This is a genomic window from Rhizobium sp. 01N48 (assembly GCF_056399145.1).
In genome coordinates, this window is sequence record NZ_JBFTQT010000006.1 from 166891 (window position 1) to 223671 (window position 56781).

Consider the following 56781-nt stretch of genomic DNA (forward strand, 5'->3'; position numbering starts at 1 on the left):
CCGATCCGCGCCGCTATGCCTTCCACGCCACCATCAAGGCGCCGTTTCATCTGGCCTCCTCGGTCACCGAAAAGGACCTCATCCAGGCCGTCGAGGATTTCGCCGCCGCGACGCCAGCATTCGAGATCCCCGAGCTCGTGCTCGGCCAGCTCGGCCGGTTCTTCGCGCTCGTGCCCGGCTCCCTGCATCCGCCGCTTCAGCAATTCGCCGCCTCCGTGGTAAAGTCCTTCGAACCGTTCCGCGCGAGCTTGTCCGAAGCCGATATCGCTCGGCGCAATCCGGACAAGCTCAGCGAAAGCCAGAGGGCCAATCTGTTGCGCTGGGGCTATCCTCACGTGATGGATGACTTCGGTTTCCACATGACGCTTTCCGGCCAGGTGCCGGAAGAGCGCGCCGAGGTGATGAAGACCATTCTCGCCGAGCGTTTCGCCGCCTTCACCGGCCGGCCGCTTTTGATTTCGGGCCTTGCCGTTTTCGTCGAAGAGACGCGCGGAGCGCCGTTTACCGCCCATTCCTGGTGGCCGCTTGCCGCCGCCAAACCTTGAAAGATCTGACGCCCATGACCAAAGAAACCGTCTTCTCCAACGCCCGCATCGTCCTTGAGGATGAAATCGTCGAAGGATCGGTCCTCGTTCGCGACGGCAAGATCGAGGATATCGCAAGCGGCAGCTCCCGCCTGGGCGAGGATTTCGAAGGTGACTACCTGATCCCCGGCCTGGTCGAGCTGCACACCGATCATCTCGAGGGCCACTATTCGCCACGCCCCGGCCTGCGCTGGAACAAGACGGCGGCGATCCAGGCGCACGACGCCCAGATCGTGACGTCAGGCATCACCACGGTCTTCGATTGCCTGCGCATGGGCGCGGACGAGGATGGCGGCTTCGAGCATGGCGAGATGCGCGACATGGCCGATGCCATCCAGAAGGCCGAGAAAGAGGGCCGCCTGCGCGCCGAGCACCTCATCCACCTGCGTTGCGAAGTCTCCGCCGACAACGTGCTGCAGCACTTCGCCGATTTCGAAAACGACCCCTATGTCCGCCTCGTCTCGCTGATGGACCATGCGCCGGGCCAGCGCCAGTTCCAGACCATGGACCAGTACATCTTCTACTATCAGAAGAAGCGCGGCCTCACCGACGCCGAGTTCGCCAAGTTCGTCGATCGCCGCGTCTCTGAATCCGAGCGCAATTCGACGCCACACCGCGTCGCGATCTCGAAGGTCTGCGCCGAGCGCGGCATCACGGTCGCCAGCCATGACGACGCGACGCTCGCCCATGTCGACGAGGCGATCGAAAACGGCGTGCGTCTCGCCGAATTCCCGACCAGCTTCGACGCCGCCAAGGCCTCGCATGAAAACGGCATGAGCGTGCTGATGGGCGCGCCGAATATCGTGCGCGGCAAATCGCACTCCGGCAACATCGCCGCCCGCGATCTCGCCGAGCGCGGCGTGCTCGACGTTCTCTCCTCCGATTACGTTCCGCTCAGCCTGCTCTACGCACCCTTCCTGATCGCCGACGAGGTGGAAAGCATCTCGCTTCCCAAGGCGATCGCCATGGTCACCTCGACGCCGGCGCGCACGGTGAGCCTCAACGATCGCGGCCGTATCGCGACAGGCCTGCGCGCCGATCTCGTTCGCGTCTTCCGCGACGAGGGCGTTCCGGTCAGCCGCTCCGTCTGGCGCGAAGGGCGCCGGGTCGCATGACCGCGCACGAAACCCATCCCTCGCACGAGCCACACGTCGTTCCCGGCACCGAGCACGGCATCATGGTGGTCGTGGTCGGTCCCTCCGGCGCCGGCAAGGACACGCTGATGGCGGCCGCCGCCCGCCATTTCCGCGAGCGGCAGGACGTTCATTTCGTCCGCCGCGTCATCACCCGCGATCATGATGCCGGCGGCGAGGATCATCTCGCCGTCTCGCCCCAGGGCTTCGCCTCGATGGAGCAGGCCGGCAGCTTCTCCGTCTGGTGGGAAGCTCACGGCCTGAAATACGGCATCCCCTCGGAAGTCTCGGTGTCGCTGTCGGCTGGAAGCCTCGTCATCGCCAATGGCTCACGCTCGGCGCTGCACCATTTCCACGCCGTCTTCCCCCGCCTGAAGGTCATCAACGTCACCGCCCGCGCAGAGGTGCTGGCGAGCCGTCTCGAGGCCCGCGGCCGCGAGACCCACGAGGACATCATGGCCCGCCTGGCCCGCGGCCCGCTCACCGTGCGCGGCGATTACGACGTCGTCGATCTCGACAATAGTGGCTCGCTGGAACAGGGCGAACGCCTGATGGTCGAGGTGCTCGAGGGCTTCCTCCAAGAGATCGGCTGACGACGATGCGGCCGATCCGGCCAAATCGACCAATCCGGGTTATCGATTACGATCCGCGTTGGCCCTCGTTCTTCCATGCCGCGCGCGACGAACTCCTGTCGCTCGCGCCCGGCCTCATCCTTGCTGTCGAACACATCGGCAGCACCGCCGTCCCCGGCCTCGCCGCCAAGCCGAAGATCGACCTCGACGCCGTCCTCATCGACGTCAACGCCCTCGCCACCCTCACCGATAAACTCGCACTCTCCGGCTTCCGCGCCCACGGCGACCCGCATGGCGACGGCCGCCTGCCATTCACCCGCGAACACGAAGGCTACGGCCTGCGCCTCTACCTCTGCCTTAAGGCCAACCCCGCCCACCACGACCGCCTCCTCTTCCGCAACCACCTCCGCCTCCACCCGGACCGCGCCGCCGAATACCAGGCGCTGAAGCAGCGCCTCGCCGAGGAATCAGCAGGCGACTGGGACCACTACACTGGCGGCAAGAGCGCCTTCGTTGCCGAGACGCTGCGCCGCGCCGAGGCCGAGATATCGGCATCGCGGGGATAATTTTATTACGCGGCCAAAGAACTCGCCGCGATATCAGCCGCTTGCGGATTTCATCGTCCCCATCCATCCCCGCTGCAATGGTCGCTCCCATACTGATGGCGTCATTGGACAGGGAGCCGGGTCGCGAACCGGATCTGACACATCAGGGCGTAAGCCCGGCGTTCGGTGATGGTTGTTGAAAGGTGGATGTTGAGGTCGTCAGGACCTCTCATCCATCCGGAAGCGAAAGGCCGAGAGACGCTCCTGTCGGCCTGGATATCCGGAAGCCTTGATATGATCGGGCAGGCGATATTGCCTGACAATCCCATTCTATACCGACCGTCGCCTGCCCATTCCCAGCCTGCCATGCCGTCGCGGAGAGGTCTCCGGCGCGGGGTTTTGTGGTGTGTGGTTGGCGCGTTGCATTTTATGACCATCGCACCGTTTGCGCCCGCGACCCCCTCATCGCCTCGCTGTCGCTCCGGCACTTCTCCCCGCTGGGGAGAAGGGGCTGGGCGCATCGCTGTGCCCTATCTCGGGGTCCTTTTCACAACAGGAGAGATCTAGGCGAGCGGCCACCACGAGTCTCTTCTCCCCCGCGGGGAGAAGGTGCCGGCAGGCGGATGAGGGGGCCTCACCCACCAAGGACAAACACCGACGCCCGCCCAATCCCAACACACGCTTCGCACCAAGTCCCAATCTCACTGTCGAAAATATGATAGAATTCTGCGCTAGAAGCGCGCCACTGGCATCGCCAACGTGTGCCTCGCCAGCAAAGCTATGATCTATCGAATGAGAGCAAAATGGGCGTCAGAAACGTTCTGATCGAAGGCGTGTCCGGCACGGGCAAGACCTCGGTTGCGACAGGCTTGCAACAGCGCGGCTATCACGTCGTCCATGGTGACCGCGAACTCGCCTATAAGGGCGATCCCGTGACAGGCGAGCCCCTGAACGATGCCGCGCGCAGGCAGAATGCGGCTGATGTCGCCTTTGGTCACCGGCACCATCTCTGGGACATCGATAAGGTCAGGGCCCTGGTCAATGACCAAAGCAACGCGATCTCCTTCTTCTGTGGCGGCTCCAGGAATTTCGATCGTTTCATCGATCTCTTCGACCACGTTTTCGTCCTCGACGTCGATGCGGACACGCTGATGAAGAGACTGGCAACGAGGCCCGACGACGAATTCGGCGCAAGCCCCGCCGAGCAGCAATTAGTCCTGCGGCTGCACGCGATCAAGGAAGATATACCGTCCGCTGCGACAATCATCGATGCCACCGCGCCGCTTGCCTCCGTCATCGACGACATCCTGGCGAGATGCGCCGCATCCGGCTAACGATAGGCGATCCGATACCGCGGCCGGCACCCGCCTCGAACATCGAAACGACATCACAAGGTACCCCCCATGACCGACGCAAGACCCCAGCACAACGCCGCCTGCCACTGCGGCACGGTTAAGTTCAAGGTGCGGCTGACGGATGAGTTCAACACCATCCGCCGCTGCACCTGCTCCTATTGCCGCATGCGCGGCGCCATCGCCGCCTCCGCCAATCTCGACGACATAGAGTTCGTCGAGGGCGAGGACAATCTGACGCTCTACCAGTTCCACACCGGCACGGCGAAACACTACTTCTGCAAGACCTGCGGCATCTACACCCACCACCAGCGCCGCTCCAACACCAGCCAGTTCGGCATCAATGTCGCCGTCCTCGAAGGCGTCAGCCCCTTCGATTTCGCCGAAGTAAAAGTCATGAACGGCATCGCCCACCCCAACGATTCCGGCGGCACATCCGAGGTCGCCGGCGTGCTCAGGTTCGAGAAACTTCGCGGCCATGCCGGGGAGGGCCCAAGCACCGACGCGGTGATGGCGCTCACCCGAGGCGAGGCGTAACGCCGATCAACACTGACATTAGCGTGCCTCTAATCCCCTACACCAACCCAAGCCGAACCAAGCTCTCGGCGCAGGCAACGATCGCCTCTTCCCTTGAGCGCGGTGCCCACCCCAGCAGGCGCTCCGCCTTCTCGCCCGTCGCGTTCATGTCGTAGTTGAGGAGCGGCACCACCGCCTTCAGCTGCGCATTCGTCTCGCCGGCGATGCGCACCTGCTCGTCGGGCCAGACATCGGTCGAGACCTTGGCCGCCGCTGCACCCAGCCTTTGCCGCAGCAGTTCCGCGACCTCGACCATCCATAGGCTGTCGCCGACGGTGGCAAGGAAGCGCTCGCCGGCAGCTGCGGGGTCGGTCATGCAGCGCAGGTGCAGGTCCGCCACATCGCGCACGTCGACGCAGCAGGAATTAACGTTCACGCAGCCCGGCTGCCCTTTCATCATGTTGGCGATCAGCCGGATCGAGTGCGAATAGTCGGCGCCGAGAACCGGGCCGTAGACCGCGACCGGATTGACCGCCGAAAGCTGCATGCCTTGGCCCTCGCGCGCGATGAACTCCCAGGCGGCGCGCTCCGACAGCGTCTTCGATTTCTGGTAGGGCGCGACATTGCCTTCAAGGTTGCTCCAGTCGGTCTCGTCGAACGGCCGCCGGTGGTCCGGCCCATGGCCAACGCCGATGGCGCCGAAGGCCGATGTCAGAACCACGCGGCTGACACCCGCATCGCGTGCCGCCGTGAGCACCCTCAGATTGCCGTTGACGGCGGGCTCGATCCAATCCTCCTCGCGCGTCTGGTCGCCCGATGGCGTCGGCGAGGCGCCGTGCATCACGTAAGTGCAACCGGCCACCGCTTCAGCCCATCCCTTGTCGTGATCGAGATCGGCGATCGCGAAGGACAGCCGGTCGCTGGCATCGACACCGCCAGCCTTGAGATGCGCCCGCACCTCGTCCTCCCGCCCGGGTGAACGGATGGTGGTGCGCACGCGGTAGCCGTCTTGCAGCAGCGCCAGCATGCAATATTGCGCGATGAACCCGGTGCCGCCGGTAACGAGAACGAGCGTGTCTTTGTTGTCAGTCGTCATAATCTGCCTCATGCTTCTGCCGCCGCATCGGATCGCGGCGAACTCGATGACGGAAAGGTAGGCAGCCCGTTCCGTACTGTGAATGCTTGAAAATCCGCATGACTTGCGCGATAGTTCGATAGTGCTGACTGATCCTTTCTCCGATGTCCTGAGCCTGACGAAAGCCGAGGCGATCGTCACCGGCGGCTTTACCGCCGGCGGTCCGTGGTCGATCGCCTTTCCGGGGCGCGACAAGATCAAGTTCTTCGCGGTGGTAAAGGGCGGTTGTTGGGTGATGCTGGAGGGCGAGGCCGAGCCGATCCGTTTCGAGGAAGGCGATGTCGGCCTGCTCGCGAAGAAGCGCAGCTTCGTGCTGTCAAGCGATCCCGCGCTGCAGCCGGTCGACGCCATGAGCATATTCACGGGCACGGGGCGGCGGTTGGTGACGCTGGGAGATGGCAATGATTTCGCCCATATCGGCGGCCATGTCGCGCTCGATCCGCTGAGGGGCGGCCTGCTGTCGGATATCCTGCCCACCTGGATCCACACCCGCTCCGCCTCGCCACAGGCCGCCATCTTCCGCTGGCTGCTCGACCGGCTGATCGAGGAGCGCGACATCGGCCAGCCGGGGGCGGCGCTCGCCTCCGCGCAGCTGACCCAGCTGCTCTTCATCGAAATCCTGCGCTCGCACTTAAGCGCCGCCGACCGCATGCCCGCCGGTTGGCTGAAGGCGCTGGCGGAACCCAGGATCGCGCCGGCGCTGCGCCTGATGCACGGCGATCCCGCGCGCGCCTGGCATCTGGAGGAGCTCGCCAGCGCCTGCGCCATGTCGCGCACTTCGTTTGCCGTGCATTTCAAGTCCGTCTCGGGCGTCGCCCCGCTCGCCTATCTCACGGAATGGCGCATGCGCCTTGCCGAACGGGCGCTCCGCGAAGCCCGCACCCCCATCGCCTCCGTCGCCCGCTCGCTCGGCTACACCTCCGAAAGCGCCTTCAGCAACGCCTTCAAGCGCGTGAACGGCAGATCGCCGTCGGCCTATAGGGTGGCGGTGAATGGGCTGGATGCCGGCGATGAGGGTGAGTTGGCATCTGCGGGCTAAATACCATAGGAGCCGCCACTATTGGGCGCCTCCCACGCTTTCACGCCCGATGGGTCGCCGGCTCCATCACCCCTGTCTCATCCGCTCTTCGCCGCGTATCGCGACCGCGCCGAGAACCACCGCAGCGATCGCCACGGTCAGCCCGTCAGCGATCGGAAACGCGAACCAGATGGCCGTTCGGTCCAGCAAAGCGGCAATGACAATGATGGCCACCGGAACAAGCACGAACGACTTCATCAGCGTCAGAAGTCCTGCCTGCAGAGGTCGGCCGATAGCCTGGAAGTAAAGCGCGAGCACCAGCACCGGTCCCGAAAACAGATAGAGCGCCGCCATCGGCTTGAGAATCCTGGCGACCTCCTCGATAACACCGGCATCGGCGATAAAGGCGGAGGCGATCAGCCGGCCTTGTGTCAGAAGCAGCAGTTCGACGGCGGCTCCGTAGATGAAGGCGGTTACCGCGGCAATCCTCAGGACCTGGTCGGCGCGATCCCAGCGCCCGGCTCCGACATTGTTGCCGACGATGCTCTGCATGGCGAGCGCTGCGGCCATGGGCGGCAGGAAGGCAAAACCGAGGATGCGCGTGATGATGCCATAGGCAGCAACAGCCTGCGAATGGCCTTCGCCCGACGACGGCAACGCAAGAACCACGCAGGTCGCCGTCAGCGCCATCCCGATGAAAGTGAGGCTGACGGGAGCGCCGAGTGCCGCAATCTTCCCCCATTGCCCATGCCAAGCGTTGCGCCGTAAGACGCCAAGCGGCATCATCTCCCGCGACCGCCGCCGGCCCTCGATGAGGAGAGCAAGCCCCGCCCCTTGCGCCAAAACGGTGCTCAAGGCCGACCCCGCAACGCCCATCGCAAACGGCACGATCAGGATGTAGTTGAAGAGGATGTTGATCGATGTCACGCCAAGCGACATCAGCGCCATGCTCCCCGCCCGGCCTTCATTGCGCCAGGCATCCGCATGGATACCGAGCAGGAATTGCAGCGGCGTGCCCAGAAGAGTGATCATCAGAAACACCCACGCCATCCGAGCGATAGGCTCCGCCGATCCGGCCATCCGCATTGCAAACGTCCCGCCGCCAACGAGGAAGAGAAGGATCAGCACCAGGCCGATCAGGATGGCAAGGCCATGCGCCCGGGCAAAGGTGGCGCCCGCCTCTTCGCGCGCACCGGCGCCGAGCTGTCTCGCAAGCAGGCTGGACATGCCGCTGCCGACAAGCGTCGAAAGCGCAATGGTCACAAGCAGGATGGGAAACGCGATACTGATGGCCGCTATGGCCTCTTCCCCGACAAAGCGTCCGAGAAAGGCGGCATCGACGATGCCGAGCAGGCCGTTCATCGTCATGATGGTCACCATCGGCAAGGCGGTCGTGGCAAAGATCCGGCCCACGGGCGCGGTCAGGAATCGATTGTCGGGTGATTGTCTCGCAGACATCACGCACTCCTCATATGAGGCATTTCGATTGAGGAGGGAGCCTGCATTGCCACCAACGAAATGCTTCGAGGGTGAGACGATATCCACGTCGAGCTTTTACCGTGACTTGCGTCCGCAGGCGGCAGGCACTCGAAACCTGCACCGGATCAATCATTTTGACGCGGGGCTGTCAATTCGAAAACCGGCGGACCACGGAGTGGCGGTAAATGGAGGTGGGGTTTGGGAAGCGGAAATGTGAGGACTGGCGTGCCCTTCGCTTGTCGCTCAGGGTGTCGCTTCCGCTCCACCCCCTCATCGCCTCGCTACGCTCCGGCACTTCTCCCCGTTGGGGGAGAAGGGGCAGGTGGCAGCCGCTCTGCACCACCTTGGCCGTTGATTTCAGCCCGTCCACGAATGACAGTGTGTGTCGAAGCGCCGCCACGAGTCTCTTCTCCCCATCGGGGAGAAGGTGGCGGCAGCCGGATGAGGGGGCTCCGGGTTCTGAGCTCAATTTTTCTGTGCTGCATCCCCGGCGCCGAGACCTCAATCCCCCTCGCCACGCCCATTGACGATCTCGCGCTTGCCCACGTGGTTGGCCGGGCCGACCAGCCCTTCCTTCTCCATGCGCTCGACGAGCGATGCCGCGCGGTTGTAGCCGATGCCGAGGCGGCGCTGGATGTAGGAGGTCGAGCACTTCTTGTCGCGCAGCACGACCTTCACGGCCTTGTCGTAGAGGTCGTTGCCGTCCTCTGCCGCCATGTCGCCCTTGTCGAACACGGCGCTGTCTTCTTCCTCGCCGTCTTCCTCTTCGTCGGCGGTGACCGTGTCCAGATATTCCGGGCGGCCCTGCGTCTTCAGATGCGCCACGACCTTCTCGACCTCGGCGTCGGAGACGAACGGGCCGTGGACGCGCGAGATGCGGCCGCCGCCCTGCATGTGCAGCATGTCGCCCTGGCCGAGCAGCTGTTCGGCGCCCTGTTCGCCAAGGATCGTGCGGCTGTCGATCTTAGACGTCACCTGGAAGGAGATGCGGGTCGGGAAGTTGGCCTTGATCGTGCCGGTGATGACGTCGACCGAGGGACGCTGCGTCGCCATGATCAGGTGGATGCCGGCGGCGCGCGCCATCTGCGCCAGACGCTGGATCGCGCCTTCGATTTCCTTGCCGGCCACCATCATCAGGTCGGCCATTTCGTCGACGATGACGACGATATAGGGCATCGGCGTGAGGTCGAGTTCCTGTTGTTCCTCGATCGGCGCGCCGGTGCTGCGGTCGAAGCCGGTTTGCACCATGATGTGGATCGTCTCGCCCTTGTCCTTGGCCTGCGCCACGCGGCTGTTGTAGCCGTCGATATTGCGCACGCCGAGGCGCGACATCTTGCGATAGCGCTCTTCCATCTCGCGCACCGCCCACTTCAGCGCCATCACGGCCTTCTTCGGGTCGGTCACGACGGGGGTGAGCAGATGCGGAATGCCGTCATAGATCGACAGTTCGAGCATCTTCGGATCGATCATGATCAGGCGGCACTGTTCCGGCGTCATCCGGTAGAGCAGCGAGAGAATCATCGTGTTGACGGCGACCGACTTGCCCGAGCCGGTGGTGCCGGCGACAAGCAGATGCGGCATCTTCGCAAGCTCGGCGATGACAGGCTCGCCGCCGATCGTCTTGCCGAGGCCTAGCGCCAGCTTGTAGCTGCTCTTTTCGAAATCGGCGCTCTCGATCATTTCGCGGAAATAGACGGTTTCGCGCAGCGCGTTCGGCAGTTCGATGCCGATGACATTGCGGCCGGGCACCACGGCGACGCGGGCTGACAAGGCCGACATCGAGCGGGCGATGTCGTCGGCAAGGCCGATGACGCGCGAGGATTTGACGCCCGGCGCCGGCTCGAATTCATAGAGCGTCACGACGGGCCCGGGGCGCACATGGATGATCTCGCCCTTGATGCCGAAATCCTCAAGCACGCTTTCCAGAAGCCCGGCATTCTGCTCCAGCGCTTCCTGCGACATGATCTCGCCGACGCGTTCCGGCGGCTCCTGCAGCAGCGAATTGGAGGGGAATTCATAGCCGGAGGCATCGACCTTGGAGGGCACGAACTTGTGCGCCACCATGCGCGCGGCGGGTGCCAGCGGTGCGATCGCCGGCTGCGAGCGAACCGGCATCGGCGCGATCGGCTGCGCTACTGATGGCTGCGGCTCTATGGCGATCGGCTGCACGATCTGCGGGGCAGGGGCGGGCGCCAGCGCCTCGGCGGCAGCTGCTTGCTGCTTCAGCCTGACGGCAAGCGGCTGGCGGATCGGCGCACGACCGGTGGTCGGGGCCGGCGCCACGACAACAGGCGCTGCAACGGAAGCGGCAGGCGCAGCTGTTACGACAGGCGCGGTGATCGGGGCCGCGACGGGAGCAACGGCAACCGGCAGCGGCGCGGCATAGGGCGCGGCGACGACGGGCTGCCTGCCCGGGCGCCATTCCATGATGCGGAACTGGCTGATGATCGAATGCGGTTCGGAGACGGTCTGCGGCGCGACGATCTGCACCTGCGGTGCCGCTTCCACCGGCTCGACGGGCGCCTCGCCATCCTCGAATGACATCACTTCCCAGAAGGCGAAGTCGGAGATCGAGGAGAGGTTGGATGTGGCGTGGAACTGCGCTTCGTCGGCGGTCTCGGAAACGACGATCGCGCTTTCTTCGACGGCGGCGACATTGGCTGCCGGCTGGTAGACGTCGAAGGGCACGTTAGCCACGACAGGCGCGCGTGGGCCGGTCTGCTGCGGCGCGTAAGCATTGCGCAGCGCCTGCTGCTGAACGTGCGGCTGTGGCTGTGTGACGGCCGGCTGCATCGCGGCCTGGCGGGCGACATAGCCCTGGCGCGGCTGTGCGGCGGGTTGCGGCGTCACGACGATCGGCTGGGCCACCGGCGCCATCACCTTTACCGTCACCGGTGCCACCGCTTGGGCGGGTGTCGGTGCGGCTGCCACGACCTGTTCCGGCTCCATCACCCGCTGCTGCACCGGCTCGGCCGGCTGCTTGCGCGGGTTGATCTGGCTCTCCGGCGTGCGGGTAAAGCGGACATTCGGCGCCAGCGAAAAGTGATTTTGCCAGATCGGCGGCACCGGCTTCTCGCCGGCCTGTTCCTGCAGCTGTTCGCCCTGGGTGTCGGCGGAAACCTCGCCGGCATCCGTCAGATTGGTTCTAGGAAAGCGCATACGACAGCCACTCACTCATGATTGGTAACTATTATCCTCTTCCGGCTTAGGAAATGAAGGTTAATAAGTTCCTTCTCGACGCCCCTGCGCGACAGCCGCAGCAAGGCGTAAATCGAGTGCTTTCAGTGACTTGCTTGATAAAGAAAATTTTAGCGATTTTTCGACGAGGCGCCCGCGCATCGGCCCGAAAATCAAAATCGATTTCCGGAAGTCCGATGCGCAAATGCAAAAAGTTAGAGCGTCCTTTGCGCGTTCGCGCGAACGCCCGGAGCTCTAGTGCGCCTCGTCCCAATTGGTCGCCGCGCGCGCATCGACCTTCAGCGGCACGCGCATTTCGAGCGCCGGCATGGTGGCGTTTTCCATCACGGAAACGATAACAGGCATGGCCTTGTCGACGTCCTCGTCCTCGACCTCGAAGATCAGTTCGTCGTGCACCTGCAGGAGCATGCGCACCCGCTCGGAAAGCCCGACCTCGGCCAACGCCGGTTCCATCTTGATCATCGCCCGGCGGATCACGTCGGCGGCCGAGCCCTGGATCGGCGCGTTGATCGCCGCGCGCTCGTTGAAGGCGCGAACCGAGGGGTTTGAGGAGCGAATATCAGGATAGTTGATTCGCCGCCCGAAGATCGTCTCGACATAGCCCTTGTCGCGGGCCAGCTGCTTGGTGCTGTCCATATAGTCGCGAATGCCGGGGAAGCGTTCGAAATAGCGCTTGATGTAGTCGCTGGCTTCCGAGCGCTCGATGGAGAGCTGGTTGGCAAGGCCGAAGGCCGAGATGCCGTAGATGATGCCGAAGTTGATCGCCTTGGCGCGGCGACGCACCTCCGACGGCATGCCCTCGACCGGAACGCCGAACATTTCGGAGGCCGTCATCGCGTGAATGTCGATCCCGTCTGCGAAGGCCTGCGTCAGCTGCGGGATTTCGGCGACATGGGCGAGCACGCGCAGCTCGATCTGGCTGTAGTCGGCCGAGATCAGCTTGTGGCCAGGCGTCGAGATGAAGGCGGTGCGGATCTTGCGGCCTTCTGCGGTGCGAACCGGAATGTTCTGCAGGTTGGGTTCCGACGAGGAAAGCCGCCCCGTCGTCGTCGAAGCCAGCGAGTAGGAGGTATGCACCCGCTTCGTCTGCGGGTGCACATAGCCCGGCAGCGCGTCGGTATAGGTGGATTTGAGCTTGGTCAGCTGGCGCCAGTCGACGATCTTGCGCGGCAGTTCCAGCCCGGCCGCCGCCAGATCCTCCAGCACGCTCGCCGAGGTCGACCATTGACCGGTCTTGGTCTTCGAGCCGCCGGCAAGGCCCATCTTGCCGAACAGGATGTCGCCCAGCTGCTTCGGTGAGCCGATGTTGAAGCGCTCGCCGGCGAGCTGGTAGATCTCGTCCTCCAGCCTTGCCGCCCCCTGCGCCAGCTCTCCCGAGAGCCGCGAGAGGATCTGCCTGTCGACGGTGATCCCCCGCTCTTCCATATGCGCGAGAACGGGCAGCAGCGGCCGCTCCAGCCGCTCGTAGACGGAGGTCAGCTTCTCGGCCGCCAGCCGCGGCTTCAGCACCATCCAGAGCCTGAGCGTCACATCGGCATCCTCGGCCGCGTAGTGCGTGGCGCGGTCGATATCGACGAGGTCGAAGGAGATGTTCGACTTGCCGCTGCCGGCCACATCCTTGTAGGCGATCGGCTTGTGGTTGAGGAATTTCTCCGACAGCGGGTCCATGCCATGCGCGCCGGTGCCGGCGTCGAGCACGTAGGAGATCAGCATCGTGTCGTCGAAGTTCTTTGTCTCGACGCCGTAGCGCTTCATCAGCAGGTAGTCGTATTTCAGGTTCTGCGCGACCTTGAGCACCGACTGGTCCTCGAGCAGCGCCTTTAGCCGCGGCAGCGCATCGCGCATTGCGATCTGGTTCTCGGCCATGCCGCCGCCGAGCAGGTCGCCGACGCCGGTCTTGTGGCCGAGCGGCACGTAGGCGGCGCGGATGTTGACGCCGGTGGGGCTCTTCGCGTTGTCGGCAATCGCCATCGAGAAGCCGACGAGCTCCGCCTGCATGGCGTCGAGCGAGGTCGTTTCGGTGTCGAAGCCGATCACGCCGGTCTCGTGCGCATCCGCGATCCACTTGTCGAGCGTCGCGACATCGCGGATCGTCACATAGCGCGAATGGTCGAAGGGCAGGTTGGCGAAGGCATCGGCCCGCGACTTGGCGAAATCGGATGGCGTGAAGCTGCCCTCCGGCGCGGCGGAGCCGTTGACCTTAGCCCCATTGGTCTTAGTCGGAACAGCCACGGCGTCGCCGACGACCTCGGGCGTCCCGCCGGCAACCGGCGCCGGCTCGGCTACGTCGAGATCCGGCCCATGCGCATTGGCGCCCCACTCGACCGGCACGTCGACCGCGTCGATGGCACCAGCATCGCATTCGCAGGCCTCGGCCACGCGCCGCGTCAGGCTGGTGAACTGCATGGCCTTCAGGAAGCCGATCAGCTTCGGTCCGTCCTGCGCCTCGAGGATGAGGTCGGCAACGGCGATGTCGAGCGGCACGTCGGTGCGGAGCTTGACGAGTTCACGCGACAGCCGCGCCTTGTCGGCATTCTCGATGATCGTCTGCCGACGCTTCTCCTGCTTGATCTCGGTGGCGCGAGCGAGCAGCGTGTCGAGGTCGCCATATTCGGCCAGCAGCGTCGCCGCCGTCTTCGGCCCGATACCGGGAATGCCAGGCACGTTGTCGACGGAATCGCCGGTCATCGCCTGCAGGTCGATCATCTTTTCCGGCGGCACGCCCCATTTCTCGATCACGTCAGGGATGCCGATCTGCTTATCCTTCATGCTGTCGTACATGTGGACGTTATCGGTGACGAGCTGCATCAGGTCCTTGTCGGAGGAGACGATCGTCACGTCGGCGCCGAGCGCTTCGGCCTGGCGGGCATAAGTGGCGATGATGTCGTCGGCCTCGAAGCCCTCGGTCTCGATGCAGGGCAGGTTGAAGGCGCGCGTCGCCTGGCGGATCAAGCCAAACTGCGGGATCAGCTCTTCCGGCGGCGCCGAGCGGTTGGCCTTGTAGGCGTCATAGAGATCCTTGCGGAAGGTCTTCGACGAATAGTCGAAAATGACGGCCAGATGCGTCGGCGTCACGCCCACGGACGTGTCGCGCGCCTCGGTCAGGAGCTTCCACAGCATGTTGCAGAAACCGGAGACGGCGCCGACAGGCAGCCCATCGGATTTGCGCGTCAGCGGCGGCAGGGCATGGAAGGCTCGAAAGATGAATCCGGAGCCGTCGACAAGAAAGAGATGATCGCCTTTTTTCATGGCAGCATGGATAGCGCGCCGGCCCTGCGAGGTCCATATAAAGTTAGGGTGCCGGCGCGTTGCGCACATGCTTGGGAAGTGCCGGAAAACGCGCGGAAACGGCCATAACCCCTCAATAGCTGCGGCTTGTTTCAGGCGTTTTTCGCCCGTACATTGGGCGGAGGCCAAAGGGAGTCCGCAATGTCTGGAGAACCCGAATCGCAGAGGTATATTCTCAACCAGATCTCCATGCTGCTTGATGGCGTGAAGGGGTTGAATACCAAGATCGCTCGCCAGGTCGACGCAATTGGTCGGTACGATGTCGAGTTCATCAAGCTAGGGCGCTTCATGAACAAGTTCGAGGGCGAGTTGATCGAACTCAGGGCTGACATGGGAAAGGTGAAGCTGGAAGTTGGCCAGCTGAGAATTGAGATCGGCGAGGCACGAACCGACGTCGGTCAACTGAGAACCGAGATGGGGCAATTTCGCTCGGAGATGGGTCAGTTTCGCTCGGAGATGGAAGCTCGGCTCGACGCGATCCTGAAGCGCATAGACGACCTGGAGGGGCGGACACATGATATCGCCGATCATGTCCAGGAGCTGCGCTCAGATGGGGTGCGCCAGTACAACGAAGTCATAAACGCGCTGCAGGACAGCTATCAGAACCGCATGTCCCTGAAGGACCTCGACGCGCGCGTCTCCGAATTGGAGCGTATCGTCGGGCTGCGCCCGCCGCCCGCAGCGTGAGTCTCGCACAAGCCGCTCACTGGACTGTTACCAAAATGTAATAGTCAATTCTTTTCTTTCCCTTGAAAAGCCACATTCGGAACTACAAATAAATATCACCGACGCGACATTGATCACGTCGAGGGTCTGATTGCTGGCTCGTCCCCCGCCGCATTGGACTTGGACAAAGGCCTCATCCCCTCTCCGGGCCTTTGTCCCCTATTTGAAGCCGCCATAGCCTTACCTCCAGGCTATGGCGGCTTTGTTTTTCTGCACTATCTCCAGCTGTATGAATATGAATGTCTGTCTTTCAAAGCATCGCATACGATTTGTTGCATTGCTCGTGGCTGGGTTTTGCGCCTAACTGAAAAAATGGGAACGGAACGAATGGACTCGGGAGCCTATCTCGCCAGCCAGCTGGCCAAAGGCTTTGCCCGCTCGCTGCAGCAGCGCGCGGCAAGGTTGGGTTTTTCGCCGGGTCAGTTTCCGATATTGCTGGAGCTTTGGGCCGAAGACGGGCTGACGCAGAAGCAATTGCTCGCCCGCGTCGATATCGAGCAGGCCACCATGGCCAACACGCTGTCGCGCATGGAGCGCGATGGCCTGATCGAGCGCCGCCCGCATCCGTCAGACAAGCGCGCCCAGCTGGTGTTCCTCACCGACCGCGCCAAAATCATGGAAAACGATGCCGTTCTCGCCGCCCGCGAGGCCGATCTCGCCCTGTTCGATGGCTTCAAGACATTCGAGCGCGAGCTGACGCTGGAATACATCCGCCGTCTGCTGGAGAACGCAAAGAAGCTCTGAGATTTGGGTGTGGTCCCGGCGCGAGTAGCACCCGGGACAGGGCTGGCGCCTTATTCGGCGGCGGCGAGGTAGATCTGGTTCTGCGAGGATGCGGCCAGAGCCTGCACACGCGCTTCGGTCTTGGCGATCAGCTGGTAGAACTCGTCCTGCGCCTCGACATCGAGCTGAATGACGGCGTTCACTTCATCCGGCGTATCGCAGACGCAGGCAATGGCCGATATCGGGCAGATGCCGCCGGGATAACGCTTACCGCTGCCGGTGTAGGCGCGGCGGCCCCAGCGCTCGGAATAGACGGTCTCTTCGCGATCGATATGAAGGATCGTGCCCTTGCACGCGGTCACGATGCCGGCCTTGCCATAGGCAAACCAGTGGTAGTTCAATTTCCGCAAGATATACTTGCCGGTGATGTCTTCCCCGGCCAATTCGGCGGGATCTTCAATCATACGGATCATGACGTCTTCCTTAACGTGCACGTAATATCCGATATCTATGTTTCAGCTTCAAGACGAAAAGGTCAGCTTTTGGAGCCACTTAGTCACAAGTTGTTTCGAATTCTTACGAATTTCGCCGCTTTTTCGCCGTTTGAGCGCCATCGGCTCAGCCCCGGAACGCAACTTCCAGGTTTTGCCGGTCCTGCGCGACCACCCGGCAATGCGTCTCGAAGCCTTCACCCTTGATCATCAAAACGAACTCCGCCGGGATTCCCGTCGAGCTCGAAACAGAGAGTGCGGCACTGTCGGCGCCGAGCGAGCGGATGGTGCAGTCGATCGTCGAGCGACGGTCGTTGAAGAGGATCGAGCCGGCCTTCAGCACCCGCCGGCGCGCGCCGCTCGGCTGATCCGAGCTGATCGATTGCCAGCAGAGGCAGCGGTTGCGGCCGCTGCGCTTGGCCTCGTACATGGCGGCATCCGCCTGGGCCAGCAGCGTGTCGATCTCCTTGCAGACGATCGAGAGCGCCGAAACCCCGAAGCTCGCCGTCACCTCGAGCGAGCCGAACTCGCCGACGATCGGCTCGGCCGAAATCGCCGCCCGCAGCCTCTCGGCAACGACGAGTGCGCCGTCGCGGTCGACATTGGGCAGGATGATCGCGAATTCCTCGCCGCCCAGCCGGCCGAAAAGGTCGCCGCTTCTAAGCACCGAGCGGCAGATCGAAGACACCGCCTTCAGCACCTCGTCGCCGGCCGCGTGGCCATGCGTGTCGTTCACGGTCTTGAAGTGGTCGATGTCGAGCACGATGCAGGCGAGGCTTTTCTGGTTGCGCAGCGCGGCCCCGATCAGCTGGTCGGTCTCTTCCTTGAAGGCCCGGCGTGTCAGTCCCTCGGTCAGGCTGTCGGTCGCCGCCGATTGCATCAGCTCGATGCGGTCCATGGCGACGCCGGCGATCTCTTCGAGAATGGTGAGATCCTTGCGTCCGAAGGAGCGCGCCGTGCGGTCGATGGCGCAGACGGTGCCGACGGTGTGGCCGCTCTTGGTGCGCAGCGGAACGCCGGCATAGAAGCGAATATGATTTTCACCTGTCACCGCGGGGTGGGCGGCAAAGCGCGGGTCGCGCGTCGCGTCGGGCACGATCACGGCCGTGTCGAGGTCCACCACGAAACGGCAGAAGGAATCCTCGCGCGGCACTTCGCTGTTCGAGAGACCGGAGCAGGCCTTGTACCATTGGCGGTGTGCGTCGATCAGCGACACCAGGCCGATGTCGACGGTGAACACTTCCTTGATCAGCCGAACGATCCGCTCGAAGCCTTCATCGCGCGGCGAATCGAGCAGGTCGAGCTGCTCCAGCGCCGCCAGACGCTCGAGTTCCCGCTGTTTCACATCCGCGGAAGACGTACCGAATGCGCGCGCAACAGCCATTGCAAACGTGCTCCCCACCTAAATCCGTGTATGAGATGCCTCGCACAAAATCATGAACAAATGAATATTATGCGTCCCCGGTTCTCATGGGTGAAGGTCGCGGGCAGGGGTGTCAAGGTTTCGGATAGGGGCTCCCATCCTTGTGAACGAACCGGCCATCGGCGTTGGCGCTCATCATGTCGATGTCGGAACAGGTGGTGAGATCGGCCATGTCACGCGAGCCGATTTCCAGGTAGATCGCCACCGCATCGGACCGGTTGATGAGGTGATGGCCGTTGCCGGTGTTCTTCGGAAAGGCGGCGCAATCGCCGGCGCGAAGCGGCGTCTCCCCATCATCCTCGACCAGCACCACCTCGCCCGAGAGCACATAGACGAACTCGTCCTCATGCGAATGCCAGTGCCGCTGGCTCGACCAGTTTCCCGGCGGCAGGTGCATCAGGTTGATGCCGAAAGCGGAAAGCCCGCCGGCGTCACCCAGCCGCTGGCGGATACGCTCGGCGCAGGCCGCCGCATGCGGCTCCGGATAAGGCGAGCCCTTGACGCGGGCAACGGTGGCGACGTCGATTTTCGGCATCAGACTATCCTCCGCATTGGTGGCTAGGCGGACCGCCCGCTCAACCGCCCTTCGGCTTCTTCGTGGCCTTCGTCATGTTCAGCGCGATCGCCGCCCGCACGAGTTCCGTAAGTGCCGGCGCGTTGATCGTGTCTCCCTCGTGAAAGTCGATCGCGCGCCGGGCATTGCCCTCGAGGCTGGCGTTGAAGAGGCCGGAGGGATCGTCGAGCGATGCGCCCTTGGCGAAGGTCAGCTTCACGGCGGTCTTGTAGGTCTCGCCGGTGCAGATGATGCCGGAACGCTCCCACACCGGAACGCCGCGCCATTTCCACGTTTCGATCACCTCTGGATCGGCGTCCCGGATGATCCGCCGCGCATTCGCCAGCATCGGGCCGCGCCAGTCCGTCAGCTCCGCGATCCGCTGGTCGATCAGCTGCGACGCATCGGCTTCCTCGCCCGCGGCACTCGTCTTCTCCGCCATTCCATCCTCCCCGTCGATAAGCTTATGCGAATACTACGCAATCTAGGAGATTCGCGGCTGAGGGGAAGAGGGTTCCCTCTGTCTCCGCCTCCATCATCGTGTTACCAATCTCGCGGGATTCGAGGAGGTTCACTCATGACGCAGGTGCCTGCCGCCAATTGGGCGGAAAGCTTTCACTATGGTTTCAAGGACTGCAATTATCCATCCTCGCTCGAGGAAATCAGTGCGATCGTCGCGCGGTCGGCGGCGGTAAAGACGCTCGGCTCGCGCCACTCGTTCAACGCCATCGTCGATGGCAGCTCTGCCATGTCGCTCGAGCGCCTGCCGATCGATCCGGTTGTCGAGGGCGACGGTCGCCAGGTCTCGGTCGCCGGCCACTGCACCTATGGCGAGCTCGCGCTCTTCCTGCAGCGCCACCAGCTCGCCATCCACAATCTCGCCTCCCTTCCGCACATATCGATCGCCGGCGCGATCGCGACCGCGACGCATGGCTCGGGCGATGGCAACGGCAACCTGGCCACTGCGGTCTCCGGCCTCGAATTCGTCACCGGCGATGGCAGCTTGGTGAAAGTAAAGCGTGGCGATGCCGATTTCGAAGGCATGGTCGTGCATCTGGGCGCGCTCGGCGTCGTCACCCGCGTGACGCTGGATGTCCAGCCGGAGTTTCAGGTCGCGCAGCATGTCTATGAGGGGCTGGGCTGGGACGCGCTCTTGTCCAATCTCGATGCCATCATGGCGGCGGCCTATAGCGTCAGCGTCTTCACCCAATGGGGCGAGAAGGCCGGCGCGGTCTGGCTGAAGGAGACGGAAAAGAGCGGCAATCATCCCGATGCCCTGCAGGGCGCGGTCAATGCCGACATCAAGCGTCATCCGATCATCGGCCTCGACGCCGAAAACGCCACCGAGCAGCTGGGCGCCTTCGGCCGCTGGTCGGATCGGCTGCCGCATTTCAAGATGGGCTTTACCCCAAGCAGCGGCGCCGAGATCCAGTCCGAATATCATGTGCCCCGCAAGCATGGCGCGGCCGCCGTCGAGGCGCTCTTGTCGATCCGCCCGAAATTCGCGCATCTCGTCCAATCGGGCGAACTCCGCACCGTCGCCGCCGACAGCCTGTGGCTCAGCCCGCAATTCAATCGCGATACGCTGTCGATTCACTTCACCTGGGTTCGCGACCAGGCGGCCGTCGATGCCGCCGCCGCCGAGATCGAGCAGGCCTTGGCGCCTTTCTCGCCCCTGCCGCACTGGGGCAAGGTCTTCACCCGCCGCCATATCGGCAAGAATTACGCGAAGCTCCCTGACTTCGCCCGCCTTCGCGAGCGCATGGACCCCGAACGAAAGTTCTCCAATCCATGGCTGGAAGAGGTCGTCTTCGGCACGACGAACTGAGCGGGATTGTGCGGCATCTTGCCGGCGTTGGCGCTCGCCGCCGCGCCGGTATATGCTGTTGCGAACAGGCAAGGGGCGAAGATGTCCCTGATATCGGTATGGAGTAGAGATTGGCTGTAGCCTTCACCAAGGAAGAAAGCTTCGAGACGGCATCGGAAACACTCATTCCCGATCGCCCCATCTCGCAGCATCCGAACCTCGTCACCGAGGCCGGATTGAAGGCGCTGGAGCTCAATCTTAGCCAAGCGCGCGAGGCCTATGAGGCGACGTTGGGGATCGACGACATCAACGAGCGCCGCCGCCAGGGTGCCGCGCCGTTGCGTGATGTCCGCTACTTCGCGGCCCGCCTCGGCACCGCCCAGCTTATGCCCGCGCCTACGTCCAGCGATACCGTCGCCTTCGGCAGCCTCGTCACCTTCGAGCGCGAGGACGGGCGGGTGCAGACCTATCGCATCGTCGGCGAGGACGAGGCCGATCCGAAGGCCGGGTCGATCTCTTACGTCTCGCCGGTGGCGCGTGTGCTGATCGGCAAGGCCGTCGGTGATGTGGTTGATGCCGGCGGCCAGGAGCTGGAGATCATCGCGATCGCTTGAGCGGGGCTTTCACCGCGATCGAAAGCCGCCCGCTATCCGCAAGCCTGTCGGCCCGCTCGTTTCCCTCGGTGCCGGCATGGCCCTTGCACCACGAAACGGTGATCGTCGCTGATCCCGAGATTGCCGTGTCGATCGCCTTCCAGAGATCGGCATCGGCGATGCCACGGCTTCTGAGCCGGCTATTGGCGTTGATCTTCTTGAAGCCGTTGTTGCGCCAGATCGGCCGCCACTCGTTGCAGCCCTTCACCGCGTAGACCGAATCCGACCAGATCGTCACCACCGCTTTTTCCGCGTGGGCGTTGACCCATTCCGTTGCCTTCAGAACGGCGGTCGCCTCCATCGCATTGTTGGCGGTCTTATCAGCGCCGCCGCAACCGGATGCGATCTCGACGCCACCGCGGTAGACGGCGAAGCCCCAGCCGCCGTCGCCGGAGCCGGGCTCGCAGCAGCCGTCGGTGAAGATCTCAAGCTTGTCGTGAGCACCGATGGCGCGTGGGTCGTCGGGATTGTCGGTCATATGGGCGGCGGAACGTCTGGCAAATCGGCAGGAAGGCGCAGCCTATCCGAAATGCCCGGCCCTGTCTTCCGCCCCAGATAATGCCCGCCTACTTCGACGTCGACACCACCTGCGGATAAAGCAGCACCGTCTTCTGCTGCTTCTCATGCGCGGAAAGATAGCTCTCGCGCGCCGCCATCTTCACACTCGGCTCGATATCCGGCTTGCCGAGAAGCAGCCCCTGCATCTGCTCGCAGCCCTCGTTGGTCACGATCTGGCGCTGCAGTTCCGTTTCCACGCCCTCCGTTACCACCTGTATGCCAAGGCTGTGGCCGAGGCCGATGATGGCGCGCACGATCGAGCGGGCGGCGGCGTCATGTTCGAGAATGCCGGTAAAGCTGCGGTCGACCTTGATCTTGTCGAAGGGCAGCGCGCGCAGGTTGGAGAGCGAGGAGAAGCCGGTGCCGAAATCGTCCATGACGATGCGCACGCCGAGACCGTGCAGCCGCATCAGCGTCGAGATCGTCGCCACCCGGTCGCGGATGAAGGCGGCCTCGGTGATTTCAAGCTCCAGCCGCTGCGGCGCAAGCCCGGTCTCGTGCAGAATGGCGGCCACCCGGTCATAGAGATTAGGCAGCATGAATTGCACCGGCGAGACGTTGACGGCGATAGTCAGCGGCTGCGGCCAGCGCGCCGCCTCGGTGCAGGCCTGGCGCAGCACCCATTCGCCGAGCTGCACGATGATGCCGCTCTCCTCGGCGATCTTGATGAAGACGTCGGGCTCGGAGCTTCCATGCCCCGGCCGGTTCCAGCGCATCAGCGCCTCGTAGCCGCTGATGCTGCCGGTGCGGCTGTCGAGGATCGGCTGGTAGTTGACGAAAAGCCGGTTGCGGGTGATCGCGTGGCGCAGCTCGTTTTCGATCTCGCGCCGCGCCTTGACGGCGGCATCCATCTCCGCGTCGAAGAAGCAGGCCTTGCCGCGTCCGGCATGCTTGGCGCGGTAAAGCGCGGTGTCGGCGTTGATGCACAGAAGCTCGCCGGTATCGCCATCGGCGGGGTGGACCGCGATGCCGATGCTGACGCCGACGGCGGTCGGGTCGCGGGCGACGTCCATTTCGGCGGCGACGCCCGCAAGGATCGCGTCGGCAAGGCCACGCGCGCCGTCGGGCTGCGGCTTGCCGCTCTGGATGATGGCGAACTCGTCGCCGCCAAGCCGCGCGATGGTGGCGCTGTCGTCGGCCACGCGCTGCAGGATCGCGGAGACCTTGCACAGAAGCCGGTCGCCCTCGGCATGGCCGAACAGGTCGTTGACGGCCTTGAAGCGATCGAGATCGAGATAGAAGACGGCCACCTGCCCACGCTTGCGCTGCGCCACCTGGATTGCTTGTCTGAGACGCGTGTCGAAGAGAGAGCGGTTCGGAAGCCCGGTCAGCACGTCATGCTGGGCCAGATGCTCGATCATCTGCTCGGCGCGCTTGCGCTCCGTCAGGTCGCGCACGGCCAGGATATCGCAGCTGCGGCCGCGATAGATCATCCGCCGGAGCATGAGTTCGACCGGCAGTTCGGTCTCGCCGTGCGTGGTGAGCAGCGTCTCATGATGGACGCCGGATTGCAGCCCGCCTGGGGGCAGCAGCAGGAAGTCCGGTTTCTGGCCGCGCAATTCGTTGAGCTGCCAGCCGGACATCTCGAGAAAGCGCTCGTTGGCGTCGAGGATCATTCCCTCGTAGAGCACCAGCAGCCCCTCCATCGTGGCGTTCGCCAGGCCCTTGAGGTCGGTGAGGTGGCTCGCCAGGAACACCATGCCGAGCGATGCCAGAATGAGCGCCGTCGAGACCGCCATGACGACACCCGCCAGCGCCTTCGGCTCGACGATCGCAGCCGTCATCTGCCGTCCCGGCTCAGGGGTCAGCGTGATGAAGCTCATCGACACGAAATGCGCGGCGGCGATCGCCAGCACCATTGCGGTTGCGGATAGCAGCACGCGCTTGGAGCCGGATAGCGAACGGAAGATCAGGAAGGCAACGCTCGCAAGTGCTGCGCTGATGACAAGCGCCGAGAGTGTCGCCGTCGCGTTGAAGAGAATGTTGAATTGGCCCTCGACCGCCTGCATGCCCGTCAGGTGCATGGCGGTGATCCCGAGCGCCATCAGCGCGCCGCCCTGCGCGAAGGCGAAGCGGCTGGTACCCTCGGTGGCGACGAGCAGCGCCAGATAGGAGACGCCGATGGCGATCACAACCGAGAGTGTGGTGAGCCCCAGCCCGTAAGCGATGGAATAGCCGCCGTCATAAGCGAGCATGGAAATGAAGTGGGTGGCCCAGATGCCGACGCCGATGGCGAAGGCCGACGCCATGATCCAGTTGCGCTGCTGGGCGCGATCGCACTGCTGCGCGCGGAAGAGCAGCAGCATGGCGGTGAGATTTCCGATGAAACAGACGACGACGGCGGCAATGATCAAGCGCCAGTCATGATTGTCACGAATACAGGCGATCACGGTAAACATCAGCCACCTCCAGCACCAATCTCCGGAAGTTATCAAGCGTCTTCTTAAATAACTATGAATTGCAAATTACAACTTTTCCATGCTCTGAACGAATGTTCTCGCAGAGTCTGGCGTGTGCCCGCATTTCGTTTTTCACCTCGAAAGCGCTGATGCTTTGGTCTATCGTCCGGCAAAAATTCAAGAAGGAGTCGGAAATGCCTGACCTGATGCCGGTTCTCGCGCGCGCGGACCAGAATTTGCCCTCGAGCCTCGACAAGCTGTTCGAGCTGCTGCGGATCAAGTCGATCTCGACCGATCCCGCCTACAAGGATGATTGCCACAAGGCAGCCGAGTGGCTGGTGGCCTATCTCCGAGACATCGGTTTCGACGCTTCGGTGCGCACCACGCCCGGCCACCCGATGGTCGTCGCCCATCACGATGGCGCCAACCCGTCGGCTCCGCATGTGCTTTTCTACGGTCACTATGACGTGCAGCCGGTCGATCCGATCGATCTCTGGGACAACGACCCCTTCGAGCCTTCCGTGCAGGAAGCCGGCGGCCGCAAGATCCTGACCGGCCGCGGCACCGCCGACGACAAGGGCCAGCTGATGACCTTCGTCGAAGCCTGCCGCGCCTATAAGGAAATCAACGGCGCGCTGCCCATCCGCGTCACGATTCTGTTCGAAGGTGAGGAAGAATCCGGCTCACCATCTCTGAAGCCATTCCTAGAGGCCAATGCCGCCGAGCTGAAGGCCGACTATGCGCTGGTCTGCGATACCAGCATGTGGGACCGCGACACGCCGGCGATCGCAGGCACCCTTCGCGGCCTCGTCGGTGAAGAAGTGGTCGTCACCGCAGCCGACCGCGATCTGCATTCGGGCCTCTTCGGCGGTGCTGCCGCCAACCCGATCCATATCCTGACGAAGATCCTCGCCGGCCTGCACGACGACACCGGCCGCATCACGCTGGATGGCTTCTATAACGGCGTCGAGGAAACACCTGCAAACATCAAGGCTTCGTGGGAAACGCTCGGCCTCACCACCGAGGGCTTCCTCGGCGAAGTCGGCCTGTCGGTTCCCTCTGGCGAGAAGGGCCGCTCGGTGCTGGAACTCACCTGGGCCCGCCCGACTGCCGAAGTCAACGGCATCTGGGGCGGCTACACCGGCGAAGGCTTCAAGACCGTGATCGCCGCCAAGGCGTCGGCCAAGGTCTCCTTCCGCCTCGTCGGCACGCAGGACCCGGCCGCCATCCGCGACAGCTTCCGCGCTTATGTGCGCTCCAAGCTGCCTGCCGATTGCTCGGTCGAGTTCCACCCGCATGGCGGCTCGCCGGCCATTCATCTGGCCTATGATTCGCCTGTTCTGACAAAGGCGAAGACGGCGCTCTCCGACGAATGGCCGAAGCCCGCCGTCGTCATCGGCATGGGCGGCTCGATCCCGATCGTCGGCGATTTCCAGAAGATGCTCGGCATGGAATCGCTGCTGGTCGGCTTCGGCCTCAGCGACGACCGCATCCATTCTCCGAACGAGAAGTACGAGCTGACGTCCTATCACAAGGGCATCCGCTCCTGGATCCGCATCATGGAAGCGCTGGCGGCGTAATCGGCGTCGATGAAATGAAAAAGGCGCACCGATTTTTAAAGATCGGGGCGCCAGAGGAACAAAAAGGCCGGGTTGAAACCGGCCTTTCGTCATTCGCTTCGCATCAGTGCCAGTACATCCGTGGTCAAAGTGAAAGCGAATATTGCAGTCAGACTGCCCGCGAAAGGTTAACGAAGCGTTAACGATAATCTCGCGATAGGCAGGTCAATTCTCCATGCGCTCCATGGTGCGGCTTGGTGATCGACGACTGCATCCGATGACCGGGATATCGTGATTGCGCCGGCCCATTTCAAGGCCTTGGTCCTCGAACCGTTCAAGCTGCGTTCATCAGTGGATGCTATAAGTCATTGAAAGAAAAGTTGAATCACTCTCGCCAAACTTTGGCCGGGAAGCTGTTCACTGTTGTCTTGATAAGGCGATAAGCCCGAAAGTTTTCTGAAGGGGCGGCGTTTCGTCCGCTCTATCTAGGGAGTGCAAGCGTGAAGACCACATTGATGAAGATCACCGCCGTCGCAGCCTTGTTGCTGGCCCCGGTGGCAGCTCAGGCCGCCGAAGGGTTCGCGACCGCCAACGTCAACATGCGCGCCGGCCCGAGCACGCAGTATCCTGCTGTCACCGTCATTCCCGCCGGCGAATCCGTCGAAATCCACGGCTGCCTTGCCGATGTGCCCTGGTGCGATGTCGAGTTCTACAACGGCCGCGGCTGGGTCGCCGGCCGCTATGTGCAGGCGCTCTATCAGCAGCGCCGCGTCTATGTCGATCCGCAATATTATCGCCCGCTCGGCATCCCGACGGTCGTCTTCAGCGTCGGCAATTACTGGGATCGCTACTACCGCGACCGGTCCTTCTACGGTCAGCGCGACCGCTGGCGCCGTAACCCGGTCTATGACCGCCCGGCAGCCGTCCGCCCGCCGCCCGGCCCGGGCTTCGACAATCCCGGCCGTCCGCGTCCCGGCTATGACAATGGCGGACCTCGCCCTGGTTACGATTACAACCGCCCGGGTTACGACAACAATCGCCCGCGTCCCGGCTTCGACAATGGCCAGCCCAATTTCGACCGTGGCCCCGGTCGCGGTCCCGATTTTGGCCGTGGCCCCGATCCGCGCCAGGACAATGGTGGCCGTCCCGGCCGCCCGCCGCAGTTTGACGATCAGTCCGGCCGCGCCGGCATGCCCGGCCAGCCAGGCATGCCAGGTCAACCGGGTCAGCCCGGCCGGCGTGGTGAGGGTGGCCAAGGCGGTCAGGGAGGACAGGCCGGCCAGCCAGGTCAGCCAGGCCAACCCGGACAGCCAGGCTTCGATCGCGGCCCGGATCGTCGCGACCACGACCGCCGCCGCCCGCCTGTCTGCCAGCCGGGCGACCCGAACTGCGGACAGAACCAGCAGTAATCAAGCATCAACAGTGAAAATGAGAAGGGCGATCGAAAGGTCGCCCTTTCTGTTTGTCGGGAAGAAACGAAAAGCCCGACGCTCCTGAGAGACGCCGGGCCTGAATTCGATCGGCTCGTGTTGAGGGGAGACGGCCGATCTGCCGCGAAGCGTGTTGCCTCGCTTGGGTAGAAATGGGTGAAAGCGGAAATGGTTCCGCGTCACCAGCCGGAAGCTGTATTTTTGCCGGATGCCATCAGGTCGCGCATCGAGGCGTAGGGGCCGTGCAGCATCTTCAGACGGCTCTCTTCCATCTTCGACAGCCGATGACGGCGCGCGAAATCATGCACGCTCCAGATCTCTCTGGGGCTGAAATCGTCTGCTGTTGCCGAATGGATGCTCATTGTCCGCCTGCTTGATGCGCCGAATGCGCGAATAATAGGCGCAATCGCCGCGACATATGTCAGATTTGTGACAAAGGCAACGAATGGCAGCCATGTTGAGACAAAATGGCTCGCCTTGCGCATGCATACGAAAAAAGGCCCGCGACGGGCGGGCCTTTCGAGTGGTCGGTGCGATCGTTTGGTCGCTCAGTAGCGATAGCCGTAGCCGTCGCGTGCCCATGGCGGCGGGCGATGGCCGCGATCGTCGCGCCAGCCGTAACGCGGCGGCGGGCGGTGGCCCCAGCCGTAGTCGCGGTGGTAGCGGCGTTCGTAACGCGGCGGCGGCGGGCGGCGCCAGTTCGGGCGGCAATCGCCCCAGGGCGTGACGTGGAAGCCACGGCCGCAGGCATAGTCGACCTTCACGACATTGTTGGTGACGCCGCTCTGAACGGCGCCCATCGGCATGGCTTCGGCAACCGTGGCACCAAGCCCGGTCAGTGCGATCGCGATCGCGATAATTGTCTTGCGCATCTCTGCACCTCATTCCTTATGCAAGTCCCTTGCACGTGGATTAGAGGGCCGTTCGGGTGAATGGGACCTGAACCAACCAAGGCATTATTGCGGCAGGCGGGGAGGGCCGGCTGAAACCGAAAAATGCTGCGTTCAAAAGCTTTTGCCTTTGGCTAACGAGGTCTTAACTCCCCCTTAAATCGCCGCATTTAAAGTTCAACCGGGTAAAGATGCGGCCAGCGTGATGCGGCCGCCGCACCCATCGGGCTTGTAGCCGGTGGATTGCGGGTTGGGGCAAACCTCGGTTTGCGATTGAAGCGAGGTTCAGCGGGCGTAAATGGCAGGCAGGGGCAGATCAGGCGATAGAATCGAACCATCCTTCAGCGGTCGCGAGCGCCGCGACGATGGCGATGATTTCGCGCTCGGCGCCGATGACCGCGTCGCCGGCGGCGGACGCGCCGTCAAGCGCACGGCGCAGAAGTCCGCCCCACGCCGCGAACCGCCCGCAAGGCGCGAACCCGATTCCGCCCGTTATGAAGATGATTACGACGACGAGCCGCGCTACCGCGAGCCGACGCGCCGCCGCAATGGCGGTGGTGGTAACGATGGCAGGGGCGGCAAGCGCCGGCGGCCGGAGCGCGAGGGGCTCGGCTTCTTCGGCCTCATCCGCCGCATGGTCTACTGGTGCATCGTGCTCGGCATATGGGTCGGCATCGGCGTAACCGGCCTGGTCGTCTATTACGGCTCGCGCATGCCGAGCGCCAGCAGCTGGGAAATTCCCGCCCGTCCGCCCAACGTCAAGATCACCTCGGTCGATGGCAGCGTGATTGCCAATCGCGGCGCCACGGGCGGCGAAGCCTTGGCGCTGGAAGACATGTCGCCGTATATTCCCGAAGCGATCGTCGCCATCGAGGACCGGCGTTTCTATTCGCATTATGGCGTCGATCCGCTCGGCCTCGCCCGCGCCTTCGTCACCAACCTGACCTCGGGCCACATGGTCCAGGGCGGCTCGACGCTGACGCAGCAGCTCGCCAAGAACCTCTTCCTCTCGCCCGACCGCACTTTAGAGCGCAAGGTCCAGGAAGTGCTGCTCTCCTTCTGGCTCGAGCAGAAATACACCAAGGACCAGATCCTTGCGATGTACCTGAACCGCGTCTTCTTCGGCTCCAATGCCTATGGTGTGGAAGCCGCCTCGCGGCGCTATTTCAACAAGTCGGCACGCGATGTGAACCTCGGCGAGGCCGCACTGCTGGCCGGTCTCGTCAAGGCGCCGTCGCGCCTGTCGCCGGCGCGTGATCCGCAGGCCGCAAACGACCGCGCCCAGGTGGTGCTGCAGGCCATGCGCGACCAGGGCATGATCTCCGACGACGAGGTCAAGACCGCGATGTCGCAGACGCCAGCCAAGGCCAAGCGCTATTGGGATGGCGCCGGTCACTATGTGGCCGACATGGTCATGGACGAGCTTCCGGCGCTGATCGGCGACGTCAAGGAAGACATCGTCGTCGACACCACCATCGACAAGACGCTGGAAAAGCGCGCCGAACAGTCGTTGAACGACGTGCTCGGCAAGGACGGCGCCAAGCTCGATGCCTCGCAGGCGGCCCTCGTCTCGGTCGACGGCACCGGCGCGATCCGCGCGCTTGTCGGCGGCCGCGATTATGCCGACAGCCAGTTCAACCGCGCGGTCAAGGCCAAGCGCCAGCCGGGCTCCTCCTTCAAGCCCTTCGTCTATGCGGCGGCGCTCGAAAAGGGTCTGACGCCGTTCTCCGTCTTCAACGACGCGCCGATCCGCATCGGCGACTGGACGCCTGAGAATTACGAGAAGAAGTACAATGGCGAGGTCACGCTTGCGACAGCGCTTGCGAAATCGCTGAACACGGTCGCCGCCCAGCTGGTCATGTATGACGGCCCCGATCAGGTCATCAAGCTCGCCCACCGCCTCGGCATCGAGAGCGAGCTGCAGTCCAACGCCTCGATCGCGCTCGGCACCTCGGAAGTGTCGCTGACGGAGCTGACCGGCGCCTACGCCGCCTTCATGAATGGCGGCTACAAGGCGACGCCGCATGTCATCCGCCGCGTGACCACAGCCGATGGCAGCAAGGTTCTCTACGAAAACACCTATGACAACCCGCCGCGCGTTCTCTCCGAGGCGGTCGCCGCCAACATGAACGCGATGATGATCGGCGTCGTCGAGCAGGGAACGGGCAAGGCCGCGAAGATCCCCGGCTGGCAGGTCGCCGGCAAGAGCGGAACGACGCAGAACTCCCGCGACGCTCTCTTCGTCGGCTTCACCAGCAATCTCACGACGGGCGTCTGGTTCGGCAACGACGACGGCAAGCCGATGAAGAAGGTCACCGGCGGTGGTCTCCCGGCCAAGGCTTGGCAGGAATTCATGGTCGCCGCCCACAAGGGCCTGTCTCCGGCGCCGCTCTTCGGCAACGGCCAGTTCGTCAATCCGGCAGCACCCGTCGATAACGGCCAGCCAATGGCGTCCAACGATCCGAACATGCAGGGCGGTATGCCCAACGATATGCCCAATGATATGCAAGGCAACATGACCGGCTCGACCGGCGGCATGCAGCCGCCCGTGGAGGAGCAGGGCACCATCGGCAGCATCATTTCGGGCGTCTTCGGTGGCGGCGGCAACGACCAGCGGAGCCAGTATCCGCAGGCGCCGGTGCGTCGCGGCGGCCAGCAGCAGCCTCCGGTTTATGGCGGCCCAGTACCACCTGCCGATGTCGCTCAGGACGAGGGTTACGGCTATGGAAATGCGCTGCCGCCGGGCGATGTCGGGGGTGGTCCGCAGCACCAGCCGTACCAGCCGCGCCGCACCACGCTTCTCGACCTGATCATGGGTGAGTAAACGCTTTGCCGCGCAACAAAAAACGTGCCTTCGGGCGCGCGGCGAAAATTAATTGCTGTTGGCTTCTTTTGCTGGTTTTCAGGACATTTCCCGCCTTGCAGTCGCGAAAACCCGTCCTTATATACGCCGCATCACCGCAATCACGATTGCGTCAAACACAGAGACCCATCCCGTAAGGGGCTGTCATCGAAATGCCTTCCCGGGGTTCAGACAGCTTGCTTCAAGGAGTAAATGACATGGCAAAAGTAATTGGTATCGACCTCGGAACGACAAATTCCTGCGTCGCTGTCATGGACGGCAAGGACGCAAAGGTCATCGAGAACGCCGAAGGTGCGCGCACCACGCCTTCGATCGTTGCATTTTCCGAAGATGGCGAACGCCTCGTCGGTCAGCCGGCCAAGCGCCAGGCAGTCACCAACCCCACGGACACGCTGTTCGCAGTGAAGCGCCTCATCGGCCGCCGCTACGACGATCCGACGGTTGAAAAGGACAAGGGCCTCGTTCCCTTCGAGATCACCAAGGGTGACAATGGCGACGCATGGGTCAAGGCCCGCGGCACCGGCTATTCGCCTGCCCAGATCTCCGCGATGATCCTTCAGAAGATGAAGGAAACCGCTGAATCCTACCTCGGTGAAAAGGTCGAAAAGGCCGTCATCACCGTTCCCGCATACTTCAACGACGCACAGCGCCAGGCAACCAAGGATGCCGGCCGTATCGCTGGTCTCGAAGTTCTCCGCATCATCAACGAGCCGACGGCGGCAGCCCTTGCCTACGGTCTCGACAAGAAGGACGGCAAGACGATCGCCGTTTACGACTTGGGTGGCGGTACCTTCGATATCTCGATCCTCGAAATCGGCGACGGCGTCTTCGAAGTGAAGTCCACCAACGGCGATACCTTCCTCGGCGGTGAAGACTTCGACATGCGTCTCGTCGAATACCTCGTTGCCGAGTTCAAGAAGGACAACGGCATCGACCTCAAGGGCGACAAGCTTGCTCTGCAGCGCCTCAAGGAAGCTGCCGAAAAGGCCAAGATCGAACTGTCTTCGTCGCAGCAGACCGAAATCAACCTGCCGTTCATCACGGCCGATGCAACCGGTCCGAAGCACCTGACGCTGAAACTGACCCGCGCCAAGCTCGAAAGCCTGGTCGACGATCTCGTCCAGCGCACCATCGCGCCGTGCAAGGCAGCCCTCAAGGATGCCGGCGTCACCCCTGCCGAGATCGACGAAGTCGTTCTGGTCGGCGGCATGAGCCGCATGCCGAAGGTGCAGGAAGTCGTCAAGCAGCTGTTCGGCAAGGAGCCGCACAAGGGCGTCAACCCGGATGAAGTCGTCGCTCTCGGCGCTGCCATCCAGGCCGGCGTTCTCCAGGGCGACGTCAAGGACGTTCTGCTTCTCGACGTAACCCCGCTGTCTCTCGGCATCGAAACGCTGGGTGGCGTCTTCACCCGTCTGATCGAGCGTAACACCACGATCCCGACGAAGAAGTCGCAGACCTTCTCGACCGCCGACGACAACCAGTCCGCCGTCACCATCCGCGTTTCGCAGGGCGAGCGCGAAATGGCCCAGGACAACAAGCTGCTCGGCCAGTTCGACCTCGTTGGCCTGCCGCCGGCACCGCGTGGCGTTCCGCAGATCGAAGTCACCTTCGATATCGACGCCAACGGCATCGTGCAGGTTTCGGCCAAGGACAAGGGCACCGGCAAGGAACAGCAGATCCGCATCCAGGCCTCTGGTGGTCTCTCCGACGCCGACATCGAAAAGATGGTCAAGGACGCCGAAGCCAATGCTGAAGCCGACAAGAAGCGTCGCGAAGGCGTTGAAGCCAAGAACCAGGCCGAAAGCCTGATCCACTCCAGCGAGAAGTCGCTGAAGGATTACGGCGACAAGGTCACCGAGGCCGATCGCACCGCGATCTCCGACGCGATTGCCGCTCTGAAGACCTCCGTCGAGGCAACCGAGCCGGACGCCGAGGACATCAAGGCGAAGACCCAGACCCTCATGGAAGTGTCCATGAAGCTCGGTCAGGCGATCTACGAAGCGCAGCAGGCTGAAGGTGGCGCGGAAGACGCTTCCGCCGAAGCCGGCGATGACAATGTCGTCGATGCCGACTACGAAGAAGTCAAGGACGACGACCGCAAGAAGTCCGCGTAAGCGGCTCGCAACGGTCACGTTTGAAACTGACATTCCGGCTGCTCACCATGGCAGCCGGAAATCCATTTCCGGGGTCTGATCCTTAATGGCAAAAGCCGATTTTTACGAAACGCTGGGTGTCGCCAAGACGGCTGACGAAAAAGAGCTGAAGAGCGCTTTCCGCAAGCTGGCGATGAAATACCATCCGGACAAGAATCCCGATGATCATACCGCCGAGCAGAAGTTCAAGGAAATCAACGAAGCCTACGAGACGCTGAAGGACCCGCAGAAGCGCGCGGCCTATGACCGCTACGGTCACGCGGCCTTCGAACATGGCGGCATGGGCGGCGGTGGCGGCGGTTTCGCCGGCGGCGGCTTCTCCGATATCTTCGAGGACATTTTCGGCGAGATGATGGGCGGCGGCCGTGCAAGGCAGCGCTCGTCCGGCGGTCGCGAACGCGGCGCCGATCTTCGCTACAACATGGAAATTTCGCTGGAGGAATCCTTCTCCGGCAAGACGGCGCAGATCCGGGTTCCGACCTCGATCACTTGCGACGTCTGTTCCGGCTCCGGCGCCAAGCCCGGCACCCAGCCGAAGACCTGCGGCACCTGCCAGGGCTCCGGCCGCGTGCGCGCCGCACAGGGCTTCTTCTCCGTCGAGCGCACCTGCCCGACCTGCCATGGCCGCGGCCAGATCATTCCCGATCCCTGCACCAAGTGCCACGGCCAGGGCCGCGTCACGGAAGAGCGTTCGCTCTCGGTCAACATTCCGGCCGGTATTGAAGACGGCACCCGCATCCGCCTGCAGGGCGAGGGCGAGGCCGGCATGCGTGGCGGCCCGGCGGGCGATCTTTATATCTTCCTGTCGGTCAAGCCGCACGAGTTCTACCAGCGCGATGGAGCCGATCTCTACTGCGCCATCCCGATCTCGATGACGACGGCTGCCCTTGGCGGCACCTTCGATGTGGCCACACTCGACGGCACCAAGTCGCGCGTCACGGTTCCCGAGGGCACCCAGGCCGGCAAGCAGTTCCGCCTGAAGGGCAAGGGAATGCCGGTGCTGCGCTCCAGCCAGACCGGTGATCTCTACATCCAGATCCAGATCGAGACGCCGCAGAAGCTCTCCAAGCGCCAGCGCGAGCTGCTGCAGGAGTTCGAGGAGCTGTCGTCGAAGGAGAATAATCCGGAATCGACCGGCTTCTTCGCCCGCATGAAGGAATTCTTCGAGGGTTGATTTAAGATACTCAGTAAAAATTCAGGGGCCCGGTTGTTCGCAACCGGGCTTTTCTATTTTTGCATAGGGATAAACATATCTTTTGTGGTCGAAGAGACTCGACAATTCTATTGCTAGTCTCTTTATTAGGTTTGTTGCATTCTTCCTGTATTGGGCCTCGAAAAGGGTCTAGACTTGCATTCCCTTTGGTAGCCTGTCCCGAGGTTGATTTGGAACGCCGTCTCGCAGCTATTCTCGCAGTGGATATTGTTGGCTACAGCCGAATGATGGGTGCCGATGAGCGGGGGACCTTGGATGCGGTCAAACTCTGCCGCAGCGAGGTCATCGATCCCAGGATCGCCAATGCCCGCGGCCGTGTGGTCAAGCACACCGGCGATGGCATGCTCGTGGAGTTCTCCAGCATCGTCAACGCGGTGTCCTGCGCCAACGACGTGCAGCAGGCGATGGCGGCGCGCAACACGGCGCTTCCCGAAGAGCGGCGCATCGAATTCCGCATGGGCATCCACCTCGGCGACGTCATCGTAGAGGACAACGACATCTTCGGCGATGGCGTCAATGTCGCGGCCCGGCTGGAGGCGATCTGCGCGCCCGGCGGCGTGGCGATCTCGGCGTCCGCCCGCGACCACGTCGGCAGCCGGCTCGATCTGTCTTTCCAGGATCTCGGCCTCTTCACGCTGAAAAACATCGAGCAGCCCGTGCAGGTCTACGCCATCTCGGCAAAGCGCGCTCTGCCGCTGAAGGTCAATGCGGCGGCACTGGCGGCGGCCAAGGAGAAGCAGAAGCCGCTGGTCGCGGTGCTGCCCTTCTCCAACATGAGCGGCGATCCCGAGCAGGAATATTTCTCCGACGGCATCACCGAGGACATCATCACGGATCTGTCGAAGATCTCCAATCTCTACGTCGTCGCCCGCAACACCGCCTTCACCTACAAGGGCAAGTCGGTGCAGGTGAAGCAGGCGGCAGCCGAGCTCGGCGTCCACTTCGTGCTGCAGGGCAGTGTGCGCAAGGCCGGCCAGCGGGTGCGCATCACCGGCCAGCTGATCGATGCGCGCAACGGCGCCCATCTCTGGGCCGACCGCTTCGATCGCGACCTGACCGATATCTTCGCCGTGCAGGATGAGATCACCCACGCGATCGTCGACCAATTGAAGATCAAGCTGCTGCCGGAAGAGCAGGAAGCGATCGCCGCCGCGCCGACCACCAATGTCGAGGCCTACACCTATTATCTGCGCGGCCGGCAGTTCTCGCATTCCTGGACCCGGCACTATCTGCTGATGGCGCGCCGCATGTTCGCGACGGCGGTCGCGCTCGATCCGAATTACGCCCAGGCCTATGCGGGTATCGCCGATTGCGAATCGACACTGCGCGACTGGCATGCCGGCGAATACACGCTGAAGGGCATTCTGGAGCTTACCGCCAAGGCGCTAGCGCTCGACCCCAATCTCGCCGAGGCGCACGCCTCGCGCGGGCTGGCGCTGCACCAGGACGGCCGCGACGGCGAGGCGCTGGTGGAGTTCGAAAAGGCGCTGGCGCTGGAGCCCGATCTCTACGAGGCGAACTTCCACTACGGCCGCTTCCTGTTCATGCAGGGCAAGTTCGAAGGCGCCATCACCTTCTTCACCCGCGCCAGCGAAATCCGGCCGGACGATTATCTCTCGCCGATCCATCTGACGAGTGCCTGCCGCTCGCTGGGGCTGTCGCGCGAAAGCGAGCACTGGGCGAGGGTCGGGCTGGAGCGCGCCGAGCGGGCGCTGGAGCTACATCCCGAAAACGCCGGCCCCGCGCATCGCGGCGCGCTGGCGCTCGCCCATATGGGCCGCTTCGACGAGGCGCGCGAATGGGTCAAGCGCGCCCAGCTGATCGATCCCGATGATATCGTCGCGCAGTACAATGTCGCCTGCGTCCACGCGCTGATCGGCGAATGCGACAAGGCGCTCGATATCCTCGAGGCGCTGCTGCCGCAATCATCCTGCTACCAGATCCTATGGTTCAGCAATGATTCCGACCTCGATGCGGTGCGCGGCCATCCGCGCTTCCAGGCGATGCTCGACGCCATCGCCGCCTGCACCTTCCATCAGGACGGGTTCCGGGTCGCGTCGGAATAACGTGCAGGTAGAGTACGTCAGCGCGGACGCCTCATTCTGAGACAGCGGTTCGCAGTCGCAATATTCGCGTTAACGCAAGCAATGAAAGCCGCTATGCAGCGATCGCGAATATATTCAATATGCTCGAAGGGGAATACACACACTCACTCACACACCGAGAGCAACTTCCATGACGGTAGCCGCTTTGTCCATGCATGCTGATGATGTCGATGTACTCGCGGGCGCGCTGTACACCTGGTGCGCGGAGCGCAATATCAAGCTCCTGAGCCAGCAGGGCCTGTCGATCGCCAGCGTTGCGATCGATCTCTACCATGCCGGTCATCAGACGCAGGACCAGCTGCTGGTCGCTCTGCACGACTGCGATTTTCACTAACCGCTCGCGCGGTCACGTCACGCCGAAATCTCAGGCGTAGACGTCTTCACCCGACATCAGCGTCACGATGGTCATGACGGCTTCCTTGCCGGCGGTCGATCGCAGCTTGTCGTAGGTCACGGCAAGCTCGTAGGCCTCGGCGCTGAGGCCCGGCCGTGACGTCGTATCCGCACCCTCAAACAGCGCCGAAATATCGACGCCGAGAAAAACCGCGATCTGGTGCAGCTTGCTCGCCGAAACGCGGTTGGTGCCCTTCTCGTATTTCTGGATCTGCTGAAACGTCAGCCCGAGCGCCTCTCCAAGTTCCAGCTGGGAGATGCGTCGCTTGGCGCGCAACGTCCTGACGTTCTGGCCGACAATAATATCCACCGGATCTGGCACTTTGATAGTTCCCGTTCATTTCATTAAATTTATCTGAACACTATGCCGAGGTTTTTAAATATCTCAACCCGAGAGTTGCAAATTTCAACCAGCTTTTAGGCTGATTTTTAGGCTATTTTTGTAAATAAAGAAGATGAAATATACCTGGGCGTGCATAAAATACATGAAACTAGTTTACGGGTGTGCTTGCGGTTACTGCGGGGAGCTGTTTTTCGCTTTCGCTAGACATGGCCGCTCGGCGGAACATGCACATCACCCGCAAGCGGCCGCTCCGCGGGCTTGACCGCCGCATGTGCGAGGCGTATTTTAGAATTATTCTAAAAGAGGCCAGCATGCTCAAACGTATTTTCAGATCACCCAAGCGTTCTTTCGACAGCCTGTCCGAGCAGGAGATCCTGGCGCTCGCCATCGGCTCCGAGGAGGACGACGCGCGCATCTATTTCGCCTATGCCGACCGCCTGCGCAATGATTATCCGGCTTCGGCCAAGGTTTTCGAGGAGATGGCGGAAGTCGAAAACACCCACCGAAATTCGCTGATCACGCTCTACCGTCAGCGCTTCGGCGAGCGCATCACGCTGATCCGCCGCGAGCATGTCGAGGGCTTCTACGAGCGCAAGCCGGACTGGCTGCGCGCCAACCTGTCGCTTGAGAAAATCCGCCAGGAAGCGGAAGCCATGGAAAACCAGGCCTACCGCTTCTACATCGAGGCCGCCGGCCGCGTCAGCGATGCCTCGACACGGCAGTTGCTCGGCGATCTGGCACTGGCAGAGCAGGGGCATGAGGACATCACCCGCATGCTCGGCGACAAGCACACGCCGGAAGACGTGCGCAAGGAAGAGGACCAGAAGAACCGCCGGCAATTCGTGCTGACCTATGTTCAGCCCGGCCTCGCCGGCCTGATGGATGGCTCCGTCTCGACGCTCGCCCCGATCTTCGCCGCGGCCTTTGCGACGCAGGATACCTGGCAGACCTTCCTTGTCGGCCTCTCGGCCTCCGTAGGCGCCGGCATCTCGATGGGCTTCACCGAAGCCGCCCATGACGATGGCAAGATCTCCGGCCGCGGCTCCCCCATCAAGCGCGGACTCTCTTGTGGCGTCATGACGGCGCTCGGCGGCCTCGGCCACACGCTCCCCTACCTGATATCGGATTTCTGGACGGCCACCACGCTGGCGGTCATCATCGCCATCTTCGAACTCTGGGCCATCGCCTTCATCCAGAACCGCTTCATGGAAACCCCGTTCCTCCGCGCCGCCTTCCAGGTCGTCGTCGGCGGCGGGCTGGTGCTTGGGGCGGGGATATTGATCGGGAGTGGTTGACCCGAAAACGAAAATGGCCGGCGCAAGCCGGCCATTGAACATTTCGGTTTTCGATAATCCTACTTCAGCGCGCCGACCAGAACGTCGCGGCCATTCTCGATGGTGACCCAACGGCCGGCATTGGCGCTCGACTGGCGCTTGATGAAGGAATATGGGGTGTCGAACCAGGGCTTCACGGTGGAGGCCAGGTTGTCGAGGACGAAATCGCCCTTGGTGGTGCGCAGCGTCAGGATCGCGTGACCCTCGCCGTCAGGCTTGCGCACGACGGTCATCAAAAGGTTGGCGGCGGAGAAGCCGCGCTGGATCAGGATGCGGCGCTTCAGGAGCGCATAGTCCTCGCAGTCGCCGGCGGTCGTCGGGTAAGCCCAGACTTCTTCCTTGCCGTAGACTTCCATGTCGGTCATCGGGATGATCGTGGTGTTGACGCTTGAATTGACCGAACGGACGAGAGCCCACTTGGTGTCGGTCATTTCCATGGCGGCGACGTTGCGGTTCGGGCCGCATTCTTCGCGATGCGACTGGCAAAACTCGTAATGGCCGATCGGCTGCGACGTCGTGGCGCCGACGACCATGGAAAGAGTGTTGGTCGATGCCGGCGTAGCCGAGGTCGACATTGCAAACATGGCCATCATGGCCACCAGGAAACCCTTGATCCGCACGCCCACTGTTCCTTGCATCGCCCTTGATTTATTAACAAAAAGTTAACGGAGAGGGCCGCTTGGAGTCAATCACTACTTCTGAGGAGGGGGTGAGAAGCGGTCAATATGGTTAAAATGCGTTAGGATTTGGCACAAGGCGTGGCGCCGCGCGCGCTCGTTGCGCGCAGCGAAATGTCGCCAACGCATTGAAATAAATTCAGATTTTTCGGCAGGCGCGACGCGGTTGCGCCATCAACGGCTTAGCTGACGAACGACTTGACCGCCGCAAGCATGCGCTCGATGTCCTGTGGACGCGACAGGCGGTGGTCGCCATCACGAATAAATGTCAGCACCACATCGTCGGCGGGAAGGTGCTCGATCAGCGTCATCGCATGCGTGTAGGGCACGTCGGGATCCTTCATGCCCTGCAGGATGTGAACCGGGCATCCGGTCTCGATCATCCCGGTCAGGACCCGGTTGTCGCGGCCGTCCTCGATCAGCGCGCGGGTATAGATATTGGGCTCGGGGCTATATTCCGAATGCTCCTCGAAGAAGCCGCGCTCGGCGAGCGATGTCTTCTCTTTCTCGGTGAGGTTCGGCTCGATCAGCACCTCGGTGAAATCCGGCGCCGGCGCGATCAGCACCATACCCTCGAGTTTCGGCGCACCGTCTCTTGCGGCCAGCTCCTGCGCCATCCTGAGCGCGATCCAGCCGCCCATCGAGGACCCGACGACCACGATGCGTTCCGGCTTCAGATGAAGCACGACGGCCAGCGCCTCCTCGAGCCAGCGCGAAATCGTGCCGTCGCGGAATTCGCCGCCGGAGATCCCGTGGCCGGAGTAATCGAGGCGGATGCAGTCAAGCCCGGTCTCTTCAGCCATGCGATCGAGCTCGACGGCCTTGCTGCCGCTCATGTCGGAGCGGTATCCGGATAGCCAGACCAGCGTCGGGCCCGTTTTGTCGCCGGCAGCCGGGCGGGCGATATAGGCGATCTCTCGCGCAGCCAGCCCTTCGCCGACGGTCAGAAATTGGTGCTGAGGGGCGATATTGGCGTCGGACATGGCGAAACTCCTTTGTTTCGGCCTATAAAACAGATTCTTGACAGGCTGACAGCAGGTGATTTTTCCGCTAAAGCGTGCTAATGACTTCGTTGCAGCGATGGCGAAACACGGTCGTCTTCCTTATATAGAGGCGATCCGCTGCAGCAATCCGAAACAACGCGAGGAGAATACGACCATTCGCAGACCGTTTAAGAACGACGCGCCCGTAAAGGATGGGCCGCGCTCGAACAGGGAAATTCGCATTCCCAAAGTTCAGCTGATCGACGCTGAAGGACAGAATTTGGGCGTCGTGGCGACCGACCAGGCCCTGAGAATGGCTGAAGAAGCCGGACTCGACCTCGTTGAGATTTCCCCCAACGCCGAACCGCCTGTGTGCAAGATCCTGGATCTGGGTAAGCTGAAATACTCCAACCAGAAGAAGGCCGCCGAGGCGCGCAAGAAGCAGAAAATCGTCGAAGTCAAAGAAATCAAGATGCGTCCGAACATCGACACGCATGACTATGACGTGAAGATGAAGGCGATGGGCCGCTTCTTCGAAGAAGGCGACAAGGTCAAGGTGACCCTGAAGTTCCGCGGCCGCGAAATGGCCCACCAGGAACTCGGCATGAAGCTCCTGCAGCAGGTCAAGGCCGACACGCTGGAATATGCCAAGGTCGAAGCCGAGCCCAAGCTCGAAGGTCGCCAGATGATGATGGTGCTCGCGCCCAAATAAGGCGCGTCGCCACCGTTCGTATCAAAGCCGTCCGCGAGGGCGGCTTTTGTATTTCTGCCCTGGTATAAAGGGCAATCGACGCCCGAGGAGCAGGGTCCGAAGCGGCTTCGGAAGATTCCTTCCTCGCCCCGTTGCACTTTCATGACACTGCGGTTATAAGCGCGCGTCCGAACTGACCGGCAGGGCATGCCGTGGCAGTTTCGAATGCTTGCGGCACGGTTCGTCACCGTGACCGCAGATCAACAACAAACGCTCCCGCACTTGTTGCGACGACCGGGCAACCGGGCATCGTAAGAAGGCTTCTTTTGAAGCCGTCTCTTTAGGCCAAGTGGGGGGATCAGAAACGGAGTAGCAAAATGCCCAAGATGAAGACGAAGTCCTCCGCCAAGAAGCGGTTCAAGATCACCGCGACCGGCAAGGTCAAGGCTGCCGCTGCTGGCAAGCGCCATGGCATGATCAAGCGTTCCAACAAGTTCATTCGCGATGCACGTGGCACCATGGTTCTGGCAGAACCGGATGGCCGCAAGGTCGTGAAGAATTACCTGCCGAACGGTCTCTAAGACTATTCCGCGAACGTATAGATTAAGGAGATCATGATATGGCACGTGTAAAGAGAGGCGTTACCGCCCACGCCAAGCACAAGAAGGTTCTGAAGCAGGCCAAGGGCTTCTACGGCCGCCGCAAGAACACCATCCGCGCCGCCAAGGCTGCTGTCGATCGTTCGAAGCAGTACGCTTACCGCGACCGCAAGATCAACAAGCGTAACTTCCGCGCACTCTGGATCCAGCGTATCAACGCTGCTGTCCGCGAATTCGGCCTGACCTACGGCCGCTTCATCGACGGCCTGAACAAGGCTGGCATCGAAGTTGACCGTAAGGTTCTCTCCGACATGGCGATCCATGAGCCGGAAGCATTCGGTGCGCTCGTTGCTGCCTCCAAGAAGGCACTCGAGTACCTGAAGGACGCTGGCACGAAGAACGAGTTTGAAGCAGCCGTCAACTAAGCCGGCGCTATTCGAACCTTCGCTTCGATGATTTGAAACCCGCGCTGGCAAGGCTTGCGCGGGTTTCTTCGTTTTACCGGGATAGGGACGCCTGAAGTGGCGAACGATCAAGATTTGGCCAACGATCTGAGACACCCGACGACGGACCGCGATCTGCTTGCCGAAAGCGGGCTGGGCGAGGAGGACGTTCCGGTTCTGCTCGCGGCCCTGTTGCGCGGCTCCAAGCGCGTCGAGCGTGTTGCGCTGTCTGGCGGCGCTGTCTGGATCAAGCGTTACGGCACCGAGCGCGCCTCGCGCTGGATGGTGCTGCAGCGCATGCTCGCCAATCTCATCCGCGCGCCCTTCCTGCGCCCATCGCCGCTTCTGGCCGACGAGGGCATGGCGGCGCGCGAAATCCGCCGCATCGCCCAGTTTTCAGCCCTAGACGTGCCGACCGCCCGCGTCATCTATTCCTCGGGTGCCGCCGTCGTCTTCAGCGATGCCGGCGAGACCGTCGATCGCCAGCTCTATCACGTGCTGAACAACGATCCGGTCGCCCATGACAACATGCTCGTCCATTGCGCCGGAGAACTCGGACGGCTGCATGCAAAGGGCCTGTGCCATGGCCGCCCCTATCCGCGCGACATGTTTTTGAAGGACGGCCGCGTCGGTTTCATGGATTTCGAGGAAGAGCCAGACCGGGTGATGCCGCTTGAGGTCGCCCAGGCACGCGATATCTGGCTGCTCTTTTTGCAGGTCGCGACCCGCGCCAAGCTTGGCGGCGAAACCCACGACCGGGCCTACAAGGCCTGGGCCGAGGTGGCGCCACCGGCGGCCGTTGCCGAACTGCGCAAGCTTACCGGCTTCCTCGGCGGCTTTTTGTCGGCTGCCCGGTTGATTGGCCGCGTACACATGGGTAGTGATCTGCGACGTTTCATCGTGGCGACCAGCTATCTGAAGCATGTTTCGTGAAGTGTCCCTCAAAGACTGGACGCCCTGAAGGCAGGAAAAGATGACCGAACTCGCAACCCTGGAAAAGCAACTCCTGTCCGATGTCGCGGCCGCCGCCGATGAACCGGCGATCGAAGCCGTGCGCGTCGCGGCCCTCGGCAAGAAGGGGTCGGTTTCCGAACTCCTGAAGACGCTGGGCTCGATGACGCCTGAAGAGCGCCAGACCCGCGGCGCCCAGATCAACGCGCTGAAGACGGTGGTGACCGACGCGATCAATGCCCGCAAGGCTGATCTCAAGAAGGCTGCGATCGATGCGCGCCTGAAGGCCGAGACCGTCGACGTGTCGCTGCCGGTCCGCTCCTCGCCCGCCGAGCGCGGCCGCATCCATCCGATCAGCCAGATCGTCGACGAGATCACCGCGATCTTCGCCGACATGGGCTTCTCGATCGCCGAAGGTCCCGATGTCGAGACCGACTATTATAACTTCACGGCGCTGAATTTCCCCGAGGGTCACCCGGCCCGCGAGATGCACGACACCTTCTTTTTCAATCCGGATGAGAACGGCGAGCGCAAGGTGCTGCGCACGCACACCTCGCCGGTTCAGGTGCGCACCATGGAAGCGCAGAAGCCGCCGATCCGCATCATCATCCCCGGCAAGACCTACCGCCAGGATAGCGACGCGACGCACTCGCCGATGTTCCACCAGGTCGAAGGCCTCGTCGTCGACAAGAAGGCCAATGTCGCCAACATCCGCTGGGTGCTGGAAGAGTTCTGCAAGACCTTCTTCGAGGTCGACAGCGTCACCATGCGCTTCCGCCCGTCCTTCTTCCCCTTTACGGAACCGTCCTTCGAGGTCGACATCCAGTGCGACCGCTCCGGCCCGATCGTCAAGTTCGGCGAAGGCACCGACTGGATGGAGATTCTGGGCTGCGGCATGGTGCACCCGAACGTGCTGCGCGCGGGTGGTCTTGATCCCGACGAGTACCAGGGCTTTGCCTGGGGCATGGGCCTCGACCGCATCGCCATGCTGAAATACGGCATGCCCGACCTGCGCGACTTCTTCAACGCCGACGTCCGCTGGATGACCCACTACAGCTTCCGCCCACTCGACATGCCGACGCTGTTCGGCGGGTTGAGCAGCTGAGTTTATTGTGGCCACAAATAACTGAGTGTGCTAGAAATGGAGCTGGAGTGGGACGAAGATAAACGTCAGCTAACCCTCCAGCACCGAGGACTGGACTTCGCCGACGTCGAACGCTTCGATCCCGAAAGCATCGTCACGGTACCTGATCTCAGAGCAGACTATGGAGAGGATCGTTTCAACTCCTATGGACGGCTTGATGGCACACTCTGCTGTTTTTGCTGGACGCCGAGAGAGGGCCGGGTTCGAGTTATATCGCTGAGGAAGATGAATGACCGCGAACAGAAGATTTACGAAGAGCGACGGGGCGGCGAACGATAGTTCGCTTCCGACGCTCGACGATGTCCGAAAGGGTCTGATCTCACTCGACGAATATGAGATCGCCCACGGCGAGGATGTGCCCGCTTTCGGGGATGGTGGCGATGCCCCGATCCTGTCGCTGCGGGAAACGCCGGAGCTTGGTGCGGTCTTGGAGAGGGCGCGCGGCAAACGCGGTCCGCAAAAGGCGCCGGTGAAGGAACGCATCGGTTTGAGGCTCGACAAGGACGTGGTCGATTACTTCCGCAGCACGGGACCCGGCTGGCAAGGCCGCATCAATGACGCGCTGCATGCGCTGGGGCCGGCTGACGAGGAACAGCGCCCGGTGGCCGCTCGTTGCGACGACGAGTTCCTCTATGTCGTGCTGGCGGATGGCAGGCAGATCAGGACGCCGCTCTGGTGGTATCCCTTCCTGGCCGAGGCACCCTCCGAAGCGCGCGCCGAGGTCGAACTGCAATTTTCCGGCGTCTGGTGGCCGGGTCTGGACGAAGGCGTCTCCGTCAAGGGGCTGCTTCTCGGCTGGAAAGCCCCCGGCGCCAGGGCGCCTGGTCGTGCAGCCTGAACAATCTGAACTTTTTCGATGATTTTTGAGACGAGAACAACACAATGAAATTCACGCTTTCCTGGCTCAAGGATCATCTTGAGACCGACGCCACACTGGATGAAATCTGCAAGCGCCTGACCGAGATCGGCCTCGAGGTCGAGGATGTCGACGACAAGGCGGCCTACAAGCCCTTCGTCATCGCCCGCGTGCTTTCGGCTGAGAAGCATCCGGAAGCCGATCGCCTGAAGGTGCTGTCGGTCGATGCCGGCCCTGATATCAACGGCGGCAAGCCGTTGCAGATCGTCTGCGGTGCGCCGAATGCGCGTGCCGGCCTGGTCGGTGCGCTGGCGCGGCCGGGCGATTATGTGCCGGGTATCGATGTCACGCTCGGCGTCGGCAAGATCCGCGGTGTCGAAAGCCACGGCATGATGTGCTCCGAAAAGGAGCTCAACATGTCCGACAGCCATGACGGCATCATCGACTTGCCCGAGGATGCGCCGGTCGGTACCTCGTTTGCGGCCTACGCCCATCTCGACGATCCTGTCATCGAGATCAACCTGACGCCGAACCGTCCGGATTGCACCTCGATCTACGGCATCGCCCGCGATCTGGCCGCTTCCGGCCTCGGCACGCTGAAGACGCGCCCCGCGCCATCCTTCGCTGTCGAAGGTGAAACGCCGGTCAAGCTGACGCTCGATTTCGATAACGACAAGCTCTGCCCGGGCTTCGGCCTGCGTCTCGTGCGCGGCGTCAAGAACGGCCCGAGCCCCAAGTGGGTGCAGCAGCGCCTGACGGCGATCGGTCTGCGTCCGATCAACGCGCTCGTCGACATCACCAACTACATGACCTTCGACCAGGGTCGCCCGATGCACGTCTTCGACGCCGCCAAGGTGAAGGGCAACCTCACCGTTCGCCGCGCGAGGGATGGCGAGACGGTATTGGCGCTAGACCAGCGCGAATACAAGCTCGGCCCGAACAACGTCGTCATCGCTGACGAAAATGGCATCGAGTCGATCGGCGGCATCATGGGCGGCGAGCACTCCGGCTGCGACGAGAACACCACCGACGTCTTGATCGAATCGGCGCTGTGGGATCCGATGAACATCGCCAAGTCCGGCCGCGGCCTCGGCATCATCACCGATGCCCGCTATCGCTTCGAGCGCGGCGTCGACCCGGAATACATGGTCCCCGGCCTCGAGCGCACCACGGAGTTGGTGCTCGAATTCTGCGGCGGTACCGCCGCCAAGGCCGAGATCGTTGGCTACAAGGGCTACGAGCCCAAGATCGTCGACTTCCCCTTCTCGGAAGTGAAGCGTCTGACGGGCCTGGAAGTCTCCACCGAAGAGAGCGTCGAGATCCTGACGCGCCTCGGCTTCAAGGTCAGCGGCTCGGGCGAGCGCGTTTCCGTCGCCGTTCCCTCCTGGCGTCCCGATGTCGATGGCAAGGCAGATCTCGTCGAAGAGGTCATGCGCATCCACGGCGTCGACAACATCAAGCCGGCGCCGCTGGAAAGCCACACCGAAGTCAACGGCCGCATCCTGACGACGCTGCAGATCCGCACCCGCACCGCCAAGCGCGCGCTTGCCTCGCGCGGCATGTTGGAAGCCGTCACCTGGTCCTTCATTTCGGAAGATCAGGCGAAGCTCTTCGGCGGTGGTTCGCCGGCTCTGAAGCTCGCCAACCCGATCGCAGCCGAAATGTCCGACATGCGCCCCTCGCTGCTGCCTGGTCTCCTGACGGCTGCCCAGCGCAATGCCGACAAGGGCTATGGCGACGTCGCGATCTTCGAAGTTTCCGGCACCTATGAGAACGACAGGCCGGAAGGCCAGCGTCGCGTTGCCGGCGGCATCCGTCGCGGCACCGCCTCGATGGCGGGCTCCGGCCGCATGTGGTCGAATGCATCCAAGGGCGGCGGCAAGCCGGTCGACGTCTTCGACGCCAAGGCCGATGCGCTTGCCGTGATCGAGGCCTGCGGCCTGCCGATGACCAACATCCAGGTCGAGCAGGGCGGTCCCGAATGGTACCACCCCGGCCGCTCCGGCACCATCAAGATGGGCCCGAAGGTCGTGCTCGGCTATTTCGGCGAGTTCCACCCCTCGACGCTGGAAGCGCTCGACGTCTCCGGCGCGCTCGCGGGCTTCGAGGTCTATCTCGACGCCATGCCCGAGCCGAAGAAGAAGGCGACCCGCACCAAGCCGGCGCTGGAGCTCTCGCAGTTCCAGGCCGTCAAGCGCGACTTCGCCTTCGTCGTCGACAAGGCGGTCGAAGCCGGCGCCATCATCAAGGCCGCGACCGGTGCCGACCGCAAGCTGGTCGCCGGTGTCAACGTCTTCGATATCTTCGAGGGCGCCTCGGTCGGCGAGGGCAAGAAGTCGGTCGCCATCGAGGTGCAAATCCAGCCGGTCGAGCGCACGCTGACCGACGAGGATTTCGAAGCCCTGACGCAGAAGATCGTCGCCAGCGTCACCAAGGTCACCGGCGGCGTCCTGCGGGGTTGATAGATAGGGGCTGCGGCCTCGGCCTCTGGTGCGGGCAGGCTACGGCCCTACGGCCGCCGCCCTCATTGGTTTAGCGCTGGTCGCGCCCCACTCTCCCTCATCCTCGCCCTTGTGGCGGGGATCCAGCAGCCGCGCGTCGGCGCGGCGCAGAGACTCTTTCCTTGATATGAAAAGCAGTCATTCACGGCGCAGACGCGCCGTGGCTGGATTCCTGTCACAAGGACAGGAATGAGGGAGGAGAGTGGGCTGTGGCGGAACGCGATAGCAGATCTGCCGAGGCCAACACCCCACCACCACCCCATCAAAGGTGCAGATAATAAACCTTATTCACAATCGTCCATCGCCCCTCGATCTTCAGCATCGAGAGATAATCGGTGAAACGCATGCCGGCGAAGTCGTCGCTGACCTTGACGCTGGCGGCATCGCCGATAACATCAAGGGTCTGGATGTCCATGTGCGGCTGCGTGCCTGGCGGGGCGGAGCCCTCGGCCACGATGGCGGCGATGAACTCATCGCGGGTCGACCATTCGACCGCGCTCTCATAATGCCCGATGACAGCGCATTTCGGATGAAACGCCTTGCGCAGCGCTGCCTCGTTGGCGAAGGTCATGCCTTCGACATAGAGATGCACGACTGCCTCTATCGCCTGCCGGTCCGTCATGGTCCGTACCTCGATCATATCGATGGTGAAGTATAGCGCGGAGCGGGCAACGCGCAAAGTCGTTGCTGGGCTGGGCCTACTTTAATGCGTGGATGGGTAGAGCGTGGCCAGGGCGGTGCCGATCAGTTCCTCGGCATAGGCCTGCGCGGTCGATGAGGCGTTGTCGGAGAGACCCATCTCGTCGCATTTGTTGCCGACGGCCTCGCGGATGAGATGCAGGATACCCCGCCCCATCTTCCCGCCATCCTCGCCGGATGTGTCCAGAACCAGCGCCAGCGAGGTCATCGCCACCACTTCAAGCACGAGCATGCGTCCTCTTATGTCGGACAGGCCTGGATCGGCCGGCCCTTTGTCCTTGGCATCTGGCATGGGGTTCCCTTCCTCTCAACGGAAAGTTTACCTAGTGCTAATATTCGCGAGGAGAAGACCCAAAGTTGAACAAAACCAAATCTCTTTCCTTATCTGTGGTTGGCCCGCCCCGCTGATCTCGCAGGGCCGGCCCAACCTGTCAGAGGTTGTTCTCTCAGAGATTGGTCATCGCCAGCGATGCCTCGGAGTAGCGCTTGCCGGCGATCTCCTCGAGCGGCATGATTGCGCTAAGCTCCGCGAGCTCTGTAGCCGAGAGCGCGATATCGGCGGCGGCGGCGTTTTGCTCGAGATGGTTGACCTTGCGGGCGCCGGGGATCGGCACGATGTCCTCGCCCTGATGCAGAACCCAGGCGAGCGCCAGCTGCGCCGTGGTCACGCCCTTGTCTTTCGCCAGCGCTTCGAGCTTGGCCACAAGGGCCGCATTGACATCGAAATTGTCCGCCTGGAAGCGCGGCAGCTGGCTGCGGAAATCGTCGGCACCGAGATCATCAGGCTTGCGGATCGCCCCCGTCAGGAAGCCGCGACCGAGCGGGCTGTAGGGCACGAAGCCGATCTTGAGCTCCCGGCAGGTAGCAAGCACGTCATGCTCGGGATCGCGCGACCAGAGCGAATATTCGCTCTGCACGGCCGCGATCGGATGCACCGCATGCGCCCGCCGGATCGTGGCGCTACCGGCTTCTGACAGGCCCAGCGCCCGCACCTTGCCCTCGCGCACCAGCTCGGCCATGGCGCCGACGGTCTCCTCGATCGGGACGTTGGGATCGACGCGGTGCTGGTAATAGAGGTCGATGACATCGGTGCCGAGCCGCCTCAGCGACGCTTCCGCCACGCGCTTCACATTCTCCGGCCGGCTGTCGACGCCCGTCAGCGCCGCCGCGCCGGATTTCGAAGGATCGAACTTGAAGCCGAACTTGGTGGCGATGACGACGCGGTCGCGCACCGGCTTCAGGGCGCTGCCAAGCAGCTGCTCATTGGTGTAGGGGCCGTACATTTCGGCCGTGTCGAAGAAGGTGATGCCGAGATCGACGGCGCGGTGAAGCGTGCGGATCGATTCATTCTCGTCGCTGGCGCCATAAGCAAAGCTCATGCCCATGCAGCCGAGGCCGACGGCGGAGACTTGAAGGTCCTGTCCGAGTGTGCGGGTTTTCATGTCTGGCTCCCTTCGAGCGAATAGTGAGGCCGCGTTCGAGCGGCACCAGGCAAACCTAGCGCGCCGAAAGCTTTCAAAAAATACGTGCAATGCGGCACAGGCTGTTCTAACAAATAGATCAATGAACAGGACTCAGCTCGCCCAACTCGCCGTTCTCGCCACTGTTGCCGAGCGCCGCAGCTTCCGCGCCGCCGCCAAGGAACTGGAGATCGCGCCCTCGGCCGTCAGCCACGCCGTCTCTAGCCTCGAGGAGAGCCTGGGCATCCGGCTTCTGGCGCGCACGACGCGCAGCGTCGCGCCGACGGAGGAGGGGAGACTGCTGTTGCAGCGGCTGAAGCCGGCGCTGGAGGAGATCGGCGTCGCGCTCGAAGCTGTCAGCGAGGCGGGAGGAAGGCCGGCCGGCACGCTGCGGGTGACCGCACCGCGCTTCGCCTCCGATATCCTGCTCGCGCCCCGCCTCGGCGAATTCCTCAACCGCTACCCCGATATCACGCTCGAAATCGCCAACGAGGATGGCTTCATCGACATCGTCCGCGAAGGCTTCGACGCCGGCATCCGGCTGGAAGAGAGCCTTGAGGCCGACATGATCGCCGTGCGCGCCTCGCCGAATCTCACGACCGTGATCGCCGCTTCGCCGGATTATTTCAAACGCCACCCCAAGCCGCTGCATCCCTCCGATCTCGTCAATCACCGTGCATCAAGCGGCGCTTCACCAACGGCACGATCTATCGCTGGGAGTTCGAGAAGGATGGCCGCGAACTGGTCGTGCCTGTCGATGGCCCGCTGATCGTCAGTGAGGACAGGCTGGCGCTGATCGCGGCGCTGAACGGCGTCGGTCTCGCCTATCTCTTCGACCTGCGCGTCGAGGATGAGCTTGCAAGCGGCAAGCTGGTGCGGGTGCTGGAGGATTGGTGCGCGCCCTATCCGGGCCCCTTCATCTATTATCCAAGCCGCCGCCAGATGCGCCCGGCCTTGCGCGCCTTAATCGATTTCTTCCGCTACACGGGCTGAGGCGGGAGCGGCCGGTCGCGGCGCTCCCACCTGCGCCACCGGTCAGGCCGCGGCCTTCTGGTTGGCCGCCGAGGTGGCGAGCTTCGACAAGGTCTTGTCGGTGGCCGCTTCCTCCTGCAGCGTCTGGTCGAGCAGTGTCACCACGTCCTTCTTGCCGAGCGTCTGCGCCCAGGTCTTCAGCGTTCCGTAGCGGGCCATCTCGTAGTGCTCGACGGCCTGCGCCGAGGAGATCAGCCCGGCATCGATAGCCGGCGAACCCTTGAATTCCTCGATGATCTCTTCGCCTTCCGCGATGATCCCCTGGATCGCTTCGCAGGTCTTGCCCTGCGCCCGCTTGCCGATCAGCTCGAACACCTGCTGCAGCCGGTCGACATGGCCTTCCGTCTGTTCCTTGTGCGTCATGAATCCGGCTTTCAGCTCTTCCGATTGCGCCGCGCGCGCCATCTTCGGCAGAGCCTTGAGGATCTGCTTTTCCGCGTAGTAGATGTCCTTGAGCGTATCGTAGAACAGATCGTCGAGGTTCTTTTCCTTTGCCATGTCCCTTGTCCTTTGTCCCTGGCTCGTGGAAGCCGCGTCATGCGGCTTCGCAGAGAGAAGCTGGACGAAGGCTAATGGTTCCGATCATTTCGGGTGGCCATTTGCGGCCGATGCTGCAAACTTGCCGTTTGCAGGGCAGGGAGGCCGCTTATGAAAAAGCCGGGATCGATGAAAGCATTGGAGGATCTGGGCCGGGCGAGGCTGTCGAAGAATTTCTTCCTGCGCGATTTCCTGCATTCCGAGATCGCCGATTTCTATCGCATCCCGAATATTCCCGAGGATCCGGATCTCGCCATCGAGACCGGCAGGAGACTGTGCGAGGAACTGCTGGAACCCTTGCAGGAAACCTTCGGCCGCCTGCACATCCGCTCCGGCTACCGCTCGCCCGAGGTCAACCGCTTCGGTAACCAGAACAAGCTCAACTGCTCCACCAACGCCGCAACCGCCGCCCACCACATCTGGGACATGCGTGACGCCGATGGCTACATGGGTGCTGCGGCCTGCGTCGTTGTTCCCTGGGTGGTCGATCGCTATCACGCGCTCGAGGACTGGCAGCGGCTCGCCTGGTGGATCCACGACCATCTGCCCTACGCCTCGCTCTGCTTCTTCCCGAAATTATGGGCCTTCAACATCCAGTGGCACGAGCGCCCGCGCCGGGTGATCCAGAGCTATGTCAGCCCGCGCGGCATCTTGACCAAGCCGGGGATGGAGAATTGGGAGGGCGATCATTCTGGATGGTACGTGGGGTTTCCGCCGCTCAAAAATTGATGCGGTAGCGGATATGGCCGTCGCTTTCGACGTAGCTGTCGTAGAGCGAGCGGGCGCGTTCATTGCTCTCGCTGGTATGCCAGTAGAGCCGCGACCAGCCTTGCGTCTTGCAGAGCACCACGAGATCGTCGAGCAGCGCCCGGCCAATCCCCATTCCGCGCGCGGCGTTATCGACATAGAGATCTTCCAGATAGCAGTCCTTGCCCATGATCCAGGTGCCTTCATGGGTGAGATAGAGCGCAAAGCCCATCAGCGTCCCATCCACCTCGGCCACGCGCATGCCGATGGATGACGCCGGATCGAAGACCCGGCGCCACGTATTGTCGGTAATCTCTGGCGCGACCGTGACCGCGTAGAACGCCAGATAGCCATCCCAAAGCGCACGCCAGCGCGCTTCGTCGTCGGGTCTCGCGTCTCGTATCGTCACGGTCATCGCCATCTCCCCTAGGCGCCAGCCTTGTCGAGCAGCGCCATCGCCTCGTCGCTGAGCGCAAGCGTTGCCGATTTCGTCAGGCTGTCGAGCTGCGACAGGCTGGTGGCGCTGGCGATCGGGGCGGTGACGCCCTTTTTGCGCAGGAGCCAGGCAAGCGCGATCTCGGCGGGCTTGGCGCCGGTCTCGGTGGCGACGGTGTCGAGCGCCGCAAGGATCTTCAAGCCCTTGTCGTCGAGATAGCCGGCTGCCTTGCCGCCGCGCGCCTTGCCTTCGGTATCGGCCTTGCTGCGGTACTTGCCCGACAGGAAGCCGGCCGCGAGGCTGAAATAGGTGATGACGCCGATATCCTCCTTCACGCAGAGATCGGCCAGTGGTCCCTCGAAGGGGGCGCGGTCGTAGAGATTGTATTCCGGCTGGATCACGTCATAGCGCGGCAGGCCGGCCTTCTCGGCGGCGTCGAAGGAGGCCTGCAGCTGCGTGGCGTCGAGGTTGGAGCAGCCGATCGCGCGGATCTTGCCCTGCTGCTTCAGCTTGGCGAAGGCGCCGAGCGTCTCTTCATAGGGCGTCTCGGCATCCGGCCAGTGCGAGAGGTAGAGGTCGATATAATCGGTCTGCAGCCGCTTCAGCGACGCCTCGACTGCTTCGAGGATGTACTGCTCCTTCAGCCCCTTCTTGCCGGGACCCATCTCGGAGCCGACCTTGGTGATGATCACGGCCTTGTCACGGGCGACCTTGTTCTGCTTCAGCCATTTGCCGATGATCTCTTCGCTATCGCCGCCCTTGTTGCCCGGCACCCAGGCCGAATAGACGTCGGCCGTGTCGATGGTGTTGAAGCCGGCGTCGAAGAAGGCGTCGAGGATGTTGAAAGAGGTTTTCTCGTCGGCCGTCCAGCCAAACACATTACCGCCGAACACGATCGGCGCGACCGAAAGGCCAGTTTTTCCAAGGCGACGCAATTCCATGAGATACTCCTGAAATCTTCAATCTGGTGAAATTCGGACCGCGGCAGGACGCCGCTGCGATGTAACCTAGTGCGCATCAGGGCGGATGAAAACCTGCATCGCGGCCAGCGCCGCGAATTGTGATCGCGCCATTGCGCCGCAGCCCGGCCGTCTCTAATCTCCCCTCAAAATCAATTAAGGAGAGGAAATGACCATGCTGCGCTTCGGTATCATGTCGACCGCCAAGATCGGCCGCGAGCTCGTGGTTCCGGCCATCCAGGACGCGGAAAACTGCGTCGTCACGGCAATCGCCAGCCGCGATTTGGCGAAGGCGAGAGAGATGGCAGACCGTTTCTCGGTGCCGCACGCCTTCGGCTCCTACGAGGAGATGCTGGCCTCCGACCTGATCGACGCCGTCTACATCCCGCTGCCGACGGCCCAGCATGTCGAATGGACGATCAAGGCGGCCGATGCCGGGAAGCATGTGCTTTGCGAAAAGCCGATCGCGCTGAAGGCCGACGAAATCGATAGCCTGATTGCCGCGCGCGACCGCAACAAGGTGCTGGTGACCGAGGCCTACATGGTCACCTACGCGCCGGTCTGGCTGAAGGTGCGTCAGCTGATCAAGGACGGCGCCATCGGCACGCTGCTGCATGTGCAGGGCGCCTTCACCTACTTCAACCGCGACCCCGGCAACATGCGCAACATCCCTGAACTCGGCGGCGGCGCGCTGCCCGATATCGGCGTCTACCCGACCATCACAACGCGCTTCGTCACCGGTGAGGAGCCGCGCCGCGTTCAGGCCGTCACCCGCCGCGATCCTGATTTCGGCACCGACATCTATTCCAGCGTCAAGGCGGATTTCGGCGGCTTCGAGCTCAGCTTCTACATCTCCACGCAGATGGCGAACCGCCAGGTCATGGTGTTCCACGGCAGCGAGGGCTTCATCGAGGTGAAGTCGCCCTTCAATGCCGATCGCTGGGGCGCCGAAGAGATAGAACTCAGCAACCGCAGCCACAACGAATCCACGGTGTTCCGCTTCCCCGACAGCCGCCAGTACAAGCGCGAGGCCGAAGCTTTCGCGCGTGCGGCAAACGGTGAGGCGCAGGAGATCGTGTCGCTGGAGAGCTCCAAGCTCAGCCAGGCATTCATCGACGCCATTTACAGGGCGAGCGAGAAGGACGGCTGGGAGACGGTGTGATTATTTCTCGCGAAAGACGAAGCGCGAGTAGCCGAAAAAGCTGAAGACAGTTGCCGCGGCGGTGGCAAATACCATCGCCGCCAGCGGCTGCAGGTCGGGCATGGAAAGAAGCAGCGCCGAGTAGAGCCCGTAATTGACCAGTGCGGCGGTGATCCCGACCGAGCCGTAGCGAAACCCTTCGGCGGCGAGAGAATCTCCCGAGCGTTCGAAGGTGAAGGTTCGGTTGAAGACGAATGTCGTCACCATGGCGAGCGCGATCGCGATCACCCGGGCGATGAAGGGCCCGATCGGCGTCGTGTGCAGCAAAAGCATGAGCACGCCGGCATCGACGATGAAGCCCAGCCCGCCGGCAATGCCGAAGCGCAGCAGTTTCTTCACGCCGCACCTGCTTGAGAGGGCTGCCGGCGAATGTCGATCTCCTCAAGCTCGGAGGCAAAGCCGTTGCCGAGAAGATGCGATGCCTCGAGCCGCATATATTCGATCCGCAGGTGCTCGGCGCGCGAGCGGGCGACCGAATCCAGGATCACGCCTGCGGTAAACATCATGAACGAGATCATCATCAGCGCCATCGACATGACCCAGGTCGGCATGCGGCTGACGAGGCCGGTCGCGAAATATTCCGCCAGAACCGGCGCCATGAAGCCGAGGCTCAGCGCCATGAACAGGCCGGTGATGATGCCGAAGAAGGCGAAGGGGCGCGTTTCCTTCATCAACATGGCGAACATCCAGAGAATCTTGGCGCCATCCTTGAAGGTCGACAGCTTCGAGTGCGAGCCCTCGGGCCGGCGGCCGTAATCGAGCTCCAGTTCGCTGACAGGAAGCTTCAGACGCGAGGCGTGCACGGACATCTCGGTCTCGATCTCGAAGCCGGCCGAGACCGCGGGGAAGCTCTTCACGAAGCGGCGCGAAAACACCCGGTAGCCGGAGAAGATATCGGTGAAATCCGGGCCGAAGATCGTGCGGTACAGGATGTTGAAGATGCGGTTGCCAAAGGCGTGGCCCTGGCGGCCGGCGTCGTCGTGCACGCCGCGACGTGTGCCGACAACCATGTCGGCGCGCTCGGAGAGCAGCGTGCGGATGAGCTCCTCGGCGTCCTCGGGCGCATAGGTGCCGTCGCCATCGGCCATGATGTAGATGTCGGCATCGATATCGGCAAACATGCGGCGCACCACATGGCCCTTGCCCTGGCGTCTTTCGCGCACGACATGGGCGCCCGCCAGCATGGCATGAAGCGCCGTGCCATCGGTGGAGTTGTTGTCGTAGACATGGATTGCCGCATCCGGCAGCGTCGCCTTGAAGCCGCGCACGACCGGGCCGATCGTCGCCGCCTCGTTGTAGCAGGGAAGCAAAACGGCAACGCTCAGATTGTCGACACGCGATCCGGTCATGATCACACCCATCAGGAGAAACTTGCGGCAAGTCTAAAGCAGGGCCGTTAACAAGTGCCTATGACAGCGTCGAAGATCATGCACACGCCGGAGAAGGTAAGACCGCGCCGCTACTTTACGCTTTCTTGATACGGGCATCGTAAAGTCGCGCCGCAATCAATGACGAGATCTGCTTCATGGCGACTGTTGCCCCGATGACTGGTGAACCAACATCCATGTCCCTCCGCGAAAAGCTGCAATTGCAGGCGACGCGCCTCTGGCCTTCTGTTTTCTTCTACAGCGTGCTGCTGATAATCGCGATCGTCGCGCTTCGCCTGCCGAATGCCAAGGACTATGTCGGTGCCGACAATGACGATGTCATGCGCCTCGTCGAGGTTCGCGATTTCCTGAACGGACAGGGCTGGTTCGATCTCATGCAGTATCGCATGGGGCTGGGCAATGGCACGCTGATGCACTGGTCGCGGGTGATCGACCTTCCGATCGCAACGCTGATCAAGTTCTTCTCGCTCTTCCTGCCTGAGCAGCGGGCCGAAGCCGCGGCATTGCTCGTCTGGCCGCTCTCGCTCGTCATTCCTAGCCTCTGGGGCATGGGGCTTGCCGGCCGGCGCGTCGGCGGCGTGTTTGGCATGCATATCGCGCTGGGGTTCACCGTCTTCCTGCTTCTTGCCAGCAACCGCTTCCTGCCCGGCTCCATCGATCATCACAATGTCCAGTTTGCCCTGGTGGCGATCATGACGGCCATGCTGCTCGATGAGGATCACAGGCCGCTGAGCTACGCGATCGCTGGCTTCTCAGCGGCACTGGCGATTGCGATCGGCGCCGAGACCACGCCCTTCGTCGCCGGCGTCTGCCTTGTCGTTTCGCTGGCCTGGGCCTGGGAGGGAAAGCCCTTCGCGCCCGCCGCCAAGGCCTTCGGCCTGACGCTCGCGCTGTCGATCAGCCTGTTCTTCTTCGGCACGGTGCCGCCGAGGCTTTATCCGGCCGTCACCTGCGACAACCTCTCTCTCGGCTATTACAGCCTGGCGACCATCGGCGGCGGTCTGCTCCTGTTTGCCGCCGCTTTTGCCAGCGGCCTCGGCC

53 protein-coding genes and 1 pseudogene (2 of these 54 cut by a window edge) are annotated in these 56781 nt (G+C 62.7%); 31 read left to right on the top strand and 23 right to left on the bottom strand.

The annotated features are described in order from the left end of the window. From AC1DOG_RS14020 to AC1DOG_RS14045, 6 genes are all read left to right on the top strand, one after another. Nucleotides 1-545: the 3' portion of a DUF1045 domain-containing protein gene (locus tag AC1DOG_RS14020; RefSeq protein ID WP_477928784.1), read on the top strand. 151 nt of this gene lie to the left of the window's left edge; 545 of the gene's 696 nt are visible here — the last part of the coding sequence; its start codon lies beyond the left edge, outside the window; the stop codon is at nucleotides 543-545. 14 nt (nucleotides 546-559) lie between these two features. Next, nucleotides 560-1699 (top strand): alpha-D-ribose 1-methylphosphonate 5-triphosphate diphosphatase, encoded by a 1140-nt coding sequence (locus AC1DOG_RS14025; protein WP_018899243.1) that lies wholly within the window; start codon nucleotides 560-562, stop codon nucleotides 1697-1699. Continuing rightward, nucleotides 1696-2310 (top strand): phosphonate metabolism protein/1,5-bisphosphokinase (PRPP-forming) PhnN, encoded by a 615-nt coding sequence (phnN, locus tag AC1DOG_RS14030; protein WP_477928786.1) that lies wholly within the window; start codon nucleotides 1696-1698, stop codon nucleotides 2308-2310. The genes AC1DOG_RS14025 and phnN overlap by 4 nt, the downstream gene beginning before the upstream one ends. Nucleotides 2311-2315: 5 nt before the next feature. Further along, complete coding sequence (locus tag AC1DOG_RS14035) at nucleotides 2316-2855, top strand: GrpB family protein (RefSeq protein ID WP_477928788.1); 540 nt, start codon at nucleotides 2316-2318, stop codon at nucleotides 2853-2855. A 782-nt stretch (nucleotides 2856-3637) separates the two neighbouring features. Further along, nucleotides 3638-4168: an AAA family ATPase gene (locus AC1DOG_RS14040; protein WP_477928790.1), complete on the top strand. Its 531-nt coding sequence runs from the start codon at nucleotides 3638-3640 to the stop codon at nucleotides 4166-4168. Between the two features lie 69 nt (nucleotides 4169-4237). Beyond that, nucleotides 4238-4723: a GFA family protein gene (locus AC1DOG_RS14045; RefSeq protein ID WP_477928792.1), complete on the top strand. Its 486-nt coding sequence runs from the start codon at nucleotides 4238-4240 to the stop codon at nucleotides 4721-4723. A 37-nt stretch (nucleotides 4724-4760) separates the two neighbouring features. On the opposite strand, the gene AC1DOG_RS14050 is transcribed toward AC1DOG_RS14045, so the two are convergent. Further along, entirely contained in the window at nucleotides 4761-5798 is a 1038-nt protein-coding gene (locus AC1DOG_RS14050; protein WP_477928794.1) for an SDR family oxidoreductase, read from the bottom strand. Between the two features lie 121 nt (nucleotides 5799-5919). Here AC1DOG_RS14050 and AC1DOG_RS14055 point away from each other — a divergent pair, with 121 nt between their 5' ends. After that, nucleotides 5920-6876 (top strand): AraC family transcriptional regulator, encoded by a 957-nt coding sequence (locus AC1DOG_RS14055; RefSeq protein WP_477928796.1) that lies wholly within the window; start codon nucleotides 5920-5922, stop codon nucleotides 6874-6876. Nucleotides 6877-6942: 66 nt separating this feature from the next. Here the strand turns inward: AC1DOG_RS14055 and AC1DOG_RS14060 are convergent, their stop codons facing one another. From AC1DOG_RS14060 to polA, 3 genes are all read right to left on the bottom strand, one after another. Beyond that, complete coding sequence (locus AC1DOG_RS14060) at nucleotides 6943-8313, bottom strand: MATE family efflux transporter (protein ID WP_477928798.1); 1371 nt, start codon at nucleotides 8311-8313, stop codon at nucleotides 6943-6945. Between the two features lie 522 nt (nucleotides 8314-8835). Further along, the gene (locus AC1DOG_RS14065; RefSeq protein ID WP_477928800.1) at nucleotides 8836-11493 is read right to left on the bottom strand and encodes a DNA translocase FtsK; all 2658 of its coding nucleotides are present in this window, start codon (nucleotides 11491-11493) and stop codon (nucleotides 8836-8838) included. A gap of 273 nt (nucleotides 11494-11766) precedes the next feature. Next, nucleotides 11767-14781 (bottom strand): DNA polymerase I, encoded by a 3015-nt coding sequence (polA, locus tag AC1DOG_RS14070; RefSeq protein ID WP_477928802.1) that lies wholly within the window; start codon nucleotides 14779-14781, stop codon nucleotides 11767-11769. Between the two features lie 180 nt (nucleotides 14782-14961). Here polA and AC1DOG_RS14075 point away from each other — a divergent pair, with 180 nt between their 5' ends. Further along, nucleotides 14962-15507 (top strand): zinc ribbon domain-containing protein, encoded by a 546-nt coding sequence (locus AC1DOG_RS14075; protein WP_477928804.1) that lies wholly within the window; start codon nucleotides 14962-14964, stop codon nucleotides 15505-15507. Between the two features lie 366 nt (nucleotides 15508-15873). Beyond that, the gene (locus tag AC1DOG_RS14080; RefSeq protein ID WP_477928806.1) at nucleotides 15874-16290 is read left to right on the top strand and encodes a MarR family winged helix-turn-helix transcriptional regulator; all 417 of its coding nucleotides are present in this window, start codon (nucleotides 15874-15876) and stop codon (nucleotides 16288-16290) included. Between the two features lie 50 nt (nucleotides 16291-16340). Here the strand turns inward: AC1DOG_RS14080 and AC1DOG_RS14085 are convergent, their stop codons facing one another. The 4 genes from AC1DOG_RS14085 to AC1DOG_RS14100 all read right to left on the bottom strand — a co-directional run bounded on the left by AC1DOG_RS14085 (nucleotide 16341) and on the right by AC1DOG_RS14100 (nucleotide 19178). Next, nucleotides 16341-16742: a hypothetical protein gene (locus tag AC1DOG_RS14085; RefSeq protein ID WP_113009505.1), complete on the bottom strand. Its 402-nt coding sequence runs from the start codon at nucleotides 16740-16742 to the stop codon at nucleotides 16341-16343. Between the two features lie 145 nt (nucleotides 16743-16887). Then, nucleotides 16888-18144: a GGDEF domain-containing protein gene (locus AC1DOG_RS14090; protein WP_477928808.1), complete on the bottom strand. Its 1257-nt coding sequence runs from the start codon at nucleotides 18142-18144 to the stop codon at nucleotides 16888-16890. A gap of 112 nt (nucleotides 18145-18256) precedes the next feature. Continuing rightward, nucleotides 18257-18718 carry a cupin domain-containing protein gene (locus AC1DOG_RS14095; protein ID WP_477928810.1) on the bottom strand — a complete coding sequence of 154 codons (462 nt, stop codon included), beginning with the start codon at nucleotides 18716-18718 and terminating at the stop codon, nucleotides 18257-18259. Between the two features lie 40 nt (nucleotides 18719-18758). Next, on the bottom strand, nucleotides 18759-19178 hold the full coding sequence (locus tag AC1DOG_RS14100; protein ID WP_477928812.1) for a DUF1801 domain-containing protein: 420 nt from the start codon (nucleotides 19176-19178) through the stop codon (nucleotides 18759-18761). A 135-nt stretch (nucleotides 19179-19313) separates the two neighbouring features. Between AC1DOG_RS14100 and AC1DOG_RS14105 the strand changes: the two genes are divergently transcribed. Next, nucleotides 19314-20564: a D-arabinono-1,4-lactone oxidase gene (locus AC1DOG_RS14105; protein ID WP_477928813.1), complete on the top strand. Its 1251-nt coding sequence runs from the start codon at nucleotides 19314-19316 to the stop codon at nucleotides 20562-20564. A gap of 110 nt (nucleotides 20565-20674) precedes the next feature. Further along, complete coding sequence (gene greA, locus AC1DOG_RS14110) at nucleotides 20675-21157, top strand: transcription elongation factor GreA (RefSeq protein WP_477928815.1); 483 nt, start codon at nucleotides 20675-20677, stop codon at nucleotides 21155-21157. Here greA and AC1DOG_RS14115 read toward each other — a convergent pair. Then, nucleotides 21141-21674, bottom strand: a complete 534-nt coding sequence (locus AC1DOG_RS14115; protein ID WP_477928817.1) for a ribonuclease H family protein — start codon at nucleotides 21672-21674, stop codon at nucleotides 21141-21143. The two genes, greA and AC1DOG_RS14115, sit on opposite strands and share 17 nt — an antisense overlap. An 88-nt stretch (nucleotides 21675-21762) precedes the next feature. Then, the gene (locus tag AC1DOG_RS14120; protein ID WP_477928819.1) at nucleotides 21763-24153 is read right to left on the bottom strand and encodes a bifunctional diguanylate cyclase/phosphodiesterase; all 2391 of its coding nucleotides are present in this window, start codon (nucleotides 24151-24153) and stop codon (nucleotides 21763-21765) included. Nucleotides 24154-24347: 194 nt separating this feature from the next. Here AC1DOG_RS14120 and AC1DOG_RS14125 point away from each other — a divergent pair, with 194 nt between their 5' ends. Both AC1DOG_RS14125 and AC1DOG_RS14130 read left to right on the top strand, forming a co-directional pair. Beyond that, complete coding sequence (locus AC1DOG_RS14125) at nucleotides 24348-25733, top strand: M20/M25/M40 family metallo-hydrolase (protein WP_477928821.1); 1386 nt, start codon at nucleotides 24348-24350, stop codon at nucleotides 25731-25733. 479 nt (nucleotides 25734-26212) lie between these two features. Further along, nucleotides 26213-27121 (top strand): SH3 domain-containing protein, encoded by a 909-nt coding sequence (locus AC1DOG_RS14130; RefSeq protein WP_289728443.1) that lies wholly within the window; start codon nucleotides 26213-26215, stop codon nucleotides 27119-27121. Nucleotides 27122-27321: 200 nt separating this feature from the next. Here AC1DOG_RS14130 and AC1DOG_RS14135 read toward each other — a convergent pair whose 3' ends face one another. Then, nucleotides 27322-27504, bottom strand: coding sequence for a hypothetical protein (locus AC1DOG_RS14135; RefSeq protein WP_477928823.1), 183 nt, complete (start codon nucleotides 27502-27504; stop codon nucleotides 27322-27324). 186 nt (nucleotides 27505-27690) lie between these two features. Then, entirely contained in the window at nucleotides 27691-28014 is a 324-nt protein-coding gene (locus tag AC1DOG_RS14140) for a GCG_CRPN prefix-to-repeats domain-containing protein (RefSeq protein WP_112428750.1), read from the bottom strand. A 316-nt stretch (nucleotides 28015-28330) separates the two neighbouring features. Here AC1DOG_RS14140 and AC1DOG_RS14145 point away from each other — a divergent pair, with 316 nt between their 5' ends. The 5 genes from AC1DOG_RS14145 to AC1DOG_RS14165 all read left to right on the top strand — a co-directional run bounded on the left by AC1DOG_RS14145 (nucleotide 28331) and on the right by AC1DOG_RS14165 (nucleotide 36700). Beyond that, nucleotides 28331-30856: a transglycosylase domain-containing protein gene (locus AC1DOG_RS14145; RefSeq protein ID WP_477928825.1), complete on the top strand. Its 2526-nt coding sequence runs from the start codon at nucleotides 28331-28333 to the stop codon at nucleotides 30854-30856. A gap of 236 nt (nucleotides 30857-31092) precedes the next feature. Continuing rightward, nucleotides 31093-33009 (top strand): molecular chaperone DnaK, encoded by a 1917-nt coding sequence (gene dnaK / locus AC1DOG_RS14150; RefSeq protein WP_018899265.1) that lies wholly within the window; start codon nucleotides 31093-31095, stop codon nucleotides 33007-33009. 85 nt (nucleotides 33010-33094) lie between these two features. Continuing rightward, a complete protein-coding gene (dnaJ, locus tag AC1DOG_RS14155; protein WP_018899266.1) occupies nucleotides 33095-34222 on the top strand; it encodes a molecular chaperone DnaJ in 1128 nt (375 codons plus the stop codon). A gap of 209 nt (nucleotides 34223-34431) precedes the next feature. After that, nucleotides 34432-36327 carry a TPR end-of-group domain-containing protein gene (locus tag AC1DOG_RS14160; protein ID WP_477928828.1) on the top strand — a complete coding sequence of 632 codons (1896 nt, stop codon included), beginning with the start codon at nucleotides 34432-34434 and terminating at the stop codon, nucleotides 36325-36327. Nucleotides 36328-36496: 169 nt separating this feature from the next. After that, nucleotides 36497-36700 (top strand): hypothetical protein, encoded by a 204-nt coding sequence (locus AC1DOG_RS14165; RefSeq protein WP_113198795.1) that lies wholly within the window; start codon nucleotides 36497-36499, stop codon nucleotides 36698-36700. A gap of 30 nt (nucleotides 36701-36730) precedes the next feature. On the opposite strand, the gene AC1DOG_RS14170 is transcribed toward AC1DOG_RS14165, so the two are convergent. Then, a complete protein-coding gene (locus tag AC1DOG_RS14170) occupies nucleotides 36731-37081 on the bottom strand; it encodes a helix-turn-helix domain-containing protein (protein WP_026283144.1) in 351 nt (116 codons plus the stop codon). A 332-nt stretch (nucleotides 37082-37413) separates the two neighbouring features. On the opposite strand from AC1DOG_RS14170, the gene mbfA reads away from it, so the two are divergent. Continuing rightward, nucleotides 37414-38397, top strand: a complete 984-nt coding sequence (gene mbfA, locus AC1DOG_RS14175; protein WP_289728447.1) for an iron exporter MbfA — start codon at nucleotides 37414-37416, stop codon at nucleotides 38395-38397. A gap of 59 nt (nucleotides 38398-38456) precedes the next feature. On the opposite strand, the gene AC1DOG_RS14180 is transcribed toward mbfA, so the two are convergent. Continuing rightward, nucleotides 38457-39056 (bottom strand): transglutaminase-like cysteine peptidase, encoded by a 600-nt coding sequence (locus AC1DOG_RS14180; RefSeq protein ID WP_477928831.1) that lies wholly within the window; start codon nucleotides 39054-39056, stop codon nucleotides 38457-38459. 239 nt (nucleotides 39057-39295) lie between these two features. Then, nucleotides 39296-40096: an alpha/beta hydrolase gene (locus AC1DOG_RS14185; protein WP_477928833.1), complete on the bottom strand. Its 801-nt coding sequence runs from the start codon at nucleotides 40094-40096 to the stop codon at nucleotides 39296-39298. A 175-nt stretch (nucleotides 40097-40271) separates the two neighbouring features. On the opposite strand from AC1DOG_RS14185, the gene infC reads away from it, so the two are divergent. From infC to pheT, 8 genes are all read left to right on the top strand, one after another. After that, nucleotides 40272-40808, top strand: coding sequence for a translation initiation factor IF-3 (gene infC / locus AC1DOG_RS14190; protein ID WP_113198846.1), 537 nt, complete (start codon nucleotides 40272-40274; stop codon nucleotides 40806-40808). A 356-nt stretch (nucleotides 40809-41164) separates the two neighbouring features. Further along, complete coding sequence (rpmI, locus tag AC1DOG_RS14195; RefSeq protein ID WP_007813308.1) at nucleotides 41165-41368, top strand: 50S ribosomal protein L35; 204 nt, start codon at nucleotides 41165-41167, stop codon at nucleotides 41366-41368. A 38-nt stretch (nucleotides 41369-41406) separates the two neighbouring features. Then, a complete protein-coding gene (rplT, locus tag AC1DOG_RS14200) occupies nucleotides 41407-41811 on the top strand; it encodes a 50S ribosomal protein L20 (RefSeq protein WP_018899276.1) in 405 nt (134 codons plus the stop codon). A gap of 96 nt (nucleotides 41812-41907) precedes the next feature. Further along, on the top strand, nucleotides 41908-42762 hold the full coding sequence (locus tag AC1DOG_RS14205; protein ID WP_477928836.1) for a BUD32 family EKC/KEOPS complex subunit: 855 nt from the start codon (nucleotides 41908-41910) through the stop codon (nucleotides 42760-42762). Between the two features lie 40 nt (nucleotides 42763-42802). Beyond that, nucleotides 42803-43885: a phenylalanine--tRNA ligase subunit alpha gene (gene pheS / locus AC1DOG_RS14210; protein WP_477928838.1), complete on the top strand. Its 1083-nt coding sequence runs from the start codon at nucleotides 42803-42805 to the stop codon at nucleotides 43883-43885. A gap of 36 nt (nucleotides 43886-43921) precedes the next feature. Then, the gene (locus AC1DOG_RS14215; protein ID WP_477928840.1) at nucleotides 43922-44203 is read left to right on the top strand and encodes a BrnT family toxin; all 282 of its coding nucleotides are present in this window, start codon (nucleotides 43922-43924) and stop codon (nucleotides 44201-44203) included. Beyond that, complete coding sequence (locus tag AC1DOG_RS14220) at nucleotides 44154-44762, top strand: BrnA antitoxin family protein (RefSeq protein ID WP_477928842.1); 609 nt, start codon at nucleotides 44154-44156, stop codon at nucleotides 44760-44762. Before AC1DOG_RS14215 ends, AC1DOG_RS14220 begins: the two co-directional genes overlap by 50 nt. Nucleotides 44763-44806: 44 nt before the next feature. Next, nucleotides 44807-47242, top strand: coding sequence for a phenylalanine--tRNA ligase subunit beta (gene pheT, locus AC1DOG_RS14225; RefSeq protein ID WP_477928844.1), 2436 nt, complete (start codon nucleotides 44807-44809; stop codon nucleotides 47240-47242). 301 nt (nucleotides 47243-47543) lie between these two features. Here pheT and AC1DOG_RS14230 read toward each other — a convergent pair whose 3' ends face one another. The 3 genes from AC1DOG_RS14230 to AC1DOG_RS14240 all read right to left on the bottom strand — a co-directional run bounded on the left by AC1DOG_RS14230 (nucleotide 47544) and on the right by AC1DOG_RS14240 (nucleotide 49422). Continuing rightward, nucleotides 47544-47903: a nuclear transport factor 2 family protein gene (locus AC1DOG_RS14230; protein ID WP_477928846.1), complete on the bottom strand. Its 360-nt coding sequence runs from the start codon at nucleotides 47901-47903 to the stop codon at nucleotides 47544-47546. Between the two features lie 81 nt (nucleotides 47904-47984). Next, entirely contained in the window at nucleotides 47985-48272 is a 288-nt protein-coding gene (locus AC1DOG_RS14235; RefSeq protein WP_018899281.1) for a hypothetical protein, read from the bottom strand. Nucleotides 48273-48426: 154 nt separating this feature from the next. Beyond that, complete coding sequence (locus AC1DOG_RS14240; RefSeq protein WP_477928848.1) at nucleotides 48427-49422, bottom strand: aldo/keto reductase; 996 nt, start codon at nucleotides 49420-49422, stop codon at nucleotides 48427-48429. Nucleotides 49423-49543: 121 nt separating this feature from the next. On the opposite strand from AC1DOG_RS14240, the pseudogene AC1DOG_RS14245 reads away from it, so the two are divergent. Next, nucleotides 49544-50433: pseudogene (locus tag AC1DOG_RS14245) on the top strand (LysR family transcriptional regulator). Nucleotides 50434-50475: 42 nt separating this feature from the next. Here the strand turns inward: AC1DOG_RS14245 and AC1DOG_RS14250 are convergent. Continuing rightward, the gene (locus AC1DOG_RS14250) at nucleotides 50476-50970 is read right to left on the bottom strand and encodes a YciE/YciF ferroxidase family protein (RefSeq protein ID WP_047506830.1); all 495 of its coding nucleotides are present in this window, start codon (nucleotides 50968-50970) and stop codon (nucleotides 50476-50478) included. A 150-nt stretch (nucleotides 50971-51120) separates the two neighbouring features. On the opposite strand from AC1DOG_RS14250, the gene AC1DOG_RS14255 reads away from it, so the two are divergent. Beyond that, nucleotides 51121-51738 carry a hypothetical protein gene (locus AC1DOG_RS14255; protein WP_477928850.1) on the top strand — a complete coding sequence of 206 codons (618 nt, stop codon included), beginning with the start codon at nucleotides 51121-51123 and terminating at the stop codon, nucleotides 51736-51738. Here AC1DOG_RS14255 and AC1DOG_RS14260 read toward each other — a convergent pair. Together AC1DOG_RS14260 and AC1DOG_RS14265 are read right to left on the bottom strand one after the other, a co-directional pair. After that, nucleotides 51728-52171, bottom strand: a complete 444-nt coding sequence (locus AC1DOG_RS14260; protein ID WP_477928852.1) for an N-acetyltransferase family protein — start codon at nucleotides 52169-52171, stop codon at nucleotides 51728-51730. The two genes, AC1DOG_RS14255 and AC1DOG_RS14260, sit on opposite strands and share 11 nt — an antisense overlap. Before the next feature lie 11 nt (nucleotides 52172-52182). Next, nucleotides 52183-53133 (bottom strand): aldo/keto reductase, encoded by a 951-nt coding sequence (locus tag AC1DOG_RS14265; protein WP_112944816.1) that lies wholly within the window; start codon nucleotides 53131-53133, stop codon nucleotides 52183-52185. Between the two features lie 193 nt (nucleotides 53134-53326). On the opposite strand from AC1DOG_RS14265, the gene AC1DOG_RS14270 reads away from it, so the two are divergent. Then, nucleotides 53327-54313: a Gfo/Idh/MocA family protein gene (locus AC1DOG_RS14270; protein WP_477928974.1), complete on the top strand. Its 987-nt coding sequence runs from the start codon at nucleotides 53327-53329 to the stop codon at nucleotides 54311-54313. On the opposite strand, the gene AC1DOG_RS14275 is transcribed toward AC1DOG_RS14270, so the two are convergent. Then, complete coding sequence (locus AC1DOG_RS14275) at nucleotides 54314-54691, bottom strand: GtrA family protein (RefSeq protein WP_018899289.1); 378 nt, start codon at nucleotides 54689-54691, stop codon at nucleotides 54314-54316. Then, complete coding sequence (locus AC1DOG_RS14280) at nucleotides 54688-55701, bottom strand: glycosyltransferase (protein ID WP_477928855.1); 1014 nt, start codon at nucleotides 55699-55701, stop codon at nucleotides 54688-54690. The genes AC1DOG_RS14275 and AC1DOG_RS14280 overlap by 4 nt, the downstream gene beginning before the upstream one ends. A 176-nt stretch (nucleotides 55702-55877) precedes the next feature. Between AC1DOG_RS14280 and AC1DOG_RS14285 the strand changes: the two genes are divergently transcribed. Further along, nucleotides 55878-56781, top strand: partial view of a hypothetical protein gene (locus AC1DOG_RS14285; protein ID WP_477928857.1) — the beginning only. It continues 938 nt past the right edge of the window; only the first 904 of its 1842 coding nucleotides appear in the window; the start codon lies at nucleotides 55878-55880; its stop codon lies off the right edge, out of view.

Coding starts and splice junctions, on each gene's coding strand:
- AC1DOG_RS14025 (WP_018899243.1), top strand. CDS start 560: ATGACCAAAGAAACCGTCTTCTCCAACGCCCGCATCGTCCTTGAGGAT.
- phnN (WP_477928786.1), top strand. CDS start 1,696: ATGACCGCGCACGAAACCCATCCCTCGCACGAGCCACACGTCGTTCCC.
- AC1DOG_RS14035 (WP_477928788.1), top strand. CDS start 2,316: ATGCGGCCGATCCGGCCAAATCGACCAATCCGGGTTATCGATTACGAT.
- AC1DOG_RS14040 (WP_477928790.1), top strand. CDS start 3,638: ATGGGCGTCAGAAACGTTCTGATCGAAGGCGTGTCCGGCACGGGCAAG.
- AC1DOG_RS14045 (WP_477928792.1), top strand. CDS start 4,238: ATGACCGACGCAAGACCCCAGCACAACGCCGCCTGCCACTGCGGCACG.
- AC1DOG_RS14050 (WP_477928794.1), bottom strand. CDS start 5,798: ATGACGACTGACAACAAAGACACGCTCGTTCTCGTTACCGGCGGCACC.
- AC1DOG_RS14060 (WP_477928798.1), bottom strand. CDS start 8,313: ATGTCTGCGAGACAATCACCCGACAATCGATTCCTGACCGCGCCCGTG.
- AC1DOG_RS14065 (WP_477928800.1), bottom strand. CDS start 11,493: ATGCGCTTTCCTAGAACCAATCTGACGGATGCCGGCGAGGTTTCCGCC.
- polA (WP_477928802.1), bottom strand. CDS start 14,781: ATGAAAAAAGGCGATCATCTCTTTCTTGTCGACGGCTCCGGATTCATC.
- AC1DOG_RS14075 (WP_477928804.1), top strand. CDS start 14,962: ATGTCTGGAGAACCCGAATCGCAGAGGTATATTCTCAACCAGATCTCC.
- AC1DOG_RS14080 (WP_477928806.1), top strand. CDS start 15,874: ATGGACTCGGGAGCCTATCTCGCCAGCCAGCTGGCCAAAGGCTTTGCC.
- AC1DOG_RS14085 (WP_113009505.1), bottom strand. CDS start 16,742: ATGATCCGTATGATTGAAGATCCCGCCGAATTGGCCGGGGAAGACATC.
- AC1DOG_RS14090 (WP_477928808.1), bottom strand. CDS start 18,144: ATGGCTGTTGCGCGCGCATTCGGTACGTCTTCCGCGGATGTGAAACAG.
- AC1DOG_RS14095 (WP_477928810.1), bottom strand. CDS start 18,718: ATGCCGAAAATCGACGTCGCCACCGTTGCCCGCGTCAAGGGCTCGCCT.
- AC1DOG_RS14100 (WP_477928812.1), bottom strand. CDS start 19,178: ATGGCGGAGAAGACGAGTGCCGCGGGCGAGGAAGCCGATGCGTCGCAG.
- AC1DOG_RS14105 (WP_477928813.1), top strand. CDS start 19,314: ATGACGCAGGTGCCTGCCGCCAATTGGGCGGAAAGCTTTCACTATGGT.
- AC1DOG_RS14115 (WP_477928817.1), bottom strand. CDS start 21,674: ATGACCGACAATCCCGACGACCCACGCGCCATCGGTGCTCACGACAAG.
- AC1DOG_RS14120 (WP_477928819.1), bottom strand. CDS start 24,153: ATGTTTACCGTGATCGCCTGTATTCGTGACAATCATGACTGGCGCTTG.
- AC1DOG_RS14125 (WP_477928821.1), top strand. CDS start 24,348: ATGCCTGACCTGATGCCGGTTCTCGCGCGCGCGGACCAGAATTTGCCC.
- AC1DOG_RS14135 (WP_477928823.1), bottom strand. CDS start 27,504: ATGAGCATCCATTCGGCAACAGCAGACGATTTCAGCCCCAGAGAGATC.
- AC1DOG_RS14140 (WP_112428750.1), bottom strand. CDS start 28,014: ATGCGCAAGACAATTATCGCGATCGCGATCGCACTGACCGGGCTTGGT.
- AC1DOG_RS14145 (WP_477928825.1), top strand. CDS start 28,331: ATGGCAGGCAGGGGCAGATCAGGCGATAGAATCGAACCATCCTTCAGC.
- dnaK (WP_018899265.1), top strand. CDS start 31,093: ATGGCAAAAGTAATTGGTATCGACCTCGGAACGACAAATTCCTGCGTC.
- dnaJ (WP_018899266.1), top strand. CDS start 33,095: ATGGCAAAAGCCGATTTTTACGAAACGCTGGGTGTCGCCAAGACGGCT.
- AC1DOG_RS14165 (WP_113198795.1), top strand. CDS start 36,497: ATGACGGTAGCCGCTTTGTCCATGCATGCTGATGATGTCGATGTACTC.
- mbfA (WP_289728447.1), top strand. CDS start 37,414: ATGCTCAAACGTATTTTCAGATCACCCAAGCGTTCTTTCGACAGCCTG.
- AC1DOG_RS14185 (WP_477928833.1), bottom strand. CDS start 40,096: ATGTCCGACGCCAATATCGCCCCTCAGCACCAATTTCTGACCGTCGGC.
- rpmI (WP_007813308.1), top strand. CDS start 41,165: ATGCCCAAGATGAAGACGAAGTCCTCCGCCAAGAAGCGGTTCAAGATC.
- rplT (WP_018899276.1), top strand. CDS start 41,407: ATGGCACGTGTAAAGAGAGGCGTTACCGCCCACGCCAAGCACAAGAAG.
- pheS (WP_477928838.1), top strand. CDS start 42,803: ATGACCGAACTCGCAACCCTGGAAAAGCAACTCCTGTCCGATGTCGCG.
- AC1DOG_RS14215 (WP_477928840.1), top strand. CDS start 43,922: ATGGAGCTGGAGTGGGACGAAGATAAACGTCAGCTAACCCTCCAGCAC.
- AC1DOG_RS14220 (WP_477928842.1), top strand. CDS start 44,154: ATGACCGCGAACAGAAGATTTACGAAGAGCGACGGGGCGGCGAACGAT.
- pheT (WP_477928844.1), top strand. CDS start 44,807: ATGAAATTCACGCTTTCCTGGCTCAAGGATCATCTTGAGACCGACGCC.
- AC1DOG_RS14230 (WP_477928846.1), bottom strand. CDS start 47,903: ATGACGGACCGGCAGGCGATAGAGGCAGTCGTGCATCTCTATGTCGAA.
- AC1DOG_RS14235 (WP_018899281.1), bottom strand. CDS start 48,272: ATGCCAGATGCCAAGGACAAAGGGCCGGCCGATCCAGGCCTGTCCGAC.
- AC1DOG_RS14240 (WP_477928848.1), bottom strand. CDS start 49,422: ATGAAAACCCGCACACTCGGACAGGACCTTCAAGTCTCCGCCGTCGGC.
- AC1DOG_RS14250 (WP_047506830.1), bottom strand. CDS start 50,970: ATGGCAAAGGAAAAGAACCTCGACGATCTGTTCTACGATACGCTCAAG.
- AC1DOG_RS14255 (WP_477928850.1), top strand. CDS start 51,121: ATGAAAAAGCCGGGATCGATGAAAGCATTGGAGGATCTGGGCCGGGCG.
- AC1DOG_RS14260 (WP_477928852.1), bottom strand. CDS start 52,171: ATGACCGTGACGATACGAGACGCGAGACCCGACGACGAAGCGCGCTGG.
- AC1DOG_RS14265 (WP_112944816.1), bottom strand. CDS start 53,133: ATGGAATTGCGTCGCCTTGGAAAAACTGGCCTTTCGGTCGCGCCGATC.
- AC1DOG_RS14270 (WP_477928974.1), top strand. CDS start 53,327: ATGCTGCGCTTCGGTATCATGTCGACCGCCAAGATCGGCCGCGAGCTC.
- AC1DOG_RS14280 (WP_477928855.1), bottom strand. CDS start 55,701: ATGACCGGATCGCGTGTCGACAATCTGAGCGTTGCCGTTTTGCTTCCC.